This is a genomic window from Methanofollis formosanus (genome assembly GCF_019633745.1).
Lineage (GTDB): Archaea > Halobacteriota > Methanomicrobia > Methanomicrobiales > Methanofollaceae > Methanofollis > Methanofollis formosanus.
Genome location: NZ_CP037968.1, coordinates 114558 through 172228, shown reverse-complemented (window position 1 = coordinate 172228; position 57671 = coordinate 114558). Strand labels below are relative to the sequence as shown.

Sequence of the window (57671 nt, the reverse complement as noted above, 5' to 3'; positions counted from 1 at the left end):
TCCCCTCCAGTCGAACTATTGTCCTGAGAATATCGTTTTTGATCTCTTCAATGCCTCGCCCCTGATTCTCTCTGTCGTAACGGCAGAGATCGATAAACGACCTGTCTTCAAGTCCAGGTTCGATGGGTTCAAGCAAAGATTGATAATATTCACAGAGAGACTCAAGGATCTGGTTGGCATCAGTTTGGCTGATTTGAAATGTTTCTATTACCTCTCTGATGATGTGGTCTCTAATTATGTGGTCTTTATCATCCTTAATCGCCTGGAGCGTCTCATTCACATCGAGATTATAGTAATGAGACCGGAATAACTTATCTTTATAGAGATTACTGATATAGTCATAGATGAACGAAACCACATGCATGGTTTTGATATACATGTTCCCGGGATCGATGGGAATTTCCAGTTTATCAGATCCAGGATTTGTCAGAAGCGAGGTGTGGTGGAAGTAAAACGTATCGAGGGGGTGTGATCCAAGCACAACGACGGAGACAGGCATATCCGAAGGGGAACGCCCACCCCGTCCGATCCTCTGCACAAATCCTGGGATATTCATCGGGGCCTTGTACTGGAATGTTCCAATGATAGCCGGATGATCAAACCCCACTTCCAGCGAGGAGGTGGTGATCATTATGTCCCAATCGTCGGTTTCAACCTCCGTATTCTCGCAATTGCAGGTGTTCCCTGATTTGTGGATCTGAATATCCATCGGAGAGGCGTCATGGTTGTTCATTGTCCACCAGCACTCTCCGTCGAGATAGGCCCGGCACCGATTGGTGTATGGATTTGGTGGAAGAGTCTCACAGGCCACATGAGGACAGTTACGATTCAGAGCCGTCCCCAACTTTTGATCTGGAGTCCGTAACTGATAGAGTCTCCTCCGCCGTTCGGCATCGCAGAGTTTGTCTCCAAGGCGCTTGATGATATCAATGGAGTCGACGAATCCGATGATCCTATCCTTCCCTTCCATCTTAAGCATCGTGTGGTAAAAACAGAAGGCGATCTGTATCATCGCTGAAAGGTTTGTAGCGATGGTGAGTCGCTCCTTCTCCTCCCCGGGTTTTTGGATCAGGATCTTGCGGGGATTGGTGGCTTTAACAAAAACCACATATTCCCGCCCGGTTTCCTCCAGGTCTACATCTCTAGGACGGATGATCATGGCACTGTCGGTCGAGAAGAGTTGGCAGGCAAATGTTTCAGGTGCCCCAACGGTTGCACTTGATGCAATGAATATCGGTTCTGATGACGTCTTCGATCTGATCTTATGCCTGAGTCTCTGTACGATATTTGCGACATGCATCCCTGACTGGTTTGAATAAATGTGGGCCTCGTCAAAGACGATAAATTTCGGAAAAGTCCCTTTAACGTCCCAGATATTCTTTTTTCCATATTGATCCATCAATCTCCGGTGTATAGAGTCCGGCGTTGAGATGATAATGTCAGCCTGTTTGGTTTTATCGACAATATAACTAATGAGATGGTCAGTGTTATGGTCACATCGGAAAAACCGGTCATCACCCTGTTTGATCAGTTTGCCGGTGCATCCATCATATGGACATGCGAGCGAAAGTTCCTCTGTCCTACTGTGATGAATGCCAATTTTAATCCCTTTTTTCCCAAGCAGTCCAGAATCATTGATGATTGTAACATACCGGAGGAGGCGCTGAACCTGATCATTACAGAGATCGATCCGCGGGTAGAGGAGCAGTGCTTTTGTGCCTGATTTCTTGCTCATCAGTAACGTATAGAGCAAAATCGGAAAGAGAAAAGTCTCGGTTTTTCCAGAACCGGTACTGGACTGGATGATATATGAGAGATCGTCGGATGAATAATCCTTCGATATAGCTGCTTTCAAGATCTCTCTGAATCCTTCGACCTGGAACCGGGAAAGGTAAATATCGGAAGGATTATTTTTAAAGTTACTCCTGATCATCAAACGGAGCCACTTGAACGCCTCTTTATATGTTCCGTCCTGAATAGCGCCCTGGATGGATTCATTCAACCGTACTTCATCTTTGACGCTGAAGACCGTCTGGAGTGCGTCTTTGAGTGGTATATCACGTTTTGGTCTTTTACGACTCTTGGTCTGCAGTTTTACCATCTGCGTCAGACCGGGTGACGATTCATAATCGTCATCAAAACGCTGTTTCAAATAGGAAAAATATCGGACGAGTTCTGCAATCTGACTCCGTACTCGTTGTTTATCGTATACATAAAGGAGTATCCCATCATTGACCATTTCCCTGAGGCACTGGAGAATGATCACATGATAGATCTCTGTCAGATCCTTCTCATTGCAAGAACCACTATCAAATCCGCAACGGTTGGCGAGAAAGGTGAGCCTGACAGACCCGTCTGTTCCCTTGATATTATGAAGAATGTCACAGATCGGGACGTAACAATCATAGTTCCCTCTATTGATGTCCCGCTCATTTCTATCTTCAACGTACTTTAAAAGAATATATTTAAGGGATTGGATATCCTTTTTTTCCTGAGATTCGTCATTCTTCCTGAAGAATGAAGCCCAGGAAGCATGAAAGTCCTCAAGGATGTCGCCGTCCATTGGATCACCACGTTATTTGAAACTGATCTCGATATCCGAGATTTTCCCCTTTTGATAGAGGTTTCTAATATACTCAAAAGTTTCATCGATAGAATGAACTCCTTTTATATCCTGGAATGGGACTTTTATCTGCCCTCCGTAATCATCTAACAGTTTTTCTTCAGGAGTCTTGATGACCTCTTTGCGCGAAGTCCGAAGATCATTATATTTCCTTAGTTCTATCTCGACATTGGCAAAATTCCATTCATCAAGGAAATTTTGTGCTTTTTTAAGGATATCGATGAGACCTGTATCTTCTCCAGAAATGGTTCGATATTCTTCAATTTGCTTAGAGTAACTAGTATACTGGGTATGAATATTCTTTAGATCCTGATTGAGATTCTGAAGCTCAGTATAGATTTTCTTGATGCATTCTTTGGCTTCATTGAATTTACCATCGTTGAAGAGTGGATTATATCTGTCTTTGTACTGTTTAGTAAGATCGTTAAAAATGGTCCTTTTTTCTGTAGCTGTATATCCCCCTTCTTCCATAGAGGCTAAGGTCTTCTCACAGGTACTGCTTAGGTTACTGTATCTTTGCGCATAGGCGATGCAAGGTTCTTTACTGTTCTTTCTGTCGTCGATCTGCTTTATGTATGTCTTAATATGTTCATCAATGTCGTTTGATGCTATAACAAGATGGGTATAATCTTCTGATGTGAGATCCTCTTCGATGTCAGAAATGGTATCATTCAGCGTTTTGATCCATTCATCTTTCTCAATTTCAGAAATATACCCTTCATTGCATCCCCTGTTGATCAATTTGAGGAGTTGTTCTACCTGGGTATTCTTGTTGTCAACACCTGAGGTGAATTCTTCTTTTTTGTTTTTTATTTCTCGATCCAGTTTTTTTCGCTTTTCGATAATAGTTTCAATGAGATTCTTACACTCTTCGACGTTTTGTGCATTGTATTCAAATTCATCCTGGAGAGAGTCCAGGTCTGATGAATATTGTGCGATAGCACTTTTGTCATTAGATACAGAGATCTGGAACTTCTCGGCAAGAGGTACTAGTTCACGATAGGTTTCGAGCTCGGTTTCAATCGTTGCAAGGTGCTGGTTCACCTGGCCTGAGAAGTCCATTGGTTTATGGAATATTTCGCCATGGTCTGATTCTGAAGCGATCATGTTCTGTTTTTGCAGTATCTCGAGGTACCAGGAAACCATCCGCATCTCGTCTCCGGGTGGGGTCTGGACAATATAGTTGTCCTCGATATACTCCCAGATCTCTCTAGCTGTGGCCCTTGATTTTTTGCCAATAAATGTAAATATCGACTTCCAGGGGGGGTTCTGGTCCAGTGTGGCGATTTTCCACCTGCTTCCCTCAGTTTCAACAAAGTGTTGATGCTGCAAACCCTGCATGAAGGCTCTATCGATATAATTCAAGTTCAGATTTTTATTTAATTCTTTTATTGAGAATGATTTCAGGGATTCCGATGCAAGGAAGTCGATAGTTTTTCGACGATTTTCTTCAGGGAATGCGATCGCCTTTTCTTCGATCAGTTCAGTTATCTTCTTATCCGCTCCGATGGTTTCAAAGAGTCCAGTTGTATCAATTTCTTCGATGGCATCGATCTCTCTGTTTCCAAGGAGTTTGATCATCCCCATCATTGTGTCCCGGGTATCAGAGAGTTCCTGAACTCCTACTGAACAGATATTTTCGAAAAATCTTTGATTTTCAGTATTCCTGATGGTATTTTTGAATTTTATATAGTTTGGATCTGAGCCAAAGTGAAAACCTTCATAGAGTACAAACCCAACTGTAGCATCTTTTTTATCAAGGAGATCAAGAATTCCGTTATATAATTCAGGCGGGAACTCTCTGCCCTTATAGGCTGCAAACGCCACACTCACCGGTGTCGGCGAGTTCTCCACACGTACATTCCCAACAATTACTTCATAGGAGCTACATGAAGTATCTGTTTTATATTCGGCCATCCATTCATTTTGCATCAGAGTCCAGAGTCCTTTGGTCAATTGACTTTGGTAGTGTTCAGGATTCTGCATCAGTTCGATCAATTCACGATCAAGGTTTTGTTCAATATCAGAGTCGTATCTTTTTCCCTTGAAGATCTCATTTTTAATCTCCTGATGGATGACGTATGTTGTCTCACCATATTCACTGAATTTCCGCTCAAGAACGCGAATCCCCTGAATCGGTTGGGTCAATATATCAGGATTCGAATCCCGGTTGAATTCATCTACAGAGATCTCGGCCTCTTCTCCGATCAACTTCCCTTGTAATCTCTCAAAATCTGTAGAGAGATTTTCATCTCTCTCCCGAATTGCAGTCGTGATCCGGGTGAGAGCACCAATATCAAGGACCACATTCTCCTTATCAAAGAATGAGGTGTGGGTCGCAAGAACCCAAAGGATACATCCACCATCTACCTCTTTTATTCCACTTTTTTGTGCATATAGGAGGCCTTTGTTCAGGATAGAGAGGATCTCTCTGGGATGGCCCCCGGTCAATCGTGCAACAACATTTACAACGCCCTCGTGAAGCGGATAGAGACTATCATTGGGAGTGACTCTGGAGCTATTGAGTCTGTCGCGGACCATGGCCAGCACGTCTTTTTCAGAGAGATAGCCAAGGACGATTTCGTCATTATTCTGAAAACGCTGTATTAATGCATCTCCAAGTCTGTTTTCAGTAGTTTCAGTCCCATTAACTACAGTAATTTTTGCAAGAGCCTCTCGTGAGAAACCCATAATGAAATGGAGAGGGGTTCCTGAGAAATAGTTGACAAGATGAAGTAACGTCTGGACGAAGTACTGGATCTCATCATTGTCACTGGATTGAACAATATCTTCTGCTTCATCGATAAGGAGAAATATCCCCGTGTAACCCTTTAACTGGGAGGCGGCGACAATCTCTTCTATGTTGGCGATGACGTTGTCACGGAGTCTCTCTTTTTTGTACGATTGATCGATGCTGTCATCTGGTTCTACGGGAGGGAGATCTGCGAGGGTATCCTGAAAATCAGAAGCATATGGGCCAAATGACTCTATGAACTTCTCATAAAACCTTCTGATACTGATGCCGAGATTCCCTAGATAGACCGCGATTGCACCGTCCCCATAGACCCCCGAGCGAATCTCATCCTGAAGGCGCAGAAGGTGATGAGTCTTTCCTGTGCCGTACTCTCCTCGCACCAGCATACGCTGCTGCCTTTGTTCTTTTATGGCTCTTTTTACGAAGAATTCCGCCTTTTGCAGTTGGTTTTCCCGTCCGAACAATCTGTATTTTTTTGAGGATTCCTGGTCTCCGATGATTGTATCAAAGGGGTTGGAATTCAGTCCAAGGTCTGAGAGGTCAAGGTCACTCATAGAGGTTCAACTCCTGTGCAATATCCATGTTGATTGAGAATTTTTCATAACTTCCACCGACAATGAGGTCTGGGAGAAGTGAATTTTTCAGAATCGAAAATCTTTCATCAAATTCAGGGTAGTTCATGTTATATTTAAGGGAAAAGCGCTCTTTCATCGAGCGTAATGGGACGGTGCCATCTTTATCTTTTAATTCACAGTATTCCTCAACGAGAAGTTGAGCAAAAATCAGATTGTGAAGATTTACAATGATATATGAGGGAGCAGTCTCTCCAATCTTGTGTTTTTCGAGGAGGGAAAGTCTTTCCAACTCCACAAGCGAGGTATCAATTGTGAAAGGATTGAATGAGTGTCCGAAAACATTCTTCCTGTCATATTCCATGCCGATGTCTGATTTGGATAGTTTTTTTCTGCGGAATATGAATGCAGCTAGATCTCTGATCTCCGGTGAATAATAGAGTGCGTTTGTCTGCAGCATGAGCAACGCACCCTCTTTATCATTACTGAGATAGGCGGCATACACTTGTTTTCCAGAATATAGATTGATATGATCATTGGTGAGAGAAGATGTTAGAACCAGATTCTTATCATCTCCTGTAACAAACTGGAGAACCCTTATGTTGTAGAGGACATCGGTTGTCGCACCAGCTAAAGATTTTTTCCCCTTCTTTTCGAACTCTTCTTTGTCAGAAAACTGAGTGAGATAATCAAAGAGTTTTTCTTTGGAAATAGGACCATTTTTTCCAATATAGTGAATCGCAAGAATCATTCGATTCGGATCAGCATTTGATCGACGCATGAACTATCATCTCACCGATGAGATATTCATCGGAGAGATTAGATAAATAGGTTTGGAATTAGCCTTTTCAGACCAATGTCTAAAGTATTAACCAGACTAGCAACACATAATAAGAAGAGCATGCGGTACTTTATTCCTGACTGGGACGACCGGGTCGATCCCGAATATGACTTTCTCACTGATACTCATTCAAATCTTCACCGCGAAGACCCAAACAATGATGCGTACATGTGGGATCTTCTCGGAGTGGAGAATGTTCCCTTTGACGGGGTATTGGTATCGGTAGCCACAGCTCAAGAGAATAAGAAGAAATATGCAGCAATAAAAGAAAAAGGAATCCACCAATTTTTCGGACTGCCGGATTCATTTCCAATTATGGCTGACTGTGGGGCATTTTCATATATCAATGAAGAGGTTCCGCCATATCAGACTTCTAATATCCTGGAGATATATTCAGAATTAGGCTTTAACTATGGTGTCAGTATCGATCATCTCGTCGTAGAAGCATTTAAAGAAAAAAAAGACGAGCGAATGAAGATCACATTCCAGAATGGTTTAGCAGCCTTCGATGAATGGAAGAAAAAATATCGTGATGATTTTCAACTTCTTGTATCTGTCCAGGGATATGAGATTAATGATTACCTCAGGATGTACCATAAGTTCCTTGAATACGGTATTACTCACATGGCAATCGGCGGCCTCGTGCGGTCGCAGACATCTGAAATAGTCACATTGATTGACCGTATCATCGCCGACATAAAAGAAACTAATAAAACACCGGAATATCTTCACTTCTTTGGAGTGGCTCGACCGAACTTGTTTTTCAGACTGAAAGAACTGGAAGATCTAGGTGTAAACGTAGCCTTTGACTCCGCATCATATCTGAGACGCGCATGGCTTAGTTCTGCTTCGAGTCAGATGAACTATATCACCCAAGAACAGAGAGGATATGCTGCGATACGTGTTCCCCAAGATAAATCTTCGAAAAATCAAGAATCTGAGGGACAAAGAAAGACCCTAGGACTGGAACAAGCATGTCTCCGTGCCCTTCGTGCGTATGATCGTGGCGAAATGATCCTTGAAGATGTAATGGACGTTTTGGAGACGTTTATTATTGTTAATGATGGAAAGCTAGAGCTACTCGAGTATTATCGACGTACCCTTCGAGATCAACCCTGGAAGAAGTGTCCTTGTCCGATATGCCAGAAAAATGGGATTGAAACGATCGTCTTCAGAGGGAACAACCGCAACCGTAGAAGAGGTTTCCATAATACAATATCATTCTATTCGTTGCTCAATAATGAGAGTCAGTGGGATCGAACGTACCTGGGGAAGGATATTGAGACACTTGATGGTTTCTCGAAAAACCAGTCTGTCCTTGTAATCACTGGATGTACAAAGAATAAGTGTGAAATCGAGGAATATAGAACAATTGCTGCCAAAGATTTGTATACTGGGACACTTTTCACGAAAGTGCGGGAGTATTGTGAAAGAATGGGATACGATTACAGGATTATCTCTGCAAAATATGCTTTATTAAAACCTGATGATCAGATATCCACGTACGAAAAAGTATTGAGAACCAGGGTAGACGTTGATAATATTCGTCCCTCAGTAGAAGAAGGTCTCAAGCCTATCCTGAAAAACTATGATACAATACTTGTCATTGCGGGGGCACAGTATCGTGATGTTCTCAGTCATATCATAGATGATAGATTTGTATTTTTAAAAGCAAAAGGAATCGGAGATATGATGCATAAGGTATCAATTGCTATTCCGCAGGTAAACTTAACTCTTGATGAGTTTATAGAGGAGTAACGTAGCGATCTCTTTTTTGTGTAGCATCCATTGGGCATTGCTTTGTACTTCACATGAGTATGATGAGGAATCGGATGTCCTTGAGTAGGCGATGTGCACGCTTGATCTGACATGTGGGATGGAGGTGTTTATTAAAGGGTTTTCTGGGGCATCTTCTGCCGCAGGGATACATCAACTTCCATTAAATACATCCTGCAGCCAAATTTATGGATCAACAGTTGTGTCTCCTTCCTGATCAAGAAATTACACCGTTCTGTGCCGCTCCACATATGTCAGTTTATCGCGACCCTAATGTCCACCCTGCTTTGATTCTGGAGTGAATCTAAAAATGAGATCATAGGGGCCGCGATCATGCTGGAGTCATCTGTCTCTAGGTATTATGGCAGGCATAATAAAATAGGATGGTGGCATTGGATGCCTATATATACTCGGATAACATGTTTGATTAATCGGTGACTCTTAATAAGGATGTCCATCTCCAAGGCCACATCAGAATCCGGGCGAGCTCGTTCTGGTACGAGAACGAACCCCCAGGGACAATATAGTTATGAGGAGCCGTGATGAAGTAGTGAAAGATTGACGACTGTTTATTTGTTCTTTTCCGTCTGATCCACTCTGAAGCTGGATGATAGGACAATTGTTGCGTCATGTTGACGCAGATATGATAGATACAATCGGGAACTTTATTTGCCTCAGAACATGGAAATAATCATATGTTTTGGCTCTGTAGAAATGCTCTTGATAATTATCTCTGCAGGGGGCTGGCCGCCCCCCGGTCCCCCCGCACGAAGATAGGTGGGGGACGGCACTATCCTCTTCATGGCCGTTCATTGTGCCTTCCCGGCCCTATCTTCATCCCGGGGGTTCGGGCGGCAATCGCCCCCGACGGGAGCATGGGGGAAGGCAGGTGAACCGCACTCATACCCAGAGTGAGGGTTTCTACAAAGCCTATGTTTTATTAACCATGCGACAAACACAATTGGGGAATACACAAAAGTAAATAAGAGTTTCATAAATCTAAGGTAGGAGGATTATGTCAAAACTATCAGTGATTAATCGGGTCTTTAAACGTGATTGGATATTGCTTGCAGATAGTGACGTGTATTATCGAGATTATCCCCCACAATGCCCTGGTGTGTACGTTTTAGGTATATCAAAAGGACGAGGGCCAAAAAAAATAATATATGCTGGTCAAAGTTGTGATTCGTTATACCATAGAATCGCTGCATATGCTACAACAGGAAGTCACATTTCACGCCAATTAAACGACTATTTCCAAGATGGATATTCCTTGTATTATAAATACCGTGTATGTATATCAAAAGATCCAAGAGATATTGAGGACTATTTGTTAAGCCAAATTAATTTCCCCTGCAATAGTAGACATAATGGGGGATACCAATAATATTGTCCTTTAGAATTCCTGTATTTCAATGGATTGTGGAGTTATGACATCAAGAGAAGAGAATGCCTTCAGGAAATTTGGCGGGATAAAATAAACCCCTTTCTTCTCCCATATTTTTAGTTTCAATTTATCACTAGGCACTATACAGGGAAAAATCAAATCATGCTTAGATGAAAAAGGGATAATAGAAACGGAAGCAAAAATATGCCCTGAAATGAGGGCCATAACGACTTTTTATCTTGATTCGACCTCTGTGAACTCCTGCATTATATCAGCAAATTCTTTCTATCTAGGTAGAATATCCGCAACCTCTGCAGGCACACTTCCTCTCTCTGCTGGGCACAATCAAGGATCCCGCGGTCTCTGATCCCGCATGCGATCGTCCCGAACACCTGCTACTTCTGCACTTATCACAAGAAAGTATGGTTACTGTCTGAGATCAAGTGTCCACGGAAGGATCTGGATGACAAGAATTTACAGTCTCCTCAAGAGAGTGTTTGAATAATGATAGTGAAGGATTTCAACCTAGTGTTAAGTCAAGAACAAAACGTCGTCAACACGATGCAATTGAACGAGATCTCTCTCCTCACGTGAAGAAAATGTAGAGAGCGCCACCATCCTCTTCATGATCCCGCCCCTGCCTCCCCGTCCCTATTTTCATCTTCATCCCGGGGGTCCGGGGGCGGGTCCCCCGCCGCAAACATGTGGGAAGGCACATCAATCATCTGTGCCGTCCCCAAGAAAAACGAAGAAATTTTTGTCACTCTCTCGCGCCGGGGGAGACCCCCCGAACCCCCCCAAAGCGAGGATGGGGGTTGGGGCGGCGACGAAGCGGTGTTCCCACTCGTTGCACCGTTGTGAAGAGCGGATCAGCAGCATCACGGTCGGACATTTGAGGGATGACACGACACCAGCACACTGATTGTGGGACAATCCGCTCAAAGAAGGATCTCGCGAGTCGGTTGAAGCAGACGTACACTTGGGCATTTAAGGAGGTTGAATCTCGTAATTAGGCCAATTCCATAGTTATTTATCATAGGAGCATAAATGAAACTCTAATGAGGCAGAGGGTGACGATTTGATTCAATTTCTTGATTTCATAACCACAATACAATCCACCCTAGGTAGAGCCATTACACCTGAAGACAACCAGGGCCAGTACGACGCCATTGAGAGTTCTCTAGATCGCTCGCTCTTTATTGTTGCTGGACCGGGGAGTGGAAAGACCACAGTTATGGCCCTGCGAGTATTGAAACTGGTCTACGTAGATGGTATTGACCCTTCAACAGTCCTTGCCACCACCTTTACTAAGAAGGCTGCCACAGAGTTGCGTTCCCGCATCCTCGGTTGGGGAGAGCGCCTGCGACTGGCATTCATCGAGAACCCCACATACGCAGACCAACGGGAGGTTCTGCAGTTGATTGACTTCAATCAGATCTTCACTGGAACCCTCGACAGCATCTCTGAGAACATCCTGCAGGAATATCGGGAAGCAGGAAGTCCGACTCCAGTGATCATCGAAGATTTCATCGCGAATGCCATGATGGTGCGATATGGGCTTCTCGATGGTGGTCGATACAAAAATAAGGATTTGAAAGCCTATCTAAAAGGTCTCAGTGGGATCTCCTATGATTTGAACACGGGGGGAATGGCAGGAATTTTGCTCGAGATCCGGGATCGGGTCTGTCACGATCAGGTTGACATTGATACCTTCAATGAGTCTGGAGAAAATCCTGGGATAAAAGTGGCCTGTGAGGCAATCAGGGTCTATATGCGGGAACTGGAAGAGCGACTGCTCTATGACTATGGTAGGTTGGAGCAGGAATTCTTTCAAAAACTGCTGAATGGAGAGCTCACTGAATTTACTGAGAAAATTCGCTTCATTCTGGTGGATGAGTATCAGGACACAAACTTGCTCCAAGAACATATCTACTTTGAACTGGCCCGACATGCCTTGCAAAATGGGGGGAGTATTACTGTGGTCGGTGACGATGATCAGTCGATCTACCGCTTCCGTGGGGCAACTGTCGATCTATTTACTCATTTCCCTTCAAGAATCCAGGAAGCACTCCAGGTGTATCCAACCGTGATCACTCTCTCCAAAAACTACCGGTCCACCCAGAACATTGTTGATCGTGTTGAACAGTTTGTGACGCTAGATCCGACTTTCCAGTGTGCAAGGGTGGAAGAAAAGCCCCCCATAGAGTATGCGAGAATCGGAAAGCCTGTAAACTATCCAATTTTGGGCATGTTCCGGGATGATCTCCCTACTCTGGCACGGGATCTCTCTTTCTTCCTTGAAGGTGTGGTGCACAATGGGGGGGTTGAGATCACTCAGAGTGGTACGACTTATACCATCTGTGTCGATGCTGATCGCGGATCCCCTGCCGATATCTGTGTCCTCTGCAGTTCACCTCAGGAAATGAAGGCCGACGGTAATCCCCGCCTACCGCGTCTGCTTCGACAGAATTTGCACAATGCCACGCATTCGATCGAGATCTTCAACCCACGTGGACAGCAACTCAGGGAGATCTCCGAAGTGCAGGTTCTCTGTGGACTGATGTTGGAATGCATCGATCCCGAGTCTACTATCCAGAACAAGATAAAATACCTCCCTAAAGATGCAAAGAAATTCTTTGGTGCCTGGAGGGACGCAGCCCAAATCTACATTCAGCAGCACTCTGAGCAGTATGGAGATATGACGCTTGGGAAGTTCGTGCAGGCCTGGCAGACGCGGACACCACATAACGCCTTTGTGCAGAAACGAGAAGTTCCCCTCCTTGACCTGGTGTATCGACTGGTGACCTGGATTCCTCCCATGCAGTATGATGTGGAAGGACTTGTCTATCTCGAAGTGATCACTCGAACAATCACCCAATCTGCCGTTTTCACAAAATTCGGTAGCGAAATTATCTTTGACGATGAAAATACGATTCTAGAGGGGAAATCTATAATAGATGCCATGAGGGGGATCTTTATCCCCCTTGCAACTGGGGCGATTGATATCAATGAAGACCTCCTCGAAACCATCCCCACTGATCGTATCCCGATCATGTCCATCCATCAGGCCAAGGGACTCGAGTATCCCCTGGTCATCGTAGATGTGGGGTCCGACTTTAAGACTGAACATCATAAGCAGGCCTTCAAACGCTACCCGAGAGAAGGAGGGAGAACGTGCAGAATGGAGGACGAGCTCCGTGCCTTCTCTCCTCTTCAAACGCCTCAACGACCTGGAGTTGATCGCGCCTTCGACGACCTCACAAGACAATATTTTGTTGCTTTTAGTCGTCCCCAGGATGTGTTGCTCCTTGTGGGTCTGAACAGCGTGAAGGATGGCTACCTCACAAAGGGGAGGAAACCGACCCTTAAATTTATCAAGAACGTGGCGACGGGATGGGATCGTGACGAAACCTGGCATTGGGGAAAAGGCCTCCCTGACATCATTCATATCTAGAAAGGAGGAATAATGACACTTTCGGTGAAATCAAAGCCTTACATAATCCCTGAGTACAGCCTTACTGGCGATCTGCTGAGTTACCAGGCATGTGGGTTACAGTATCGCTACCAGAATCGAGGGGCCCTCCCCCCTTCGACACCGGTGCAACTCTGGTTTGGAGAGTTCATCCACGGCGTCATGGAGGAGGCGTACAAGACTTGGCATGAAGGCCCTGAGGCATTACGCTTCCCTCTCGTGTGGAAAGATGAGATCAGGGTGATCGAGATGAACGTCAATCGCCGTCTCAGGGCAAAAGGCCTCCTTCCGCCACCCCGTCTCTTCTGCCCCTATGATGAGACAATGGAAACGGAAGGCTTCTGCCCCGACGTAAACCATCCCCATAAATTTCTCGCCAGTAAGCGAACCGAAGCTGCGATCAATACTTGGGGGCCTCACCTCTTTCCACTCATTGACAATGCTGAGGTGAAACTCAAGGGGTGCAGGGATCTGGTTGGCTACCAACCCGGGGTCCATCGGGCACAGACCTACAGTGTTACGGGGGTCGTCGACGTCCTCAGTGCGGTCTCCATGGAGAGGGCACAGACGGGAAATCTGATCCTCCATTATATTAACACCCATCAAGAGATCAGAGCAATTATTGATGATCTATTATCGCTAGACTACGAGATCATCATCGATTACAAAGGGATGCGCCGCCCTCCAATGTACCTCCGTCCCGGGGTCTCCAATCCAACCTGGGAGGCCCATGCATGGCAGGTGCTCACCTATGCCTGGTTAAGGTCCCGCCAGAAGGATGCTCAGAGACCAGTCGCAGGGATCATCTTCTATCTGAACGAACTGGTCCCCTCGGCAGAAGACATCAGAGATCTTAAAATAGAGACGAAGGCTGGATTGACTGATATCCTGCCGACGAGTCGGGCGGACAAACAAGCACTGGCAAGGTGGAGGAAGGGATCGAAAGGGGATGCATTATCTGCGAATTTGCGTGAACAGCGATCCATACGCCTGATTCCCATCACCGAAAAACGTCAACAAGAGAGTCTTCAGGCGTTTGACGCTGTTGTTAAAGATATCGAAAATTCCATCGCTCGAGAAATGAAGTGTGGATCAATCCAAGGATGTTGGAAACCAAATCCTCAGGATAAAACCTGTAAAGCATGTAGTTTCAAGATCTATTGTCCTGCGGTGAAGGGAAAATATCCGATGAGCATTCCATAGTTCATCTAACATTTCCATAATTTTTCTCGTGGGGTTGTTCTGCTTGGCTCATCTCTTCGCGCGAGTTATATTGCTCATTTTCCGGCTCTGTTGAAACCCTCAAATAGAAGGGCAATCCCTGCAGCTTTCGCTTCCTTCATGAGGTTATGAAGAATGAGTTTGATCTTGATCTCATTGTTTTGATATCGATATTATTTTGCCTTGAGATCACCTCCAAATCTTCTTTTAAGGACAAAAGATACCGTTTCAACTTTGTTTCTTTCATGGTATCGACCATGATCAAAGTTTGTATACATTTCGTGCCTATATCTGGTTTCCCGAAAAATATCCACATTCAAACAAGCAAGAGACAAAAAGAAAGGCGTACCAGAGCACCTCCACCCATCCCTCAACCAAACCCGGAGTAATATCCATATAATCCCCCGCGTCCAGGTAGAAGATCCACAACCTCAACGGGTACTCCCCCTCCCACTCCTCCGCCACCTTCAGGATCCCGTGGTGATCCCTGTTCCCATAGGCGATCGTCCTCCTCCTCCCACCGCCTTTGCCGGGCGATGGAGAGCACCAGCCTGGTGAAATACTCCGCGTGCCGGGAATACCTGAGCTCCACCCGTCCCCGGCGAGGGGTTCAGGCGCCCAGTTTCATCCTTTCCAGGCACCAGTGGGAGACCACCAGGCCGTCGAGGTCGTCCACAGGGTTGGCGATCGAGTCGTGCTCCAGGGAGACCAGGAGGCGGTTGCAGCGCTTCATATGGCAGGACGGCCGCCGGGGGGCGACGCGAAAGATCCAGGGCCACCCGAACATGCCGTCAAGAGGGAAGGACCAGAGGGGAGTGCGTGGTATTCTTTCAGGGATCGAGGGGTCGGCATACCCCTCCTCACACAATGACCCGGGTCGGTGACCTGGCGGAGGTGGGTCGAACTCAAGTGTACGCAGGATAACCCGGATGATACAATGGACTGCCTCCCCAAGAAGGTGACGGGAAAAGGGGCCAACCCAAATTAAACAGCACAATAAACTCCCTTATTTTGATCAGATCATAACGGGGCATGCGATCGGCCATCAAGCCCCTCTAACCTGATGCTTACACAAGGCATATATACATCTGCTGCGCTAGTAGTGAGATAATGGGGATTGCGATTTCCAACAATATGGGGATGAGGTGGAGGGGGCCATGACCTCCTCGACATCCCTCAAAGGCCTTCTCATCGGAGGGAAAATCCTCCGCGGCGCCCACACCGGGAAACCCGCCGCCGAGGACAGAAACCTGTACCCGGTGGTGGGCATCAGGGCGCTGGGAGAAGACGGCACCGTTGACCACGCTGCCGTCGAGGAACTCGCAGTCAGGAAGGAGAATGAGATCGAACGCGCCCGCATCCACACCGGCGACGTCCTCCTCTCGATGAGGGGGCAATTCCGCGCAGCCCTTGCCGATGAAAAATGTGAGGGCCATATCCTCTCCCAGAACCTTGTCATCCTCAGGTTCGGGGAGAAGACGGATCCCGCCCTGATGACCGAGTATCTCAACAGCCATCAGGGGAGGGACGCCCTTACCACTCTTTCACGCGGAACGGCGCTGCCCATGCTCTCCATCAGGGCCCTGGAAAAACTGGAGATCCCGGCCCTCGACAGAGCCGCCCGGGAAGACCTTGCCGCCTGCCTGGCCGCCTACCGGGAGTATGAATCTCTCGCACAAAAAGAGGCGGCGCTGGCAGCGCAGATCAAGGAAGCATTGGTCGGCGAACACCTGGGGGTGCGGCAGTGACCGATCTCGAGTCCCGGGCGTTCAGAGAGAGCATATTTCATATCGCCTCCCTGATCCAGAGCGAACTCGACGCACGAGACCATCCGAAGGCCCTCACCGCCCTGCTCGCCCTCAAACGCGTCGCAGACCTGAGGGCCTCAGGCGATCTCGCCGGCTTTCTTGCCTACGCACCAGTCTGGGACGAGATCTGCACCGCACAAAGCCCTGGAGATGCGTTGACCGCGGCATACTCCCGTCTGGAAGAGGCACACCCCGGTGAAAAGAATTGGTTCGACGCCTTGATATTCAGCCCGACAAGGGACACACTCTGGAAGAAAGTCGTCTCTCTCGTCTCGGAATTCTCATTCCTGGACGCCGACCCCGAGGTCTTCTCCGAGATGCTCCTTCAGTTCTACCGCGAGAGCCCGGGCTCCTTCGAGACCCCCCGAGACCTTGCCCACCTCCTTGCCGGCCTGCTGGAGCCGGAGAGAGGGGCGTCCATCTTCGCTCCCTTCTGTCAGGATGGAGCGATTTTGATCGAGGTGGCCAGAGAGCACGGGACGAGAGGCATCACCCTCTATGCCCAGACACCCAACGACTACAGCAGGCTGGTCACAGCGCTCGTCCTCCTCGTGCACAACTGCCCTGATGTGCACGTCGCAACCGGCGACCCCATCCTGACACCGCGGTTCAGGCAGGACGAACGGTGCCTCATGGTTTTTGACCGGGTCGTCGGAACCATCCCTGCCGGCGCCATGGACTGGGGATCAGAGGGCATGCAACGTGACCCCTATCTCAGGTTCGTCTACGGCGTCCCGCCGCGGACAAGCAGGGACTACGCGTACCTCAGTCACGCCATCGCCTCCCTCACCGAAGGCGGGAGGTTGGTAGCCGTCGTCCCATCGGGAGTCCTCTTCAGGAGCGCAAGAACGGAGAAAGATATCCGGGCGAACATCGTCAGCCGCGACCGCGTCGAGGCGGTCATCGCTCTGCCGCTCCGGATCTTCCCCTCAACGGCGGTGCCGTTTGCGATCCTCGTCATCGCCGCAGGCAAGGTGACGGAGAGGCGGGATAGGACGATCTTCATCGACGCCTCCCGGTCGTTCCTTGCGGGGAGGGGGCGGAGCATCCTCAGAGGCGAGGACATCACGACGGTCCTTGACGCCTACACCACCTTCACCACAGTCGAGGGCTTCAGCGCCGTGGCGACCATCGACGAGATCGCGGCACAGGACTTCAACCTCGAGGTCTCGCGGTATGTCCGACCGGTGCCATCAGAAGAGCAGGCCGAACCGTTCGACATCGACGCGGCCATTGCCGAACTCAAAACGATCAGAGAAAGAAAAGAAGATGCCCTGAATCGGTTCCTGGAGAGCGTCACGCGCCTGGAGCACGAGCAGAGATAGGGCAACACCTGGAGGCAAACCATGTAAGGCAGAGTTCTCGGTACCGGAGGTGCCGTCTGTAGAGGCACCGGCAGGAGAGACGAAGAAAAAACCCGTTTGAGGTGAATCATGAAGAAAAATGATGTTAGGAAGAGCGGAGGCGCCGTCCAGGAGGACTGTGAACGCCTTCGAGCGGCACATGAGAAGGTGACGTTGATGAGTGGCATGACCTCTCACGACATTCTCAACCTGCTCTCTGCGATCGATGGATACAGGGAGATTCTGGACGGCGAGATGCAGAAACACCCCGGGCTTCACCGGCCATATGAATGCATGATGAAAGCGGTGGACGGGATACGATGGCACGCGGAGATGGCCGAGTTCTATATGGTCCCGAGGGTGCCGCCCTCGACATGGCTCCGTCTCCGCGACCTGATCCAGGTCGCCGCAGACGAAGTTCCTCATGAGAATGTCGATCTTGTCATCGATGTTGGAGACGTCGAGATCTATGCCGACACATTGATCAAAATGGTGTTCTTCAATCTGATCGAGAATGCCCTCTCTCATGGCGGCGGCACCATTTCAGAGATAGAGATCGTCTTCTCTGAAGATGAGAGCGGGGGCCTCATCACCGTTCAGGATGACGGCCGTGGCATCCCCGAAGAGCACAAGTCCCGGATCTTCAGGTACGGCTTCGGGGACCACACAGGCACGGGCCTTTTCTTCACCTGGCGAGCCCTGAAAATCCTCAACTTCTCGATCTCGGAAGGTGGAACAGAGGGGCAGGGTGCACGGTTTGAGATCAGGATCCCTCCGGGGCGGTATCATTATGACAGGAACACCTGACCGTATTTTCCGGGTTGTGGCAAGAACGCACGCACTGAGCCAAAGAGAGCAGAACCTGATTTGAGGTAAACGATGATCGAAAAAAGGGTTATGATGAGCGGAGCGGCCGTCTGGCGCGGCGCCGCATTTCGAAACGAAGAGAGAAGAGAAGCAGTGTGGAGGGCATATGTATAGACGGAGGATCTGCAGGCATGCGCTTGACCAGATCATCCTGGGAAAGAAGGTACCGTGTTTTGAGAAGGTCACCGGCACGTTTGCAAGCGCCATGGACCGGGGCCTCCTCCCCCGAGATCTCGACCGCGACCTGGAGGAGGAGTGGAACATCTACTGCACAATCATAAAAATGCTCAGGAGATGGCCGGCATGCACCCCCACTGAGTCTGTCGAGCACCTCGCACAGGCTGAAGGGAAGACACCGCTGGAAGACCATCCTGCATGGTCTGCCCGGGTGTCGGTGATCATCGAGGCCTTCGTGGAGCATGACAACACCATCTTCCCCTCACAATCGGTCTCAAACCATATACACAGAAGACATCTCACGGCATTACCTGGTGCGGAAGAGAAGAAAACATGGAGAGATCTGGGGGAGAGTGACGAGATCGATGAGACCTTCCCCCGGCTGGAAGAGGTCTACAGTCGTGTCCTGCCGCAGGAGGAGGATCCAGGCGAACTGAACCAGAGGTGGGGTGTCGTGATCGTCCGCGGCGTCTACTGGGCGGCGCAGAAGCACTATCGGGAGACAGACACGATACCCTCGTTTTGTATGCTCGCCGCGAGACTCGGGATCAGCGTTGGCATGCGACACTTCCCGATGGCCCTCTACACCTGGGTGGCGATCAGGGATCTCCATCGCGAGATCAATCGCCAGATGAACGCGGTGGACGATCGAAAAGCCGACGCCTCCTCTGCAGCGCACCGCCGGCCAGAAAACGAGGGCTGAACGTATGGCCGTGTTCATCCTTGAGTGCATCCCGAAGGGCAGATGCTCCACGAGTTTCTCTGTCTGGGAGGGCCTTCCGTGGCGTCCCTCTTCACGTTCTCGAACAAGGCCGATCTGATCGAGTTCCTGGAGGACGATGGATCTCTGCAGGGATATGATTCCGTTCATCTCAGCGGGCACGGCAGGGGGGCCGGGACCGATGCTCCCTATTTCAAACTGCCCCGCGGGCGGATGTTGCCGGAGGATTTTCCGGAAGGGTGCTTTGAGGGGAAGAAGGTCGCCCTCTCCGCGTGCGAACTGGGAAGGAGAGGGTTCATCGCAATCACGAACTACTAACTAACTACTAATTTGTGTAAAATTAGTATTTTATAGATCCAGATCAAAATACTAATGAAATACTAATCTGTATCAAATTAGTATTTAGGAGGTCGCACCCATGAATAAACTCCCGGAAAAACCGCCATCCAATGAAGAAACAACACTGAAATTGATATTCAGCAAGACAACACAGGATCCGGAATTCAAAAAACTCGTCGCCAGGTATAACACCCGCTACCTCTCCTGGGACGACCTTAGATACCGCATCCCTGACCCCGAGAAACGGATGGCGGCCTGGGCGATGATGAAGATGCTCAGGACAATGCGCTACGAACCCGTCCCCTACCCCTCCCTCGACCTCAAGTACTCGACCACCCCTGAGATCTCGCGCAGCCTCCACATTTTCGACCAGTACCTCTCAGGCACCATCCAGATCCATAACAAGACCATCAGACTCGAACAGTCCTACATCATCAACTCCCTTATGGAGGAGGCCATCGCCTCATCGATCCTCGAAGGGGCGGCGACCACCCACAAAGTCGCCAAAGAGATGCTCAGAAAAGGGAGAGAGCCACGGAACAAGTCTGAGCAGATGGTGATCAACAACTACCGGGCCATGCGATATATCAGGGATCAGAAGGACACACCCCTCACCCCGGACTTCATCATCGACATCCATCGGTTCGTCACCGAGAACACCCTCGAAGAGGACGCCGTCGGACGGTTCAGGGACAACGACAATATCGTGGTCGCCGATTCTGCCACCGGTGTCGTCCACCACATCCCACCAACGCACACCAGAATATGGGAACTGATCGAGGAACTCTGCCAGTTTGCAAATGCCGACGACGACGATGCCAGCACCTTCATCCATCCCATCATCAGGGGGATCATCCTCCACTTCCTCATCGGCTACATCCACCCCTTCGAGGATGGCAATGGCAGGACTGCACGGAGCATCTTCTACTGGTACGTCCTCTCGCGGGGCTACTGGCTCTTCGAGTACATGCCCATCTCCCGGATCATCCTGCGATCCAAGAAAAACTACGCTCTCGCCTACCTTCACACCGAATACGACGAGATGGACCTCACCTACTTCATCCAGTATCATATCGGGTGCATCGAGGAAGCCCGCAAAGACCTGCTCGCCTACATCGAGAAGAAACAGAGCGAACAGAACGCGACAAAAGCGATAATTAAAACTATTCAAACCATCAACCAGAGGCAGGCAGATATTCTCAGGCAGATGATGGAACACAGCGACGAATTCTTCACCATCAGAGAAGTCTCGGAGACCCACGGTGTGGTCTACCAGACGGCGAGGACCGATCTCCTCGGCCTCGCCGAGAAAGGCTACATCAGAAAGGAAAAACGCGGCCGGGAGTTCATTTTCATTTTCAATGAAGAATGCGACCTCTGGAAAGAGAAGAAAAAACCCGGCAGATGACACCAATGGGACGACACACCTTCACCGAGGCCGAAGTCGAGACGGCAGCGTCGGATGGTTTGCAGAGATGGGCTATGAAGTGCTCTACGGCCCCGAGATCGCTCCCGACGGGACACACCCGGAACGAGAAAGTTACCGCGAGCCCCTCCTCACCGGGCGACTCCGGGCCGCCCTCCTCAGGCTCAACCCGGACCTCCCCCTCCCTCGTCGAGAACAACCACGCCTTCCACCAGTACCTCACCGAAGCGTCACCGTCGAATACCGCGACGACGACGGCGCCGTCCGCCACGGCATCGCCCGCATCATCGACCCCTCTCGCCCGGAGAAGAACGACTGGCTCGCCGTCAATCAGTACACCATCTTCCAGACGGTGAAGGCATCGCTCGTCAAGGCGACGGCCCGGTGGACATCTTCCAGCTCGTCGGGCTGGACAAACCCGACATCTCGGTCCTCTCTGACGAGTTCCTCGCCGAAGTGAGAGATCTCCCGCAGAAGAATGTCGCCGTCGAACTGCTGCGCAAACTCATCGACGACCAGATCCGGGCAACGTTGCGGAAAAATGTGGTGCAGTCCAGGAAACTCTCAGAGATGCTTGAAAAATCAGTACACGAATACGAGAACCGATCGGTGGAGACCGCCATCATCATCGAGGAACTGATCAGGACCGCCCAGGAGGTGAGGGAGGCGGTCGGCCGCGGTGAGAAACTGGGGCTTTCTGAGGCTGAGGTCGCCTTTTACGATGCGCTTGCCGAGAACGAGAGCGCCAGGCAGGTGATGGCCGACGAGGATCTCAGGAAGATCGCCAGCGAACTGGTGGTGAAGATCCGGGAGAACGTCACCATCGACTGGTCGCTGAAGGAAAGCGTGCGGGCGAGGATGCGGGCGCAGATCAAGAGGATCCTGAGGAAGTACCATTATCCGCCGGACCGCCGGGAGGAGGCGACCAACCTGGTCCTCATGCAGGCCGAGCAGATCTGCAGAATGGTGAGCGGAGAGGCGTAATGCCCCGTCTCAATCACTTTTTCCGATACATATTCAACCCGATCTTGATCTCCTCATGCTCAGGCACCGAAACATCCCCCTCAGTCGAGACTTTCGTGTTCGACTAGTCCGACTTCGATGCTCCAAACTCCTTCGCGAGGTCGACCGTGATCACCAGCCTATCCCCCCCCAGTCTCATATCGACATTTTTCATTTCTCAGCAACTCCCATACATCGGTCCACCCCCCCTCGACGGAACTACCGAAATCATACCACAGAACCCCTCCTGCACTATCTTCTGCACTCGCCCCTATCTCTGAATTTATGGTGGATCTCGGGAGTCGATCCATTGCAGGGATCTGCTCATCAAAACCCCCAACCGACAGAAAGACGCCCTCACCCCACCCCCAAAAAAGCCCAATTTGCCCTTCTTTTCCGCTTTTCTCCTCATTCTCAGATCCCAAAATCGATCGCCCCCTAAACCCGCATATCTCCCTCAGATCGGAAAAATCAGACAAATTCGCCGATTATATCCCAAAGATTCCGCCCCCGATCCGACGGAGGATGAATCCCACCAACCCCCTCGAAAGCGCCCATCCTGAGCCGCTGAGAGGGGCGGTTTCCTCGGACAATCCCGGGAAAAACCCCCAATAAAGCCATTTATTGGCCCCATGACGTCTCCCCTTCAGGGGCCGGTATCTTAATCTTACTACAATACCGGTATCCCCCCGCCGCCTGCCCGGTCACGACCACCGAGCCGTACCGCAGGAACGAATACTTCCACCACACGATCCCCAGACAGAAGAGAAAGACCACACTCCCTATCATCAGGACACCGATCCACCCGAGAGTGAGCAGGATCCTGAACCAGATCGCCGCACCCACGGCACAGACCAGAAGCACGCCGGCACCGGTGCAGCAGCGGGTGAGCAGATCGCCGGGCGCCCGGCCCGCAAGCACCTCGCCGGTGACGCCGTCGACGGTGGCCCGGTAGGGGCGGCCCCGGAAGGTGTAGTGGGCCACCCAGAGTGGATAATAGACGAGCGTGCGTTCAAGGAGACGGGTGCGGACCTGTCTGGAGAAATATTGGTGCTTCTCATCAAGCATTCTGCCGACTCTGACGTCGACCAGCTTCTTCTGTCCGGCCAGGACCTCCTCCGCTGAAACCGTGGCCCCGAGTTCTGGTTCCGCGCACATCGTGTCGGGCACCGTCTCGCCGCGGAGAGTCGGCAGGAACGAGACCTCGATCTCGCCGCTATCGCAGGCCACATCGGTCCTGGTAAGATGTATCTCATAGACGACCTTGACCGGCGACCGTTTGAAGGTTTCAACCAGGGAGACATCCACATAGGCGGTCGCCCCCCATTTCGTGCTCCAGAACGGCACATAGCAGGCAGTGCATCCGGTGACCTGCCCCTCCTCTTCAAGCCCGCGTGCCTTCGGCCCGTCCCGCCACCAGTCCCTCAGGAACTCGACCGCCTCCGCACGGTCGATGACGTTCTTGAACCTGACCTTTGTCGGGGGGTGCGAGGGCATCGGCGTCTCCCCCGCGTGCCGGTCCGTGAAGGAGAGCAGAGTAGAGATCACCGTCACCATTCCTCTTCCCTCTGCATAGGACGGGTATTCCTGGCCCGGCGCCTGCCCTCCGTCTCCCATGCAGGGTTGTACCAGCACGTGCACGAGAGGATATGGACGACCAGTCCCGCCACGGCCGCGACCAGTCCCGGCCACATCCGCCAGTGGTAGAAGACCAGCCCTCCGCCGACCATGAAGAGAAACCCGAGAACGATACCGGCAGTCAGGGTGATCATCTGTTCTGAAGGCAGGTTGTCTTGAGAATGTCGGTACCCGCCATGCACGTCGCCGGCGGTGATCTTGGCACCATGACAGGAGAAGGTGAAGGCGTCGATGACCATGCCCCAGCCGTACAGCGTGATCATGGGCATGGCAAGAACGAGGAGAAAGATGTCAAGATCAGAAACCGGGCCGGCATCACGAAATACGGACCTCTCCAATACGACGACCCACACCACGACCGTCAGGATGCTGGCGGCAGTGGCGGCGACGAACGCGAAGATTCTCCTGAACAGATTTCCCGGCGCCCGGCCGGCGACGAGGTCGCCGGTGACGCCGTCGACTGTGGCGAAATAGGTGCGGTCGGCATAGAGGTACCGCACCACCCAGAACGGATAGATGAGCAGCGTGCTCTGGGGATGCCAGAGAAAGATCTTGTGCCCGGTGACGTGGGGCACGCCGGAATGCCTCTGCGCACCGCGCTCCATTGCTCTTCTGCCTTCTGCGATCCCTTCTTCCTCCGGGACGGTCACCTGCCCGATGAAGGCGTCGGAGAGCACCGTCTCGCCGTCCAGATTCCTGAGGTACGAAACGCCGAGTGCGCTCGTATCGCTGGCCGCCCTGGTCCAGACGAAATCTCTGTCGAGGGCTGCCTTCGTCGGCACTTCCCAGGATGTAACGTCGTTCGATTCGATCCGGTAGCCCTCCACGCGGCCTTTGACACAGGCGGTGAGTCGCCAGAACGGATAATATTTCAGCCGGCATTCAATCACCCGAGCCCGGTCCCTCAGATCCCGGGCCATCAACCTGTCGTCCCACCAGGCACGCACTGCCTCGAGTGCCTGTCCTCTGCCGACCGTGCGCTTGAAGAGCAGTGTCGGGGTATCTGGTTCTATCATCGGGGGGCGGGTGTCGCTCACCGGGGAGGGCGGATCTGTCGCCCATGAATTTTCATGTGTCTGGCTGCACCACACAGGTCATGCCTCCTCCTCTACAGGATAGTCCTCATGCACCCACCGCCTGCTGGCCGTCCCCCACGTCGGATTGTGCAGGGAGATACACGCGATGATATATGCCACCAGTCCTGCGACGGCCGCGACCAGTGCCTGCCATTTTCCCCAATGGTACAAAACAAACCCGCCGATGACCATGGAGCAGAACCCGAGAATGATGGCGGCGATCTTGACGGTGTTCTCTGAAGGCAGATGTTTGGAGGAAGAGCGGTACCCGCCGTTCACCTCGCCGTAGGTGATCTCGGCACCATAGCGAGAGAAAGCAAAGTCGTCACGGGCAATTTGGACGCAGATGAAAATTATGAGTAACGGAATAATACCAAAACTGAAGACAAAGATTGCAAAAATTATATAAATCACACAAATTGCGAGACTCCCCTCAGGGTCAGGGATGTCCGGATTGAAAAGAAGTTCTAAACATAAGATCCCTACCAGGACGGCCAGGACGGTGGCGGCCATGGCTTTGACGAACGCGAAGGCTCTCCTGAAAATAGTTCCCGGCGCCCGGCCAGATACGAGGTCGCCGGTGACGCCGTCGACCGTGGCGAAATAATTACGTCCGGCATATGCGTACCGCACGATCCAGAATGGATAGACGACCAGACCGCCCTCGAGAGGCCGGAGGCGTACCTCGTCGGCGGTGACGTGGGGCACGCCGGAATAGCGCAGCGCTCCATAGCGCAGGGCTCTCAACCCCTCTGCAAAACCCTCTGCCGGTGGGACGGTCGTCTCTGCAACCCGGGCGGTGCAGGCATCGGAGGAGACGGTCTCACCGATGAGATTCCTGAGATAATAAATCCCGAGACCGCCCGTGTCGCCGGCGGCCCCGGTCCAGACAAAGTCGTTGTCGAGGGCGACGTCCATCGGCACTTTATCTTCTGAGTTGTCGTCACCCGTCACATGGCCGGCGACGTGGGCCGTGAGTTTCCAGAAGGGAAGATAATTCAACCGGCACTCGATCGTCTGCGCCTTCGTCGCCAGGTCGCCGGCGACCAACGGGTCTTCCCACCAGGTCTGGACAATGTCGAGCGCCTGGTCCCGCGTGATTCTGCTCGTGAAGAGGACCGGTCGAGCCTCTCTCTCTATCTTTGCGAGACAGGCGTCGCAGAGAGAAGGGGCCTGCCGCTCCTCAGGTGGCAGGGGGCCGCCGCAGTATGGGCAGGACGTCGCATCCGGCAACGCGGTCATGGTAGATCCCGAAAAAGGTTCTCGGTACATTTCTGGGATGCAAGATCGAAAATAAATGTTCTCGAAATATACTATGTGCAGGAATATAGTCTATAGGGGGCTTTCCGAGGGCGGGAAGCCTGAAGAATCCTTTCCCTGCCGACAGATGGCGTCCCTCGATGGCATGACTTTTCAGGCCGGACGATCCCCCTCCTCGTCAGGTCTTTCAGCCTCGCCCCCCCTCCTGACGGCGGCGGGGCGGCAGGCGTTCAGGGAGGCGCTGGCTGGCGTGGTGCGTGCGGTCTGCCCCCGCCCCGACGAAAGAGGAGTCTCCAGACGGCGAAGATCAAAAGGGATCTGAGACGCACACACTCGACCACAGAGGAGCGGCATGCAGAATCGCCCGATACGATATCTCCGCACATCATTCCGCTCAGAATAAATACATTCCAGTGTGTAGCTTATTCACAGATCGACCGGAGGAGAATCCAGAAATGCGACGGAGTCCGACGACGCCGGACAGAAATCCTCTCCGACGACTGAGATGAAGAAAATACCCTGACTCCTATCGAAAGACTACGAGAGATGATCCCCGTGACCGCGGACAGAACTGAAACAGACGAGTTCGAATTTCTCAGGCAGGCGGCCCTGAAGATGGGCGCGAAGGAAGCAAAGGTAATCCCCGCATCCTGCATCGTTGTCGAAAACCGCGTCCCCCTGAAGTGCAGATCAGGGTGCATCGCCTATGGAAAGAAGCTGACCTGCCCGCCGCATGTCCCGACGCCCGACGAGTTCAGGACGATCGTGGGCGAGTACCGCTCTGCCCTGCTTGTGAAGTTCGGCCTGGACACGGAGGTCGATCCGGAGATAATCCGCTCGATCTACAAATACTGGCTCGACACCGACGCTCCGCAGGAGAAAAAGGAGAAGGCGGCGGAGTTCTGGAGAAATTATTTCACGGAAAGCAATGCCCTCCTCCCGATCATGCTGGAACTGGAGAAGACGGCGTTCAACGCCGGATACACCCTGGCTCTTGCCCTTGCGAGCGGTTCGTGCCGCCTCTGCGAGACCTGCAATGTGAAGGGCGGGACATGCATCCATCCGACGAGGGCCAGGATCCCCGAACACGCGGTCGGCATCAACATGAAAAAGACGGCCGAACTCGCCGGGATGCCGATCCGTTTCCCCTGCGTCGACCATCCCGAAGCGATGGCCCTCCTCCTCATCGACTGAGAGGCGAGAGATGACATCCACCCCTCTCTCCCCTGTCGACGGCGTTGAGGTCATGGTTCTTGCGGACAACTATACGGACATGTTCATGACGCAGGACACCCCCCTGTGCCGGCGCCCGAAGTTCCTGCCCCCGCAGACGCTCCTCGCCGAACACGGTTTTTCCTGTGTCCTGAAAGTCCGCTCGGGCGAGGACGAGCGGGTCGTCCTCATGGACGCCGGGGTCAACCCTGCCTGCGTTCTCCATAATGCGTCTCTCCTGAAGATCGACCTGGGTTCTGTCGACGCCATCGCCCTGAGCCACGGGCACCCGGACCATTTCCTGGGCCTCTCCGGCATTCTTGGATCCATGAAAAAAGACGTCCCCCTCATGCTCCACCCGGACACATTCCTCAAGCGGCGGATGAATGTCCCGGCAGCGGGAAAACCGATGCCGATCCCGCGGCTGGACGCATCGGCACTTCTCGAGGGCGGCGCCGCGCCGCAGGCATCCCGCGGGCCCCGGACGATCGCGGACGGGATGGTCCTCATGACCGGCGAGGTCGAGAGAAAAGTTCCTTTTGAGAAAGGGTTCCCCTGGGCCGAGGCGAAGATCGACGGGGAATGGGTCGTCGACCCCTTCAACGACGACCAGGCGCTCGTGGTCAATGTACGGGACAGGGGGCTTGTGATCATCAGTGGATGCGCTCATGCCGGGATCATCAACACGGTCGAGTATGCGAAGAAGGTCACCGGCGTCGAGAGAGTCCACGCGGTCCTCGGGGGCTTCCACCTCACCGGCCCCCTCTTCGATCCCGTCATCCGGCCCACCGTCGAGGCGATGAAAGCGATCGGCCCGGCCGCGGTGGTCCCGATGCACTGCACCGGATGGACGGCGATCAACCGCTTTATGGAGGAGATGCCGGGCAGGTGTCTCCTGAACACGGTGGGGACGACGTATACGTTCTGACAGGGCCCGGGCGGAGGGCGTCCTCTCTTCATCTGTCGGGAAGGGTGGCCGCCGCGGAGGCCTGGCCTTCGTCGTACCTGTACCCCCCATCAGCCTGCCCGCTGATAAGTACCGAGCCGTACCTGACAAAAGGGAGTTTCCAGTTGAGGATGAAGAGGCAGATAATACCGATGATGATGATATAATAGACCGCGAAGATCAGGGGGAAGGCCAGGAGGAGCCAGAGACTCAGGGCAACCGCCACAGTGCAGATTATAAGGAGGGCGACACCGACGCGGCAGCGTTTCCCGAGATCGCCCGGCGCCTGCCCCGCAAGCACTTCCCCGGTGACGCCGTCGATGGTGGCCTGGTAGACCTGACCGCCGTACGAATAGTGCACTACCCAGAGGGGGTACGAGATGAGCGTGCTCTCAAGGAGAGCGATCTGGATATTTCTTGAGGCAGAAGAACCGAATCGCTCCTCAAGCATTCTGAAGGCGTGGTCTTTGACCGCCTTTTTTTGTGCCGGCAGAACATCAACCTCATCGATGCTCGCCGGGATCTCCTGCCCGAGGCACCTGCCGGAAGAGAGCACCTCGTCGGTCATGGAGGGCAGATACTTCACTCCGACGCCGTCGGCAGGGCAGGCGATGTCCGTCCAGGCGATGGTCAGAGGGACGAGCGCGTGCACCGGCGAGACCGTGTGCGTGGGCGGCACGGCGACGTCCACGTAACCGGTGGCCTCCCATGTTATCCTCCAGAACGGCACATACCAGAGCGTGCACGCCGTGACCGCTCCGGCCATTTCAAGCCTGCGTGCCTTCGGCCCGTCCTGCCACCACTGCCTGAGTGTTTCGACGGCATACCTACGCGTGAGCAGAACCCTGATCCTGACCTGAGTGGGCGGCGTCATTCAGGTCTCCTCCGCGATCTCGTATTTTCGGGCGATGGGATCGCCGGCATCCTCGGGCTCGAACTTCGAGGAAAATGAACGCAGGTAAACAAGGAGGCCGACGACGGCCAGCACCGCCGCCGGCCACGCCCCTGACCGGACGAGAATAAACCCCCCTATGACCATGGACATGAAGCCGATGATGACGCCGGGGAGGGAAGGGTATGCTTCAGTACATTCTGGATGCGGAGACGTGTTGTACCCGCCGTCCACCGTACCGTAGGTGATCTCAGAGCTGTATCTGCAGAAGGTAAAGGTGTCAGCGGTAGAAAAAAAGGCATACGAGAGCACTGTGATCGAAATAAATCCAAGGGTGAAAGCAAATCGCAGAATCTCAATGGGGATGTATGTTTCGAGTCTGGAGATATAATAGTTGAACACATAGATGCAGATCGCGACTTTAAGGATGCTGACACCGGTGGCGACGGCGAACATGACACATCTCCAGGAGAAATTGCCCGGTACGCGGGCGGAGACGAGGTCGCCGGTGACGCCGTCGACAAGAGCGAAATATGCCGGGCCGGAGGACGCAGGACCGATCATCCAGAAGGGGTAGAGGACGAAGGCGTCCTCGAAGTCCCGGACGTGGACCTCTTTTTCGGTGACCTCCGGCACCCTCCTGCAGTGTCTCTCGACGGCGTCGTGGAGTGCACGTCTGCCTTCCCGGAGGGCGTCGACCCGCGGGACGGTCACATCAGCACTCGCTTCGGACACTTCCTGAAGATAGTGCGTCTCCCCAAGGGGGTTTTTGAGGTACCAGACCCCGATGTCGCCGGAATGACCGGCCCTCCCGGTCCAGACGAAGTCGTTGTCAAGGTGTATCTCCATCGGTATTTTTACTTCAGATGAATCGTCAGACGACTCGTCGGATTCAACCCTGCAGCCCTTCACGTACCCGGTGAAATGGGCGTTGAGCATCCAGAACGGGAGATAACGGAGGCGGCACGACGCCGCCGTCCAGTCCCGGCACCTCCAGGTGGGGGGCGACCCGTCTGCTCGCCGACCACTGCCGCACGGTCTCGACCGCCTCGTCCCTGGTGACTGTGCACGGGAACCTGAGGGTGCCGGGTCTGGAGAGGCAGGCGTCGCAGAGGTCTTCGGCAGGAAGTTCATCCATGCCATCGCACTCTTTCATGGTAGGGCCCCACAGGATCACAGGGAGAGGTTGCTTCTCTCCATGCACAGGAGATACACTCCTATGCGTCCTTGAGGGCCGGGGATGATAAAAAATCGATTGAATGAGAGTATGGTGGAGAATATATTCTATTGAGGAAGAAACGGTCCTCTCTCCATGACCCCCTGAAGACTTAACACAAACCCATCTACCGTTACGTTTTTCCCCTTTACAGTAGTTAACAGTAACCATGGACCTCGACACCTTCCTTGCCCTCATCAGAAACGGAGAGTCTGAGCGGATCGAGTTCAAGAGATCCCCTACAAAAACGCTCCACCACGAGATCGCCGCCCTCGCCAACGCAGAGGGCGGCCACCTCATCATCGGCGTTGACGACACCGGCGCCATCGTCGGCACCGATGTGAAGCAGGCGGTCGAGAGCATCACGAGCACGCTCCAGTCGGTCATCCCGCCGCCCCATATCACCACCCACAGACTGACCGTCAATGACCGGAACCTTCTCGTCGTCGAAGTCGAGAAGGCCGCCGCCCTCTGCTCGGTGGGAGGGGTCGTCTATATCAGGACCGGCACCAGCGTCCGCCCGCTCTCGGTCCAGGAGATCCTGATGCTCTCCTCCGAACTCGGCACCGTTGCATGGGACGGAGCTCCCGCGGCCCCTGAGAGAGAGATCGACCCCGCGTCCATCGAGTGGTTCTTCAAAACGATCAGGGAATCGCGGGGCAGGACCATTCAACCGGATGACCGGGAACGGTATCTCCGCAGTGTCGGTGCTCTCAGGGACGGCATGCTCACCAACGCCGGCGTGCTCTTCTTCACTGAAACAACCAGCCACATTCCCCATGCCAGGATCCGGATGATCGGGATGGAAAACGAGGAACCGGCATGGAGCCGCGAGTATGAAGGCCCGGTCTGGCAGGCGATCGAAGCGGTCTATGCCGATCTGCTCAGGGAGATCAGGAAGGGAGAAGTGATCGTCGGAACCCGACGGGTCAGGGTCGAGGAGTATCCCGCCAGGGCACTCAGGGAGGCGGTGATCAATGCCGTCGCCCACCGGAACTATACCATCGGTGCCGATGTCAAGATCTTCCTCCACCCGGACAGGATCGAGATCAGAAATCCGGGCGGATTGATGCCGGGCGTCGACCTCGCCGACCCGGAGCATGTTCCCAGGAACCCGTCGCTCTCAAACCTTCTCTATGACACCGGTTTTATCGAACGCTATGGGTTTGGCATACGGATGATCCAGCGCGAGGTCGAGAGGCATGCACTTTGTTCGGTCTCCTTCTCAGGCGCGTCCAACCGCTTCAGTGTCACGTTCTCAAAGAAGAGCGATGTGCTGATCGACACGACCGACCGCGAGATCCTTGAGGCGATCCGTGAGCCCATGAAGAGCAGCGAGATCGCCGGCGTCGTCGGGCTTTCCAAACCGATGGTTGTCAGGCGGTTAAAAAATCTTATGGGACTTCGGCTGGCCGTAAAAGAAGGGAGCGGGGCGCACATCAAATACCGGGCGGCCCACTGATCTTCCGCATCACGAAGAAGATATACCCGTACTCCGCGGCGTGGTCCCGGTACACCGCGATCTCCCTCTTCACCCCCTCGACGAGTTCCATCGCCTCGGGGTTGCCGGCGTACTCCGCCGCGAACTCCTCGAGCCTCGTTTCGAGGGGGCGGTAGAAGTCGTCCCACCAGGCCGCTTCGGGGAGCCTGAACGAACCGACGAGGCCGAGACCGCACGCGGCGATGACCGCCCTGTACTCTTCTTCGGTCCTGATCGCTGGGTAGACCTCTGCCCAGAAGGCCTTCGCCTCGGGCGAGGGGGCGGGGGTGAACCAGGCCGCCTCGGTGAGGGCTATATATCCGCCGTCTTTGAGGAACTCCTGCCAGTACGAAAGGCCCTTCTCAAAGCCGATGATAAAGATCGAGCCCTCGGCCCAGATGAGGTCGAAGGAATGGTTCTCGAAGGGGAAGTCGTCCATCGAGGCGCATATTGTTCTGATCCGGTCGGCGACCCCGGCCCGCCGCGCCCGCTCCTCCAGGGCGTCGAGGACCGGGCGGTGGATGTCGACGGCCGTGATCCTCGCGTCCGGGCAGAGTTGTGCGAGGGCGAGGGTTTGCATCCCTGACCCGCACCCGATGTCGAGGATCTCGGGACGATCCGGGAGGTCGGGGATTAGATGAAAGGCGCGGGCAGTGCTCTCGTCGTTGCCTGGCCCCTGCCTTGGCAGGGTCTCAAAGAGGCGACAGATAAGTGAAATGTCCATAGAGGGGGTGAAACCCCCTCGTCCAAACGCTTTGTGGTCAGACCCGACGGTCAAAGACGAACAGTTTTGAACCGTCGGCCCCGTGGGCGGCGACGGCGACGTTCACCGGCGTGCCGTTGTTGTGGACCGCCGCCCCCTGCCAGGCGGCCTGCGAACCCTTGAAGGCCTGCAGTCCGTCGGCTGGCTCGACACTGACGGCAATCGCCGCAGCGGCATCGGCATCCGAGACCTCGACGCCGTCCAGGTAGACCGAGAAGTGCGGGTCGGCGAGGGCGGAGGCGGCGGGCACCTCGCGGGCGGTGAGGACGAGGGTGTCGGGAGCGGTGCGTTCGGCCGAGATGACGGTCCGGCCGATCGCCGCGACGGTATTCTGCGTGCCGGGCATCGCATGGGCGACGAGCGGGGGGAGGAACGTGAGGGCGAGGATGAAGAGCGCCATCGTGCCGAGGACCATCCGCGATGCCCGGGCCTTCTCGTCGGGGCCGCCCGCCTTCTCCCTGATGGAGAAGAGGAAGAGTGCGCCGAGGACGGCAAGGGCCGCCATGAAGAGGGCCAGGTACAGGAGGGGGACGGGATGGGTGAGGAGGAGGTACGAGATCTGGCGGACGAGGTCGCCGACCAGGTCGGTGCTCCCGTGACCGAGGCAATCTGCGATCAGAATATGGACTTCGTTGACAAGGAAGACGGTGCATCCCGAGACCACACCGGCAACGACGGCCTGCGCCGGGGTCTTTCCGGGGTGCAGCGCGACCGCGAGCATCCCGGCAAAGAAGAGGAGGAGGATCCCGAGCATGATGGCCTGGAGGATGGTGATGCTGTCGAGGAAACCGTAGTGGGAGTCGACGAGACCGCTCCAGCACCACCGGTGCAGAGAGGTGGTCAGGAATACCAGCAGTCCGCCGCCGAGAAGCCCGGCAAGGAGCGAGGCGGCGAGGAGACGTGTGAGGTTTTGAAGGGTCTGTTCGGTTGTCATGATACCACCAGGTGAAGATTCAGGTCCTGATCCGCTCCACCGCCGCCCATCCCACGAAGAGCACCGCTGCCCCCGCCGCGGCGATGCCGACACCCCGGAGGGTCGAGACGAGGAGGGCAAGCGAGGGGGGGAGAGGGAGGTGGAGCGGATCTGTCCAGAGAACGAGCACCACGAGGTACGGGAAGAGGAGGGTGCCCGAGACGACGACGGCGGGAATGGGCCGTCTCAGCGGGAGGTGACGCGTGAGGAGGAGGAACGGCGTGACCGCCGCGAGGCAGAGGAGCGTGAGGCCGGACAGAAATGTCGGGAGGCTCAGCAGGGATCCGGGAAGAAAATTGGGCAGGTCCATACGCGTCGACACCCCCATCAGGGAGGCGAGGACGAGATAGAGGAGGGCGAGGCCGGCGAAGAGGATCAACAAACGCCGCGACCCGGCCTGCACCTCTATTCTCACGCCCTGGAAGAGGAGGGCGGCGGCGCACCCGAAGAGGAGAGGGGTGAGGATGAGGACGCCGGCGTACCGGATCATACCGAGGGCACTGGCGTCCGGCATCCGGACCGCCGGTTCCGGATCCTCCCCCGGCGGCCTGACCGCGGAGGGGGAGAAGCGTTCTGCGATCAGCGCCTGCAGCGAACCCTTCGGGTCAGGGCCGAGGACGTTCCCGCAGGTGCCGTAGTAGACGATGAAGAAGTCATCTCCATTGTCGAACGGCCTCTCGTAGGTGAGGATGTACCCCGTCACCGTCCCGTTCGTGAAGCGCAATGCCGGGCACGCCTGCTCGGCCGCGGCCGTCGAGAGATGGTCGCCGAGGTCGAGCATCACCGGAGAAACTTCCCCGCGTTCGGCCAGCGATCTGAGGAACACCTTCTTCTCGTCCCTGAAGGCCTCTTCGTCGGTGTACCACCACTGGCCGACGACATACTCTTCGCCGGTCTCTTCGCGCGTGTACACCGCATGGGCGGCGGTCGCGGCGTGAACGGAGAAAGAGGGGATGGGCCGGATCACAATATCCCCGTCGATGTGATAGTCGCCCTCAGTGGTGTGGACCGTTGAGAGCGGGTACCCTGCGGTACCTGAGCCGTCGGGAATGAACCAGACCTGCTTCAGATAGGGGCCGGGATGGTCTGAGCCTGAGAGAAACAGTCCGGGTTCGAGAAAACCCGGGACAAACCAGATGAGGATCATACAGAGAAGAGAGAGTCCCATGAGCGCCGCCGGCTGCGGCGTTTTCGGTTCTGAGAGGAACTTTTTCCATCGGTTGATTTTGTTCACTGGTATGCTCCGGCCGGGCGTCCGCGATCGGTTCACGGCATGCGGCCGTGCGGATGGGGGAGGACACCCCTGACAGGTATCAATTGTAGGAAATGGACACTATAAATGTGCCCATATTGATTTTTGATTTATTCGGCCCTTAGAAAGATATGATATGATTTTACCTGTGCGATCTCCGGCACCGCCCCCGTGGCCCCCGGGCAAAAAGATGAGCGCCCCTCACAACCCCAGCACCTCGAGCAGGTACAGCACCGCAAGCATCAGGACGACGAAGACCGCGACCACCACCCACTCGTTGACCCTGAGCACCTCGGGGATGGTCCTGATATCGAACTCGCCACGGGCGAGAATCCCGCCGACGAGCCGCGGGTACAGCCTGGCAAAGGCCCCGGCGCCGACGACCATCCCGAGGACCCCGCCGACCAGGGCGTCGAGCCAGCCCTGCCCGACCGCCCCGGCGACGGTGCCCGGACAGTAGCCGAGGACGGCAAACCCGGCGCCGAAGATGAGGCCGCCGATCACCACCGAGCCCAGGGTCACGTTCTTGCAGTGGATCAGGGCCATCTCCTTTCCCTTGAGGAAGTAGAACCCGATCATCCCGACGATCACCGCCGAGAGCATCAGTTTCACCACCGTGAAGTCCTGGAGAAGAAGTTGCCCGACGATGACGTCGTAGGAGGTCACCCCTCCCTTCTGGAGGAAGAAGCCGAACCCGATCCCGATCAGGAGCCCGATGAGCAGTTGGGCCCGTGCATTCTTGTGGAGTGCCGTCAGCATGCTCTTCGTCTCCTCAGAACGGGACCCCGTAGATCGCCATCGCTGTTGCGATCCCGCCGATGAAGAAGAAGGCCGCTGCGATGATGCTGTTGACCGAGAGCTGAAGTGTCCCGCTGATCCCGTGCCCGCTCGTACACCCCCCGGCCCACCGGGCACCGAACCCCAGGAGAAACCCGCCGGCCAGGGCGACCAGGACGCGGACGACCGGATCGTACCCGAAGGTCTCACCCCAGAGCGGCGGCACCCAGGCGAGGGCGAAGACGCCCGAGAGCATGGCCGAGAGAAACGCCCCGATGACGATCCCGACGACGATCATCCACGAGCCGTCGACCTGCGGGACATATTTTCGGTAATACGGATGTTCCTTCACTCCTTCTCCCCGCACCGCGACCTCGACCATTCCGCTCGTCTTGACAAACGCCGTCGAGCACCCGAGCGGCCGGTCGGCAAGAAGAAACGAGAGCACCGCCATCACGCCGACCCCGACCCCGGCGAGGTACGGGGACCAGAGCGGCGCCGTAAGATATTCTAAGACCATATCAGACTCCCCCCGTGTGCATGGCACACGCACCCCCGTCGGCACCGCGCTATAAGAATGTGCGCCGGGGCCGCCGACTATTTGTGCCCTCCCTCACAACAGATCTAACCGATGCCCCCAAGCAACCTCAGCCCTTCCCTTGTCGCCCGCTATTTTCATCATCAGTGCCCGCGGTTCCTCAGGTACGCCGCCGCCCCGCCGCAGGCCCGCCCCGCCCTCGGCATCCCTGAACCCGTGGAAGAGCAGAGCATGGTCACCGACCTGCTCAGGGAGAAGGGGTTTGCGTGGGAGGAGGAGGTCGTCGGCCGACGGATCCCGGGCGAGGTGCTGGTCGCGCCCGGGGCCGGCCCCTTCCATGAACGGCGGTTCGGGGTGCAGGAAAGTCTCCGTCTCCTCGCCGAGGCGCCGGCGGGCACCGGGATCTACCAGTCCACCCTCGTCGCCCCGCCGGGATTTTACCAGCGCTTCGGCCTCGACCCGACGGTCTGCGCCTTTCACGAGAGCCACCCGGACCTCATCTGGTCTCTCGGCGACGAGCGCCTCCGGGTGATCGACCTCAAGGCGACCGACCAGGTGAAGATCGGCCACCGCGTCCAGGTCGCCCTGTACGCCCTCATCATCGAGGCGGTGCTGGAGGAGCAGGGCATCGGGCGGAGCGTCGACCACGCCTGCGCCGGGGTCTGGCTCCAGGACGCCGAAGCCCCGGAGACGGTGGAGATCGCCCCCGACCTCCGGGTGCTGGAGGCGTTCCTCGCCCGCGACCTCGGGGCGATCATGCGCACCCCGCCCCACGACCTCCCCTGGCACCTCAGGCCCGGCTGCGAGGCGTGCCCCTTCTTTGCTTCGTGCCGGCGGGAGGCGGAGGAGAGAAAGTCGGTCTCCCTCCTGCCCGGTCTCACCACCGGGGCCAGGCGCTACCTCCACGACCTCGGGGTCGACGGCCTCGGCGATCTCGAGGAGTTCCTCGCCGACCCGGCGGCAGACGACGTCCTGGAACGGTGCGGCTCGCTGCGGGGGAAGGGCGAGCGGCTCAGACGGCAGGTCAGGGCTCTCACGAGCGGCGAGGTCGTCTCGCTCGACGGGGCCTCGCCCTCCCTCCCGATCAACGAGAGCATCGGGGTCGTCCTCACCCTCCAGAAAGAACCAATCGGGGGCCGGCTCTATGCCGCCGGGTTCAGGCGGTTCAAGGGCAAGGACGTCTACCCCGCCCCGTCAGCGGTCCGGGTAGAGGTCGCCGCGAGCCCGGAGGAGTGCGGGGAGGTCGGGAAAGCATTCGTCAGGGCGCTCCACCGGGAACTCGAGACCCTCGACCAATACAACCAGGGCCACCCGTTCACCGAACAGCGTTCGCTCCAGACCTATGTCCTCGACGAAGGCGAACGCCTCCTCCTCCTCGAACTTCTCAGGGAATGCGCCGACGACCCGGAGATCGCACCCCAAGCCCTCCCGCTTCTTCAGTATTATGCCGGCGTGAACGGCAACCGGACCAGGTACCCGGTGGTGGTGCTCTCCCGCGTCCTTGCCGGGTCGGCCGCCCTGCCGGTGCCGGTTGCCGCCCGCCTCCCCGACGCCCTCGCCGCTCTTCTCGGCCCCGACCACCCGGCCGCGTTCAAACCTTCGGACCTCTTCTGGCCGGCGCTCGGCAACCGGATGAAGAGCGACGCCGTCGCGATGGCGTGGTACGGCGGGCGCACCGAGGCGCTGGAGTGGACGAGGGACGAGGTCGCCCGGCGGCTCCGCACCGCCGGCGACCTGCTCAGCGCCGTCAGGGACCGTTCCCGCCCGCACCGGTGGGCCGAGAAGTTCGCCTTCCCACCGGTCCACCGGTACGACCATCCTGAACTCGACGCCCTTGCGGCGACCGTCAGGACAGAGGCGGCGACGGCGGCGGCCGAGGTGCGGCGGGCCCGGTGCCTCCCGCAGGCCGAGGCCGAATGGACCGGGGTCAGGGTCAGGCTGCGGTGTATCGACGGCGAACGCTGGCAGGTGCTCTCCCGTCTCGACGAGGCGGCGCTCCCCACCACCGGCGGCCTCCCCGGCTACCTCCTCGTCCCCGACACCGCCGAGGGACTGCGGGCCGCCCGGGCCTTCGACGACTCCCTGTACGCCGCCACCACCGCACCCCCACAGGGCGAGGTGAGGTTTGCCGGGGTGACGGAGGTCGAGACAAACCGCGACGGGCGGGTGGCGCGGCTCGTCCTCGCGGTCAGGTGCGCCGCCGAGCAGGAGCAGTTCGAGGCCGGCGACCACGCCCTCCTCTTCCCGCGGGCGACCGACTTCACCTCCGCGAGGGTCCTCGAGCAGATCGAGGAGTCCGACGCCATGAGAGAGAGCGACCTCCTTACGCTTCTCAGGGAGCCGCGGGCCTTTGCCGTGCCGATGCCCGCCCTCTGCCATCCCGACCCGGAGGCGCTCGCCGGGTTCACCGCGAGCCAGCGGCGGGCCTTCTCCCGGATCCTCGAGAACCGGCTCACCCTGGTCTGGGGCCCGCCCGGCACCGGCAAGACGCACTTCCTCGCCCACACGGTCCTCGAGATCGCCCGGGCAAAGAAGGGCCGGGTCAGGATCGCGGTGAGCGCCCTCACCCACGCCGCCATCGAGAACCTCCTCTTCGAACTCCAGGACCTGACGGCCGGGGACTTCGGGCTCGACCTCTCGGTCTGCAAACTCGAGAAGGCGACCAGCCCGAAGGGCCACGCCCTCCTGGTCCTCGGCCGCGACGTCGTCAAGAAGATGACGAAGGTGCCGGAACGCTTTGTCCTCGGCGGGACGGCGCAGGCCTTCCACAAGTACCGCACCCACCTCCCGGCCTTCGACCTCCTCATCATCGACGAGGCCTCGCAGATGCAGTTCGGCGAACTCGCGCTCCTCCTCCCCCTCCTCGACGGGACAGGCAGACTGGTCCTGGCCGGCGACGACCTCCAGCTCCCGCCGGTCGTGGCGAGCACCGCCGAAGAGGAGGAGGAGGAGAACGAGTTGCAGGACTCGATCTTTGCCTGGATGAGACGCCGGGACGGGGAGGGCGACGACTCCTTCACCGTCCAGCTCCTCGAGAACTGGCGGATGAACGAGACGCTCTCCCGCTTCTCGGCAGAGAGCCTGTACGGCAGCGGCTACCGCCCGGCAACCGAAGCCGTCGCCGGCCAGCGGATCCGGCTCCTGGAGGGAGAAGCCCGCGACCCCTTCCTCGAGTATGTCCTGGACCCCGCCTATCCACTCGTCGTCGTCGTGCTGGAGGAGGTGCGGGCCGCCGTCGAGAACCGGGAAGAGGCCGGACTGGTCGCCGACCTCGCCTGCGCCCTGCGGGAAAGGCTCTGCCGGCCTGACGAAGAGACGCCCTATCCGGCATCGAAGAGCGGCGACGGCGCCTTCTGGCGCCGTGGGCTCTTCATCGTCAGCCCGCACCACGCCCAGATCGCGGCGATCAACCAGGCCCTCGCCGGCCGCCGCACCTGGCACTCCGAGCCCTTCGTCGATACCGTCGACAAGATGCAGGGCCAGCAGTGCGAGGTGGTCATCGTCTCCTACGGCGTCAGCGATACCGAGACCGCCCTGCGAGAGGCCGCGTTCATCTACAGCCTCAACCGCCTCAACGTCTCGGTGACGCGGGCGCGGGCCAAGTGCATCGTCTTCCTGCCCCGTCCCCTCCTGGAACCCTCCTTCGACCTGCTCAGACATGAGAAGGCGGCGGCAGGGCTCGAACATATGCTTGCCCTCCTCGCCTTCTGTGATAGGGGCGAAATGCGCGAGTTCTCTCCTGACGGGGCCGGGAGGGTGAGCGTGTACAGGACGGCCTGAATCCGGGGATGGACGACCGGAGGGATTCGAGAAGATGGAGCCTTCGCCGGCCGGAGTTCTCCCCCGGAACCCCCCACGACGAAGATAGCCAAGGGGCGGCATGATGCTCGACTTCGATTCGCTCCTCGAACGCAGGGATGAGGGGCAAGAATTGATCAAATTTGATCTGAAATGTTCATCCCATATGCTTGAGGCGTGCTCTTGACTCATGCCCGATTCTGATGAAAGAGGGAGAGATGTGTACCGGGCCCGAATTCCTGGAGTTTTTGCCGGGAACAAAGGGAGAAAAACCGACTGAAATAAAAGAATATCGAATATAAAATATATACAAAATATAAATCTTTATAATGAATCATGTGAAATTCTCATAACAGGGTGAGATCATTCGGTGCATCGCATTTGCCCACCATAAAGGAGGGACCGGCAAGACGACCTCGTGCCTCAACATCGCGGGGTATCTTCAGAAGGCGGGGAAGAGCGTCCTGGTCGTGGACAGCGACCCCCAGGCAAATGCGACCTCAGGCCTCGGCGTCGTTCCGGGGTCCTCCGAGACGAGCATCTATGACCTCTTCATGAGCAGGGTCGAGGACTTTCCTGAGGTCGGGCTGCAGGAGGCGGTGGTCACGACCGAATCGGGGATCGATCTTCTCCCGTCTTCTCTCGACCTGGTCGGGGCCGAACCCTACCTCTACTCGGTCGAAGGACGGGCGACCATCCTCAGGGACGCCCTTGCCGACGGGGCCGCAGCGTATGACGTCGTCCTCGTCGACACCCCGCCGAGCATGGGCCAGCTCGTCATCAACGGGATGGTCGCCGCCGACCATGTCGTCGTCAACCTGGACCCCGGGTTCTTCGCCCTGGGCGGCGTCGCGACGATGAAGGCGATCTTCGGGGACATCGAGGCGCATGTGGGGGTGAGCATCAGGCCCGAGATGGCCCTCATCACCGCGCGGACGCCCCCGCCTGAGCGACCCCGAGGGTTCTTCTCCTGGATGAGACGCCGTTTCGCACCGGACGACGACGAAGAGAAGAAAGACCCGGTCGAGGCCGAGGCGGCCAGGACCTTTCTCAGGGTGGAGATCGTCCCATACTCCCCGGAGGTCCCGGAGGCGCAGGAGCACGGCCTCCCGATCTCCCATTATGCCCCGGACTGTCCCGCCGGCGCGGCGTATCGGGAGATCGCGGCCTTCGTGGGCGAGTGGAACTGATCAGATACAGAGGTGGAGATGATGATTTCGGAAAAACCTGGAAGACAGGCACTTTTTGCCGCGCCGTCGGCACTGAACGGGAACGAGGAGGAGAGAGAGGCCCTGATGGAGCGGGTCGGCGACCTGGCAGCGGCACTGCGGTCGGCGCTGGAAGGCGACTTCTCGGTGCCGGTGGACACTGAGGAGATCCCTGAAGAGCTCAAAGCTCTTGCAGACGCCGTCGCCGGGGTCATTTCAAAGATGCAGGAAGAAAAGGCCCCTGCAGGGGTACCCGACGAAGCGGTCACCGCGCTCACCGGCGCCCTGCAGCAGGCCCTTGCCAGTGCATCTCCTGCACCGGTCAGGGCCGATACCCTCTCCCCGGAACTGCAGGACCTCGCCGGGGTGTTCAACCGCACCCTCGAGAGGGTGCAGGAAGATCGGGCAACGGTTGCACGACTGGAAGAAGAGACCGCCAGGATACAGGAAGAGCACCAGGCGGCCGTCGCAAGACTGGAAGAGGAGGTGGCCGGGTCGAAGGCGTCGGTGCAAAAGATGGCCGACGCCCTCGGCGGCGACGCCTCTCTGCACCTGGACGCCGCCGTCTATACCGACGAACTCAGGAACCTTGCCGATGCGATCCAGGCGATCTTCTCCCGGATGCAGGAGAAAGAGAAATCCGACCTCTGGCTGCAGACCGTCTTCCTGGAAAACCCGATGCCGATGGCCCTCATCGACCGGAACTTGAAGGTGCTCGCTCTCAACGATGCTTACTGCGAGTTGATGGAGGACTCCAAAGAGCGCCTCACCTCGGGCGCGAAGAGCCGCGTCGGGATCAAGCACCTTGCCGGGGACAGGAACAACCACGTCTTCTCGCGGGGCAGAAAGACGCAGTCGACGCTCGAACTCACCGTCGGAAAGAAGAGCAAGGTCGTCGAGCAGTACGGGATCCCGCTCGTCGATCAGGCGGGCCGGACCGACCGGGCCCTCTTCATCTTCTACGACGTCACCGACGTCAGGGAGAAGGAAGCGCAACTCAAGGAGGAGATGACCGAGATCAAAGACCTCCAGATCCGCACCCAGACGATCGTCGACCAGAACCCGATGCCCATCCTCCTCCTCTCCCCTGACCTCACCATCATCTCGGCCAACGAGGCCTATGCCGCGATGTCAGGGATCCCGTTCGGGAACCTGGAGGGGATGAGCGTGCGCTCCTTCAGGATCCTCGAACAGAAAGGCGAAGGACTCAAGCAGGCGCTCCAGTACAGGAGGCGCTGCCGCGGCGAAGTAACGGTCGAACTCCCGAGCGGCACCCACATCCTCGAGCAGTACGGGATCCCCCTCCTCTCGGCCGGAGGCGACCTGACCGGCATCATCATCGTCTACAACGACGTCACCAGGCAGCGCGAGAAGGAGGAGGAGATCAAGGCCCTCATGGCCGAGGCCGATGAGCGGGCGCGGCGGATCGAGAGGAATGCCGCCGAACTCGGCACGGTGATGGCCGCCGCCGCCGACGGCGACCTTTCCACCGGCGTCGCCATCGGCGAGGACGACCTCCTGGCCGCGGTGAAGACGGACTACAACCATTCGCTGGAGAACTTCAGGGCGATCATCGAGGAGGTGAACCAGGCCGTGAACTTCCTGGACGAGACCTCCAGAGAGACCGGCAGGGGTGCGGCCGATATCGGCAAGGCCACCGAGCAGGTGGCCCTCGCGACCCAGCAGTCCTCCGAGTCCTCCCGCGACCTTCTCGAGAGTATCGAGAGCGTGAACCGGAGCATCTCCGACCTTTCGGCATCGATCGAGGAGATCGCAAGCACCACCCAGGAGATCATGCAGAAGGCCCAGGCCTCGGTCGAGGAAGGACGGGCCGGGGCTGAGATCGGAAAAATCGCGTACCAGAAGATGGAGGCCGTCGGGACGGTCTCGGAGGCGACGGTCAGGGATATCGGGCACCTCAACGACCAGATGCACGAGATCACCAAGATCGTGAAGTTGATCAACGAGATCTCCAGCCAGACCAACCTGCTCGCCCTCAACGCCGCGATCGAGGCGGCCAGGGCCGGCGAGCACGGCCGCGGCTTTGCCGTCGTCGCCGGCGAGATCAGGAACCTGGCCGGCGACTCGAGAGAGGCGAGCCAGCAGATCGAGGAACTGATCGCCTCCATCCAGAAAGAGAGCGAGCAGACCGCCGAATCGATGCGGGCCTCCCACCAGGAGATCCAGGAGGGGATCGACAGCGTCAACCGCGCCATCACCGTCCTCACCAGGATCAGTGCCGACATCAACGACGCCGCGAGTGCGATCACCGAGATCACCCGGGCGACCGAGGACCAGGCCGAGGAGACCGGCAAGATCATGGAGATGATGGAGCAGGCCGCGAGCAAGACCAAAGAGAACCTCAAGCAGACGGAAGACATGGCCGCCCTCGCCGAGGAGGTCAGCGCCTCGACGCAGGAGGTCGGGAGCGCCGCCCAGGAACTTGCAGGGCTTTCGGCCGAACTGAAAGGGAAGATGGGCACCTTCAAAACTCAATAGTATTCAGGGACCAGCCACCATGGACGACTTTGCAGCACTCAACCGGACGATCGAGCGAGTTGTGGGGATCAAGACCTCCAACTACAAGGAAGACTACATACGCCGCCGTGTCCTCTCCAGGATGCGGATCTCAGGCAACGAATCGTTTGCCGACTACCACAAATATCTCCTCTCCGAGGCGGACGAGAAGGATCTTCTCAGGAACGCGCTCACCATCAATGTGACCGAGTTCCTGCGCGACCCCGAGGTCTTCTCGCTGGTGCGCCAGCAGGTGCTCCCCGAGATCCTCAAGAAGAAGACACGGATACGGATCTGGTGTGCCGGGTGTGCGACCGGCGAGGAAGCGTACACCTACGCGATGCTTGCCAGGGACCTCTCGTTCACGCACGAGATCGACTGCACCATCTATGCGACCGATATCGATCGGAAAGTGCTCGAGAAGGCGCGGGAAGGCGTGTACGATGCCCGGGCCCTCAAGAACCTCAACGAGCGGCAGATCCAGCGGCACTTTACCCGCACCGAGGACGGGAAATACGAGGCAAAGCCCGAACTGAAAAGCCTGATCCGCTTCTCCCATCACGACCTGATGACCAATATCCCGGCGGCCCGTTTTCTGGACCTCGTCTCGTGCAGGAACGTGACCATCTATTTCAACGAGAAACAGAAGACCGACCTGGTGCGGATGATCCACGGGTCTCTCGGGATGGGGGGCTACTATGTGATGGGCAAGACCGAGTATCTGGGACGGGAGGTCGAGGACCTTTTCGCTCCCTTCGACCCGATACAGAAGATCTTCATCAAGAAATAGAATGAAGATCGGCGAGGGGGGGCAACTCCCTCTTTCGAATTCTGTCTTCCCGGCCCGTCTTCATCCTGCGGGGGGCGTTCTACAAAGCTGATTTTTCACTCTTCGCCTTCAACTCCCTCACCTGGTCGCGCAGAAGGATCGCCCGCTCGAAGTCGAGGTGCTCCGCCGCTTCGTGCATCTGCGCCTCCATCTCGATGATGAGGTTGGGGATCTCGGCCTTCGGGACATGCTTCGTGTCGGTGAGGTCCACCTCCTTTGCCGGGACCGGTTTGGTGACCGTCTGCGGCACGATCCCGTGCGCCCGGTTGTAGGCGACCTGCATCTGCCGGCGGCGTTCGGTCTCGGCGAGGGCGGTGCGGATCGAGTCGGTCTCGTGGTCGGCGTACAGCACCACGCGGGCGTTGGCGTTGCGTGCCGCCCGGCCGATGGTCTGGATCAGACTGCGGGCGTCGCGGAGGAACCCCTCCTTGTCGGCGTCCAGGATCCCGACGAACCCGACCTCAGGGATGTCGAGCCCCTCCCGCAGGAGGTTGATCCCGACCAGCACATCGAAGGTGCCAAGGCGGAGGCGGCGGATGATCTCGGTGCGTTCGAGGGCGTTGATCTCAGAGTGGAGGTATCTGGTCTTGATACCCTGCTCCGCGAGGAAGTCGGTGAGTTCCTCGGCAAGCCGCTTGGTGAGCGTGGTGACCAGCACCCGGTCGCCGCGGTCGATCGTCCGCCTGATCTCCTCCATCACGTCCTCGACCTGCCCCTCGACCGGGCGCACCTCCACCACCGGGTCCACGAGCCCGGTCGGCCTGATGATCTGCTCCACGACCCCGGCCGAGTGCTGCAGTTCGTACGCGCCGGGCGTCGCCGAGACGCAGATGACGTTCTTCATGTACCCCTCGAACTCGCCGAAGGTGAGGGGGCGGTTGTCGAAGGCCGAGGGGAGGCGGAAGCCGTACTTCACCAGGGTCTCTTTGCGGGAACGGTCGCCGTGGTACATCCCCCGCACCTGCGGGAGAGTCTGGTGGCTCTCGTCGACGACCATCAGGAAGTCGTCCGGGAAATAGTCGAGGAGACAGTACGGCTTTTCCCCCGCTCTGCGCCCGTCGAAGTGGCGGGAATAATTCTCGATCCCCTTGCAGCTCCCGGTCTCCTCGATCATCTCGATATCGAAGAGGACCCGCTGTTCGAGACGGTGGGCCTCGAAGATGTCGAGGGTCGGGAGCACCTCGTCGAGTTCCTTTTTGATGGAGACGACCGCCCGTTTGCGCTCCTCCTCGGTGGCGACGAAGTGGCGGGCCGGGTAGAGATAGAAGTACTCCATCGTCTCCTTTCTCTTCCCGGCGACCGCATCGATCTCCGAGATCCGGTCCACCTCGTCGCCGAAGAGTTCGATCCTGATGATGTCGTTGAAGTACGCCGGGATGAGGTCGATGGTGTCGCCCTTCGCCCTGAACCGTCCGGGGGCGAGGTCGAGGTCGTTTCGCTCGTACTGGATCTCGACCAGGCGCTCCAACAGATCGGCCCGCCGCACCCGGTCCCCGTGCTTCAGTTCGAAGCCCATCCCCCTGAAGTTCGCCGGGTTGCCCAGGCCGTAGATGCAGGAGACCGAGGCGACGATGATGGTGTCTGGCCGCGAGAGCACCGAGGCCGTGGCCGCGAGACGCATCTGCTCGATCTTGGGGTTGACGGAGGTGACCTTCTCGATATACTGGTCCTTTCTCGGGAGGTACGATTCGGGCTGGTAGTAGTCGTAGTACGAGACGAAGTACTCCACCCGGTTCTGGGGGAAAAATCCCGAGAACTCGTGGTAGAGTTGTGCCGCCAGGGTCTTGTTGTGGGCGAGCACCAGGGTCGGGCGCTGCACCGCCTCGATGACGTTGGCGACCGTGAAGGTCTTCCCGGACCCGGTGACGCCGAGGAGGGTCTGGAACCGCTCGCCGCCCTCGATCCCGGCGGTCAGTGCTTTGATCGCCCCTGGCTGCGAACCCTTCGGGACAAATGCCGCATCCAATTCAAATTCAGTCATCCTCTCATCGCCTTCCTCCGCAGGAAGCGGTTGTAGGTGATCGCAAAGCGGTGCGCCTCGTCCCTGATCTCCTGCACGAAGAGGGAAGAGCGGGCGTCGTTTTTGATCGGGAGGGGGTGCGGGAAACCGGGCACATAGATCTCCTCCTCGCGCTTGGCGATCGAGATGATCGGGAGACGCAGGCCGAGGGCGGCGATCGCGTCGGTCGCCGCCTTCAACTGCCCCTTGCCGCCGTCGACGATCACCAGGTCGGGCATCGACTTCCCCTCCCAGAGGAGACGGGCGTACCGGCGGCCGACCACCTCGGCGATCGCCGCGAAGTCGTCGATCCCCTCGACCGTCCTGATCTTGAAACGCCGGTAGTTCCGTTTGTCCGGCCGCCCGCCCCTGAACTGCACCATCGACCCGACCATCGCCGTGCCGGCGAGGTGGGAGATGTCGAAACACTCGATGACATTCGGGGGGTCGGGGAGACGGAGGTCTTCCCTGAGGGCCTCGACCTTCATCCGGTCGGCGAAGAAGGTGAGGTCCAGGTTTTTGCCCGCGAGGTCGAGGAGCCGTCTCTTGTCGCCCCGCTGCGGGACCGTCACCCGCACCTTCCCCCCCCGGCGGTCGGCGAGGTAGTCCGCGACCGGTTCGCCGACCCCGGTCGGGAGGACCACCTCTTTCGGCGGGGCGTGCTCCCCATAGTACTGGACCAGGAACTCCTCGACGGCGTCGTCCGAGGCCTCGAAGACGTACTCCTGTTTTCCGGTGAGGGTGCCCTTCTCGACATGGAAGAGGAGGAGGAAAAGATTGCCGTCCTGCTCCTGGTAGGCGATGATGTCCTCGTCGTGGTCGGTCCGCCGCTCCATCCGCTGCCGTTCGGCCAGGTGCCGCACCGCCGCGATCTCGTCGCGGAGTTCGAGGGCCCGTTCGAACTCAAGGCGCTCCGACCGCTCGGCCATCTCGGCCTCCATCTCTTCGATGAGATCGTTTCCCCGGCCCCGCAGCACGGCCCGTGCTCGGTTCACCCGTGCGGCGTACTCCTCCTCGGGCATCGTCCCGGTACACGGCGCCGCACAGATGCCGAGGTGACGGCGGAGACAGGGGCGCTTCGGGAGGCGCCGGCACGAGCGGAGACCGAAGGCCCTCTTCACCACTTCGAGCACCTCGTCACGTTCCTTCGCGGAGACGAAGGGCCCGAAGTACTCGCCGTCGTCACCGACCTCGCGGGCGATCGCGATCCGCGGGAACGCGTCCGCGCTGAGGTGGATGTAAGCGTACCGCCGGGCGTCCTTGAGGTCGATGTTGTACTTCGGCTGGTGCCGCTTGATGAGGGTGTTCTCCAGGATCAGTGCCTCGACCTCGGTTCCGGTCACGATGAACTCGGCCGAGGCGATCTGCCCGATGAGTTTCTGCGTCTTCGCGTCGTGGTCGTGCTTCTGGAAATAACTCGACACCCGTCGCTTCAGGTGCTTCGCCTTGCCGACATAGATCACCGTCCCGTCGGCGTCGCGGTACAGGTAGCAGCCGGGCTCTTCGGGGACGAGCGCGAGGTCGATCATGGCAGGATCTCTGCCAGGTAGTGGCCGGTATAACTCTCCTTCACCCCGGCCACCTCCTCGGGCGTGCCGGTGGCGACCACCCTCCCGCCGCCGTCCCCGCCCTCCGGCCCGAGGTCGATGAGATGGTCGGCCGACTTGATCACGTCCAGGTTGTGCTCGATGACCACCACGGTGTTCCCCTTCTCGACCAGACCGTCGAGGACGGCGACGAGTTTCCTGACGTCGTGGATGTGGAGCCCGGTCGTCGGTTCGTCCAGGAGATAGACCGTCTGTCCGGTCGCCCGCTTCGAGAGTTCGCGGGTCAGTTTGATCCGCTGGGCCTCGCCGCCCGAGAGCGTGGTCGAACTCTGGCCCAGGGTGAGGTAGCCGAGCCCGACCTCGCAGAGGGTCTCGAGTTTGTTCCTGATCGAGGGGACGTGCTCGAAGAACGTCGTGGCCTCGTCGACGGTCATGGCCAGGACGTCGGCGATGGACCTGCCCCGGTACTTCACCTCCAGGGTCTCGGCATTGAACCGTTGCCCCTTGCACTCGTCGCACTCCACGAAGACGTCGGGGAGGAAGTTCATCTCGATCTTGATGACGCCCTCGCCCTGGCAGGCCTCGCACCGCCCGCCCTTGATGTTGAAGGAGAAGCGGCCCGGTTTGTAGCCCCGCACCTTCGCCTCCTTCGTCTCGGCGAAGACCTTCCTGATCTCGTCGAAGACCTTGGTGTAGGTCGCCGGGTTGGACCTGGGCGTCCGGCCGATCGGGCTCTGGTCGATGACCACCACCTTGTCGACGGGAGCGTCGATGGTGAGGGCGTCGTGGGGGCCGGGGCTTGTCCGGGCACCCGAGATCTTTCGTGCGAGGGCCGGGTATAGGGTGTCGGCGATGAGGGTGGACTTGCCCGAGCCCGAGACGCCGGTGACGACGGTGAGGGTGCCGAGCGGGATGGCCACGTCGATCCCCCTGAGATTGTGCGCCCGGCACCCGGTGAGGGTGAGGTACTCGCCGTTGGTCCGGCGCGACGACGGGACCGGGACCGAGAGATCGCCGGAAAGGTAGCGCCCGGTGAGGGAGGCGGGGTTCTTCGCCACCTCCGCGGGCGTCCCTTCGGCGACCACCGTACCCCCGTGCACCCCGGCGCCGGGCCCGATGTCGACCACATGGTCGGCCGCCCTGATCGTCTCCTCGTCGTGCTCGACGACGACGATGGTGTTGCCCAGGTCCCGGAGTTTCTGGAGGGTCTCGATGAGTCGCCGGTTGTCCCGCTGGTGGAGCCCGATGGAGGGTTCGTCCAGGACGTACAGCACCCCTGTGAGGTTGGAGCCGATCTGGGTGGCGAGCCTGATCCGCTGGGCCTCGCCGCCTGAGAGCGTGCCGGCGCTCCTGGAAAGTGTGAGGTAGCCGAGCCCGACCTCCTGGAGGAAGGAGAGCCTGGCCCTGATCTCCTTGAGCACCTGGGCGGCGATCGCCGTCTCCTTCGGGGTGAGGGAGCGGTTGAGGCTCTCGAAGAACTCGACCGCCTGGCTCACCGGCAGGTCGGTCACCTCGATGATGTTCTTGCCGCCGACCTTCACGGCGAGCACCTTCTCCTTCAGGCGCTTGCCGCCGCAGGCCGGGCAGGGGAGGACCCGCATGAACTTCTGGAGTTCGTGGCGGCGGTACTCTGACTTCGTCTGCTGGAAGAGGCGTTCGGCCTGGGGGAGCAGGCCTTCCCAGGCGCCGGTGTGCGACCAGCTGGCGTCGCCGTTCCTGGTGCTCACCGAGAAGTGGATCCTGTCGGGCGCACCGTACATCAGGACATGATACTGCTCCGGCGTGAGGTCTTTGATGGGCGTGAGCACCGAGAACCCGAAGTGTTTTGCGACGGCCCCGAGGTGCTGGGCCCGGTAGCCGTCGAGGAAGTTCCGGTAGGTCGCCACCGCCCCGTCGACGAGGGACATCTCGGGGTCGGGGATGATGAGGTCCGGGTCGAACTCGGTCTTGAACCCGAGGCCGTTGCACTCCTCGCAGGCGCCGAAGGGGGAGTTGAAGGAGAACATCCTGGGCTGGAGTTCTTCAAAGGAGAGTCCGCAGACCGGGCAGGCCATTCTGGCGGAGTAGGTCTCTTCCTCGCCGTCCTCGCCGAGGGCGACGACCAGACCGTCCGACTTTGCGACGGCGGCCTCCACCGCCTCGACGAGCCGCGAGCGTTCGGCCGCGGGGTCGAGGCGGTCGACGACGACGTCGATGTCGTGCTTGACGTACCGCTCCAGCGGATGCTCCTCGTCGGTCCTGACGATCTCGCCGTCGAGACGGACGCGGGCGTAGCCCTCGGCGTCCAGGTCCTTGAGGAGCTGGGCGTACGTCCCTTTCTTCTGGCGGACCACGGGAGCGAGGACCGTCACCTGCCGCCCGGCAAACCTCCCGGCGACGGCGTCGGCGATCGCCTCGGGCGAGCGCGACTCGATCCTGGTCCCGTGCTCGGGGCAGTACGGCACCCCGATCCGTGCGAAGAGGAGTCTGAGGTGGTCGTAGATCTCGGTGACCGTGCCGACGGTGCTGCGCGGGTTTTTGGAAGTGGTCTTCTGTTCGATGGAGATCGCGGGGGAGAGCCCCTCGATCGCGTCGACGTCAGGTTTCTGCATCAGCCCGAGAAACTGGCGGGCATAGGCGGAGAGCGATTCGACGTACCGTCGCTGTCCCTCGGCGTAGATGGTGTCGAAGGCAAGGGTCGACTTGCCTGACCCGGAGACGCCGGTGAGGACGATGAGACGGTCCCTGGGGAGCGAGAGGGTGATGTCTTTGAGGTTGTGTTCCCTCGCGCCCCTGATCACGAGGTGTTTCATCTTCAGGATCGTCTTGTCCCTGACCCTAATAGAAGGGTGGGAGCGGGCAGTGAAAGTGAACGGATCGATCAGGTGTCTGGTGCTTTTGTTCTCGCGTCCGGGTGCACGAACATAACGATTGCCGGGAGGAGAGCGTGACGCAGAGAGTGCCGCCCCCAATCGCAGGATCTTTTTCGCCGTCTCGCGCCGGGGGGCGGCACCATCCTCTTCGTGTCCATCTCTCTCTGCCTTCCCGCCCTATCTTCGTCCCCGGGGTTCCGGGGGCAGCGCCCCCGGCGCGAGTGGAGGGAAGGCACACCACGTGAGGATTTTTTCCCCAGACAAAACTCGCGATCGCATGCTCCCGAGGTGCCTTTATGCCCGGAGGGTCCAAGAGTTGAGAGGATGGAGACAGGAACGGCCGGGGAACGGGCATGTCGGTTCGCCGCCTGGATTGCGGCGGCCCTCGGGGTGAGGGAAGAGCAGGTGGCAGGGACGGCGACGCTCCTCGCGGGCGGTGCGACGGTCCCCTTCATCGCGAGGTACCGGAAGGAGGCGACCGGGTGCCTGGACGAGGTGGCCATCGCGGCGGTCAGGGATCGGCTTGCGGCGATGGAGCGGCTCGAAGAGCGGAGGGAGACGGTGCTCGCGTCGCTCAGGGAGCAGGGCGTGCTCACCCCGGACCTGGCGGCACGGGTGATGGGGGCGGAGAGTCTGGCCGTCCTCGAAGATCTCTATCTTCCGTTCAGGCCCGGACGCCGGACCCGCGCCTCGGCGGCGCGTGAACTGGGGCTGGCCCCCCTGGCCGCGGCCCTGCTCGGGGGCGAGTGCGCCGATCCGCTCGCCGCGGCGCAGAGGTATGTCAGGCCCGACGGCCCGGCCGACGCCGCGGCGGCGCTTGCCGGCGCGAGCGACATCGTCGCCGCCACCGTCTCGGAGGACGCCGGCGTCAGGGCGTCGATGCGCCGGCTCTTCATGGAGGCGGGGGTGCTCACGGTGCGGGCGGCCCGCGGGAAGGATCTCGCCGCCACCCCGTACGCCGACTATGCAGGATATACCGGGCGGCTCAGGGCGATGCCAGGTCACCGCGTCCACGCGGTGCTGCGCGGGGCGCGGGAAGGGCTGCTCTCGGTCACCGTCGCCCCGCCTGAGAGGCGGGCGCTCGGCCTCATGGGAGTGCGGGGCCGCGGGCCGGCGAGCGAGGTGGTGGCCGCGGCGGTGCAGGACGGGTACCGCCGCCTCCTTGCCCCGGCGATGGAGCGCGAGAGCCTCGCGGCCGCGAAGGCGCGGGCCGACGAGGAGGCGGTGCAGGTCTTTGCCGCCAACCTCAGACGCCTCCTCCTCGCGCCCCCGCTCGGGAGAAAGACGGTGCTCGCCGTCGACCCCGGTTTCGCGGCCGGGTGCAAGGTCGCCTGCCTGGACCGGCAGGGGACGCTCCTCCACGCGACGGTCGTCCGTCCCCTCCCGCCGCACCGGCAGGAGGGGAAGGCCGGGGCGGTGCTCGCCGACCTCTGCCGGAGGTACGGCGTCGAGGTGGTCGCCGTCGGGAACGGCCACGGCGGCCGGGAGGCGCGGGCCTTCCTGCTGGGCCTCGGCCTGGGGGTGCCGGTGATCACGGTGAGCGAGTGCGGGGCCTCGGTCTACTCGGCCTCGGCGGAGGCCCGCCGGGAGTTCCCCGACCTCGACCTCACCCTCAGGAGTGCGGTCTCCATCGGCCGGCGCCTCCAGGACCCGCTCGCCGAACTGGTGAAGATCGACCCGCAGGCCCTGGGCGTCGGGCAGTACCAGCACGACGTCGACGGCCGACTCCTGGCCGCGGCCCTCGACGACACGGTGGTCAGCGCCGTCAATGCCGTCGGGGTGGAGGTGAACACGGCGAGCGCCCCGCTCCTCGCGAGGGTCTCCGGGATCGGGCAGGCGCAGGCCGCACGGATCGTCGGCTTCAGGGAGGAGCACGGGCCCTTCGGTTCGCGGCGGGCCCTCCTCAAAGTCCCCGGCATCGGGCCAAAGACCTTCGAACAGGCGGCCGGGTTCCTCAGGGTCGTCGGCGGCGCCGACCCGCTGGACGCCACCGCCGTCCACCCGATGCACACTCCGGTCGTCAGGGCGATGGCCGACGACCTGGGGGTCGGGGTCGGCGACCTCGTCGGCAACCCGGCCCTCCTCGGGCAGGTCGAACCGGAACGCTATGTGCACGGTGCCGTCGGTCTCCCGACGGTGCACGACATCTGCGCCGAGCTCGCTGCCCCGGGCCGCGACCCGCGGCCGCCCTTCGACCTGAGCGCCTACGAGGGCACCCCGGCCTCGATCGACGACCTCGCGCCAGGCATGGCCCTGCAGGGCACCGTGACCAACGTGACGGCCTTCGGGGCCTTCGTGGACGTCGGAGTCGGGACCGACGGCCTGGTCCATGTGAGCGAACTCGCCGACGCCTATGTCGCCCGCCCCCTCGACGTCGTCGGGGTGCACGACCGCGTCGCGGTCACCGTCCTCTCGGTGGACCTGATCCGCCGGCGGATCGCCCTCTCGATGCGGGAGCGTCGGCGGGGATGAGCGGCCTCCCCCCGGTCGTCGGTCCGTCGCCGATCATTCTCGTGCTCGGCAGTTTCCCGAGCGTCGTCTCGCTCCGCGTCCGGGAATACTACGGCAACCCGCGCAACGGGTTCTGGCGGGTGATGGAGGCGCTCTTCGGGGTGCCGGCCGACCGCTCCTATGCCGAACGGCTGGAAGGGCTGAAGGCGGCCGGGATCGCGCTCTGGGACGTCGTCGGGGCGTGCACGCGGGACGGGAGCAGCGACGCCTCGATCCGGGAGGTGGCGGCAAACGACATCCCCGGGTTCCTCGACCGCCACCCGACCGTCTGCATCATCGCCCTCAACGGCCGGGCGGCGGAACACTGGCTCCGGCGCGTCCACCCCACCGTATGGGAGCGCCCGGGCGTGCGGGTGCTCGCCCTCCCCTCGACCAGTCCGGCGAACGCCCGTCTCACCATCGAAGAGAAGACCGAGGCATGGCGGGCGGTGGTGCGGACGGGCGCAGGCACGAAGGTTTAAACCGATGCGGCTCACTCCAGATGAGCACCATGCGATGGCCCGGAGTCGCCCTTGCCGGCGGGATCACCGCCCTCTTCCTCATCGTCAGCCTCAGGGCCGTCATGCAGGGCGGGCCTCCGCTCGGGCTTGCCATCCGCCTCGTCGCCCTCAACGGCGTCCTCGCCCTCTCGATCGCGGCGGCGATGACCCCCTTCCTCGCCGGGATCAGGGCTGTCTTCGGCCGCCCCTTTCTCGCCGTCCACCACCTCTTCGCCGCCGTCGGCCTCGTCGCCGCTCTCCTCCACCCGGCGCTCGTCGCGATCGGGGCCGGCGACCTCTCGGTCCTCGTCCCCTCCTTCGCCTCGTGGACCCTCTTCTGGACCTATGGCGGGCGAGTGGCCCTCATCCTCATCCTTGTCGCCCTGGCGGCCGTCTTCCTCAGGCGGCGCTACCCCACCTCATGGCGGCCGTTTCATATGCTGATGTACGCCGCCCTCTTTCTCATCGTCGTCCACGCGAACCTCATCGGCACCGACCTTGGTGATCCGGTTGTCCGGGTGGTGGTGAACGGTGCCTTTGTCGTGGTTGTGGGGGCGTTTGTGGTGAAGCGATGGCGGCGGAGGAAGGTTAGGAAGAAGTAGGGGGGAAGTGGCGGATTCATTGCCTTCTCATGATCTCTTGCCGAGATCTTCACTCCCTCTATAATGATCAGCCTGGAGTTTTTCCAACAAAGTTCCTGTCTCGATCTTTGGCTCTGTAGAATCAGGCATGAACTTTGGGTTCAAGCATACGGGGTGAAAATTCCTGGCGGTCTCTGGTGAGTGGATCCTTGCTCCTCTTCGGAGCACAGGACACACCATAGGACTACCACTTCGTTGCCGCCCCCGCCCATCCTCTCGCGAGATGGCAGGACAGTTCTCCGATGCGGGCGGCCCGCATGATCGATCATCACGCCTTCCTCCACCCTTGTACCGGGGGCCCTGCCCCCTGCGGGAGCATGGGGGAAGGCAGTTCAATCATACTCGAACCAGGAGAAGTGAGGGTTTAGCATGAGCATATCCCAAAAGTATCCAGAGTTCGATCCATCATCTGGATCAAGACTCTTTTCGGCCGTTCATCTGCCTTCTCTGCTTCAATTGCTATCCAGAGGCAACGCCCCCGGCGAGAGTGACGAAGGAAGGCAGACCGATCAGAGGTGCCGCCCACAGAAAGCATAAAGGATGTTTCCTTGCTCTTTCCTGCCGGGGGGAGACCCCCCGGACCCCCCCACGACGAAGATAGGAGTGGGGCGGCAACAATCTCTTGAAAGATACCGTGCTTCAGAAACTTCTTTTACTCACCTATCAAGGCCAGAGAAGTTTTGGGATGATCTCCATGAAAATGATCCTGATCATCTCTTCAGGTTTGTATGAGTGTTTGAACTCGCCAGATCCCGTTGAAATCGATACGCGGAGGATCGAAAATTCTTCAGCGTGATCGGCCGCCCCCTATCGTCGAGATTCCCCTGCCATCTCGCGCCGGGGGAAACCCCCGGACCCCCACGACGAAGATAGCCGCGGGTCGGCATGATGTTCGACTTCGATTCGCTCCTCGTTCGTAAGGGTGGGGGTCAAGAACCGATCCAGATCTGATCTGATATTTTCATCCCGTATGTTGAGGCGAGCGCTCGCCTCATGAAAAATTCTACAGAGCCGATCTTTCATCATCCTCACTCCCCCGACCTGCAGAGAATTCGCACAGAATGGCTAAATATTTCAATCGATCTATTCTTGGTGATGAATGCCCAGATCAATCCCCCACAAGCGCAGGAAACCGCCGATGATGCCGGAGCAAGAAAAACATGAATATGGAATCCATTCCTGTTCTCGTGGGAATTTTTCTTATATTCGGCGTGCCTTTGCTGCTCTTCGCGGCATACACCACCGTGCTCTCTTATCTCATCCGGAAGATCCCGAATCCCGCCGTCCGTATTCTTGCACCCCTCGGCATCGCCCTTCTGTTTCTCTTTGTCGAACTGGACAATCCATTTTTATCCTTCAAGCGCTGGCCGTCCTCCTGCCGTTTCCGCTCGTCGAAGGCCATCTGCAGGCAAAGAGAAAAGGAGTCCCGGTCTTTATCTGTGCAACTCTGACGATGCTCTATGTGTTCATAACCGGGTTTGCGACCGTCATGAGTTATTCAGGGCCTGATAATAGTGTGGGGCCGTTATTTTTCGATTCAATCCAGCCATATCTCGATTCTTTCCAGAGTGACTATCTCTTCAAGGTCGTGTACAGGCTGATGCAATTTCTTGAAGCAATTCTTGTTGCGGTGGTGGTCTATGGGATACTTCTCGTTGCATACAGGGTCAAGGGTGTGGTGGGCGGGTTAAAACAGTCTGATTCGATAGATCAATAACCCGGGATCTTCAGGCTCTGTAGAATTGGGCATTGGGCGAAAGCACGCCTCAAGCATGCGGGATGAAAATTGCTCGTCGCTTGATCTCCCATATTCAGACAGGAGAATCATTGGGGGCCTCGCTCCATCGCCGCCCCTCGGCTATCTTCTCGCGAGACGGCAGGAAAGATCGTGCGATGAGGGCGGCACGCCTGATCATCGCGCCTTCAAATACCCTCGTGCCGGGGGCTCTGCCCCCGGACTCCCAGGATGACAATAGGGCCGTGAATGCTGAGCGCCTGATCGTTCTGAGGGTGGTTTTGTTCTCCGTATATCGGGTATGAGGGAAATTTGTGTCTTCGAATTCTCATCCATAACTCCAGAATTGAACGTCTGGATCATTTTTCCCTGAAAACCCCATTGAAATCTGGAATAGGATTCAATGTGTCGGTTTTCATTGGTTCAACATGAGGCTCTTGCCTCATCCCGTTTCATGGTAAATCATCCTCTTCTCGTGGTGCGAGCGTGATGATCGGATATGCCGCCCCTATCACAGGATCGTCACCGCTGCCTCGCGCCGGGGGGGCGAGTGCCCCCCGGACCCCCCACGGATGAAGATAGCCGAGGGGCAGCGATAGAGTGGTGTTCACGCTCACCACAGAAAAGAGAGGAACCCTCAGGGTTCCTGTTGCGTGGAGCAGTGGATGCCCCCGCCGCCGAAATTGATCGGGATGGTGTTGATCATGACCACTTCGCGGTCAGGGAAGAGTGACTGGAGAATGCGTTCCGCCTCCTGGTCTTTCTTTTTGAGCGACTCAGGCATCCCCATATCGGGCATCCAGTACTTCTGGCCGAGGACAACCCCGTTGGAGATGAGGAAGTTGCAGTAACTCTGTGCGGGCACGACCGTTACGGGCCGGCCGTACGGGAAGGCCGTGCCGTCGGCATAGTTCGCGTACGCCACAAGACTGGCATATGCCTCGTCCTCGGGCGTGGCGGTGAAGTAGACCATGTCGGGCACCGGCATGCGGACGATCTTGAACGGGTTCCCGTCCTGATCGACGGCGTTCTTCAGGATCTGGTAGTTCGCCTCCATCCGGCGCCGGTTCTCGGCGGCCACCGGATCGTTTGCCGCCTCCTCCGCGGGCACCTCGGCGAGCAGGACGGTGTCGGGCGAGACGAAGCGGCAATACTCGTCCACGTGGTTGTTGGCCGAGGCGGTGCGGTAGGCGACGCCGACG

41 protein-coding genes (2 of these 41 cut by a window edge) are annotated in these 57671 nt (G+C 57.9%); 22 read left to right on the top strand and 19 right to left on the bottom strand.

What is annotated here, in order from left to right; translation table 11 throughout:
- The 3 genes in view from E2N92_RS00700 to E2N92_RS00690 are tightly spaced (at most 12 nt apart) and all read right to left on the bottom strand, a layout consistent with a single transcriptional unit that may run on beyond the window.
- Positions 1 to 2563 carry the 5' portion of a DEAD/DEAH box helicase gene (locus E2N92_RS00700; RefSeq protein WP_220681791.1) on the bottom strand. The gene continues 8 nt to the left of window position 1, outside the view, so the window shows 2563 of its 2571 coding nt (coding positions 1–2563); it begins with the start codon at positions 2561 to 2563; the stop codon falls past the left edge of the window.
- Between the two features lie 12 nt (positions 2564 to 2575).
- Positions 2576 to 5932: an ATP-binding protein gene (locus E2N92_RS00695; protein WP_220681790.1), complete on the bottom strand. Its 3357-nt coding sequence runs from the start codon at positions 5930 to 5932 to the stop codon at positions 2576 to 2578.
- Entirely contained in the window at positions 5925 to 6701 is a 777-nt protein-coding gene (locus tag E2N92_RS00690) for a hypothetical protein (RefSeq protein WP_220681789.1), read from the bottom strand. Before E2N92_RS00690 ends, E2N92_RS00695 begins: the two co-directional genes overlap by 8 nt.
- A 150-nt stretch (positions 6702 to 6851) precedes the next feature.
- Between E2N92_RS00690 and dpdA the strand changes: the two genes are divergently transcribed.
- The 3 genes from dpdA to E2N92_RS00675 all read left to right on the top strand — a co-directional run bounded on the left by dpdA (position 6852) and on the right by E2N92_RS00675 (position 14629).
- Positions 6852 to 8549: a tRNA-guanine transglycosylase DpdA gene (gene dpdA, locus E2N92_RS00685; protein ID WP_220681788.1), complete on the top strand. Its 1698-nt coding sequence runs from the start codon at positions 6852 to 6854 to the stop codon at positions 8547 to 8549.
- Between the two features lie 2483 nt (positions 8550 to 11032).
- The gene (locus E2N92_RS00680; RefSeq protein WP_246589259.1) at positions 11033 to 13408 is read left to right on the top strand and encodes a DEAD/DEAH box helicase; all 2376 of its coding nucleotides are present in this window, start codon (positions 11033 to 11035) and stop codon (positions 13406 to 13408) included.
- A gap of 12 nt (positions 13409 to 13420) precedes the next feature.
- The gene (locus E2N92_RS00675) at positions 13421 to 14629 is read left to right on the top strand and encodes a PD-(D/E)XK nuclease family protein (RefSeq protein ID WP_220681787.1); all 1209 of its coding nucleotides are present in this window, start codon (positions 13421 to 13423) and stop codon (positions 14627 to 14629) included.
- Positions 14630 to 15257: 628 nt separating this feature from the next.
- On the opposite strand, the gene E2N92_RS13670 is transcribed toward E2N92_RS00675, so the two are convergent.
- A complete protein-coding gene (locus tag E2N92_RS13670; RefSeq protein ID WP_281425788.1) occupies positions 15258 to 15380 on the bottom strand; it encodes a hypothetical protein in 123 nt (40 codons plus the stop codon).
- A gap of 424 nt (positions 15381 to 15804) precedes the next feature.
- Between E2N92_RS13670 and E2N92_RS00670 the strand changes: the two genes are divergently transcribed.
- The 8 genes from E2N92_RS00670 (at position 15805) to E2N92_RS00635 (ending at position 22312) form a co-directional block, all read left to right on the top strand.
- Positions 15805 to 16395, top strand: coding sequence for a restriction endonuclease subunit S domain-containing protein (locus tag E2N92_RS00670; protein WP_220681786.1), 591 nt, complete (start codon positions 15805 to 15807; stop codon positions 16393 to 16395).
- Positions 16392 to 17780 carry an N-6 DNA methylase gene (locus tag E2N92_RS00665; RefSeq protein ID WP_220681785.1) on the top strand — a complete coding sequence of 463 codons (1389 nt, stop codon included), beginning with the start codon at positions 16392 to 16394 and terminating at the stop codon, positions 17778 to 17780. Before E2N92_RS00670 ends, E2N92_RS00665 begins: the two co-directional genes overlap by 4 nt.
- Before the next feature lie 108 nt (positions 17781 to 17888).
- Positions 17889 to 18605, top strand: a complete 717-nt coding sequence (locus tag E2N92_RS00660) for a sensor histidine kinase (protein ID WP_220681784.1) — start codon at positions 17889 to 17891, stop codon at positions 18603 to 18605.
- 166 nt (positions 18606 to 18771) lie between these two features.
- Positions 18772 to 19545, top strand: coding sequence for a hypothetical protein (locus E2N92_RS00655; RefSeq protein WP_220681783.1), 774 nt, complete (start codon positions 18772 to 18774; stop codon positions 19543 to 19545).
- Positions 19546 to 19623: 78 nt separating this feature from the next.
- Positions 19624 to 19881 (top strand): hypothetical protein, encoded by a 258-nt coding sequence (locus tag E2N92_RS00650; protein WP_220681782.1) that lies wholly within the window; start codon positions 19624 to 19626, stop codon positions 19879 to 19881.
- Between the two features lie 100 nt (positions 19882 to 19981).
- Complete coding sequence (locus E2N92_RS00645; RefSeq protein WP_220681781.1) at positions 19982 to 21310, top strand: Fic family protein; 1329 nt, start codon at positions 19982 to 19984, stop codon at positions 21308 to 21310.
- A 67-nt stretch (positions 21311 to 21377) separates the two neighbouring features.
- Positions 21378 to 21788, top strand: a complete 411-nt coding sequence (locus E2N92_RS00640; protein WP_220681780.1) for a type I restriction endonuclease — start codon at positions 21378 to 21380, stop codon at positions 21786 to 21788.
- On the top strand, positions 21713 to 22312 hold the full coding sequence (locus E2N92_RS00635) for a DUF3387 domain-containing protein (RefSeq protein WP_220681779.1): 600 nt from the start codon (positions 21713 to 21715) through the stop codon (positions 22310 to 22312). Before E2N92_RS00640 ends, E2N92_RS00635 begins: the two co-directional genes overlap by 76 nt.
- Before the next feature lie 639 nt (positions 22313 to 22951).
- On the opposite strand, the gene E2N92_RS00630 is transcribed toward E2N92_RS00635, so the two are convergent.
- The 3 genes from E2N92_RS00630 to E2N92_RS00620 all read right to left on the bottom strand — a co-directional run bounded on the left by E2N92_RS00630 (position 22952) and on the right by E2N92_RS00620 (position 26286).
- Positions 22952 to 23887 carry a hypothetical protein gene (locus E2N92_RS00630; protein WP_220681778.1) on the bottom strand — a complete coding sequence of 312 codons (936 nt, stop codon included), beginning with the start codon at positions 23885 to 23887 and terminating at the stop codon, positions 22952 to 22954.
- Positions 23881 to 24984: a hypothetical protein gene (locus tag E2N92_RS00625; RefSeq protein ID WP_220681777.1), complete on the bottom strand. Its 1104-nt coding sequence runs from the start codon at positions 24982 to 24984 to the stop codon at positions 23881 to 23883. Before E2N92_RS00625 ends, E2N92_RS00630 begins: the two co-directional genes overlap by 7 nt.
- Before the next feature lie 78 nt (positions 24985 to 25062).
- Positions 25063 to 26286 carry a hypothetical protein gene (locus E2N92_RS00620; protein WP_220681776.1) on the bottom strand — a complete coding sequence of 408 codons (1224 nt, stop codon included), beginning with the start codon at positions 26284 to 26286 and terminating at the stop codon, positions 25063 to 25065.
- 564 nt (positions 26287 to 26850) lie between these two features.
- Here E2N92_RS00620 and E2N92_RS00615 point away from each other — a divergent pair.
- Together E2N92_RS00615 and E2N92_RS00610 are read left to right on the top strand one after the other, a co-directional pair.
- Positions 26851 to 27498 (top strand): DUF2284 domain-containing protein, encoded by a 648-nt coding sequence (locus tag E2N92_RS00615; RefSeq protein ID WP_220681775.1) that lies wholly within the window; start codon positions 26851 to 26853, stop codon positions 27496 to 27498.
- A 10-nt stretch (positions 27499 to 27508) separates the two neighbouring features.
- Positions 27509 to 28444 (top strand): MBL fold metallo-hydrolase, encoded by a 936-nt coding sequence (locus tag E2N92_RS00610; RefSeq protein ID WP_220681774.1) that lies wholly within the window; start codon positions 27509 to 27511, stop codon positions 28442 to 28444.
- Between the two features lie 28 nt (positions 28445 to 28472).
- Here E2N92_RS00610 and E2N92_RS00605 read toward each other — a convergent pair whose 3' ends face one another.
- The 3 genes from E2N92_RS00605 to E2N92_RS00595 are packed head-to-tail and all read right to left on the bottom strand — an operon-like array spanning position 28473 to position 30510.
- A complete protein-coding gene (locus tag E2N92_RS00605) occupies positions 28473 to 29336 on the bottom strand; it encodes a hypothetical protein (protein WP_220681773.1) in 864 nt (287 codons plus the stop codon).
- Positions 29337 to 30203: a hypothetical protein gene (locus E2N92_RS00600; protein WP_220681772.1), complete on the bottom strand. Its 867-nt coding sequence runs from the start codon at positions 30201 to 30203 to the stop codon at positions 29337 to 29339.
- A 43-nt stretch (positions 30204 to 30246) separates the two neighbouring features.
- Complete coding sequence (locus E2N92_RS00595) at positions 30247 to 30510, bottom strand: hypothetical protein (RefSeq protein ID WP_220681771.1); 264 nt, start codon at positions 30508 to 30510, stop codon at positions 30247 to 30249.
- Positions 30511 to 30739: 229 nt separating this feature from the next.
- On the opposite strand from E2N92_RS00595, the gene E2N92_RS00590 reads away from it, so the two are divergent.
- Positions 30740 to 32032, top strand: a complete 1293-nt coding sequence (locus E2N92_RS00590) for an RNA-binding domain-containing protein (protein WP_220681770.1) — start codon at positions 30740 to 30742, stop codon at positions 32030 to 32032.
- Here the strand turns inward: E2N92_RS00590 and E2N92_RS00585 are convergent.
- The 5 genes from E2N92_RS00585 to E2N92_RS00565 form a co-directional block, all read right to left on the bottom strand.
- A complete protein-coding gene (locus E2N92_RS00585; protein ID WP_220681769.1) occupies positions 32010 to 32774 on the bottom strand; it encodes a class I SAM-dependent methyltransferase in 765 nt (254 codons plus the stop codon). The genes E2N92_RS00590 and E2N92_RS00585 overlap by 23 nt on opposite strands.
- Positions 32775 to 32811: 37 nt before the next feature.
- Entirely contained in the window at positions 32812 to 33747 is a 936-nt protein-coding gene (locus E2N92_RS00580; RefSeq protein WP_220681768.1) for a hypothetical protein, read from the bottom strand.
- A 19-nt stretch (positions 33748 to 33766) separates the two neighbouring features.
- Positions 33767 to 35020: a hypothetical protein gene (locus tag E2N92_RS00575; protein ID WP_220681767.1), complete on the bottom strand. Its 1254-nt coding sequence runs from the start codon at positions 35018 to 35020 to the stop codon at positions 33767 to 33769.
- A gap of 219 nt (positions 35021 to 35239) precedes the next feature.
- The gene (locus E2N92_RS00570; RefSeq protein WP_220681766.1) at positions 35240 to 35797 is read right to left on the bottom strand and encodes a YeeE/YedE thiosulfate transporter family protein; all 558 of its coding nucleotides are present in this window, start codon (positions 35795 to 35797) and stop codon (positions 35240 to 35242) included.
- 13 nt (positions 35798 to 35810) lie between these two features.
- Positions 35811 to 36335, bottom strand: a complete 525-nt coding sequence (locus E2N92_RS00565; protein ID WP_220681765.1) for a YeeE/YedE thiosulfate transporter family protein — start codon at positions 36333 to 36335, stop codon at positions 35811 to 35813.
- Positions 36336 to 36446: 111 nt separating this feature from the next.
- Between E2N92_RS00565 and E2N92_RS00560 the strand changes: the two genes are divergently transcribed.
- From E2N92_RS00560 to E2N92_RS00545, 4 genes are all read left to right on the top strand, one after another.
- Positions 36447 to 40133 (top strand): bifunctional RecB family nuclease/DEAD/DEAH box helicase, encoded by a 3687-nt coding sequence (locus E2N92_RS00560; RefSeq protein ID WP_220681764.1) that lies wholly within the window; start codon positions 36447 to 36449, stop codon positions 40131 to 40133.
- A 380-nt stretch (positions 40134 to 40513) separates the two neighbouring features.
- Positions 40514 to 41341, top strand: a complete 828-nt coding sequence (locus E2N92_RS00555; protein ID WP_343222872.1) for a ParA family protein — start codon at positions 40514 to 40516, stop codon at positions 41339 to 41341.
- 21 nt (positions 41342 to 41362) lie between these two features.
- A complete protein-coding gene (locus E2N92_RS00550) occupies positions 41363 to 43858 on the top strand; it encodes a methyl-accepting chemotaxis protein (RefSeq protein ID WP_220681763.1) in 2496 nt (831 codons plus the stop codon).
- 19 nt (positions 43859 to 43877) lie between these two features.
- Positions 43878 to 44666, top strand: coding sequence for a CheR family methyltransferase (locus tag E2N92_RS00545; protein WP_220681762.1), 789 nt, complete (start codon positions 43878 to 43880; stop codon positions 44664 to 44666).
- 79 nt (positions 44667 to 44745) lie between these two features.
- On the opposite strand, the gene uvrB is transcribed toward E2N92_RS00545, so the two are convergent.
- The 3 genes from uvrB to uvrA are packed head-to-tail and all read right to left on the bottom strand — an operon-like array spanning position 44746 to position 51043.
- The gene (gene uvrB, locus E2N92_RS00540; RefSeq protein ID WP_220681761.1) at positions 44746 to 46686 is read right to left on the bottom strand and encodes an excinuclease ABC subunit UvrB; all 1941 of its coding nucleotides are present in this window, start codon (positions 46684 to 46686) and stop codon (positions 44746 to 44748) included.
- The gene (gene uvrC, locus E2N92_RS00535) at positions 46683 to 48233 is read right to left on the bottom strand and encodes an excinuclease ABC subunit UvrC (protein ID WP_220681760.1); all 1551 of its coding nucleotides are present in this window, start codon (positions 48231 to 48233) and stop codon (positions 46683 to 46685) included. Before uvrC ends, uvrB begins: the two co-directional genes overlap by 4 nt.
- Entirely contained in the window at positions 48230 to 51043 is a 2814-nt protein-coding gene (gene uvrA, locus E2N92_RS00530) for an excinuclease ABC subunit UvrA (RefSeq protein WP_220681759.1), read from the bottom strand. The genes uvrC and uvrA overlap by 4 nt, the downstream gene beginning before the upstream one ends.
- A gap of 384 nt (positions 51044 to 51427) precedes the next feature.
- On the opposite strand from uvrA, the gene E2N92_RS00525 reads away from it, so the two are divergent.
- The 4 genes from E2N92_RS00525 to E2N92_RS00510 all read left to right on the top strand — a co-directional run bounded on the left by E2N92_RS00525 (position 51428) and on the right by E2N92_RS00510 (position 56451).
- The gene (locus E2N92_RS00525; protein ID WP_220681758.1) at positions 51428 to 53575 is read left to right on the top strand and encodes a helix-hairpin-helix domain-containing protein; all 2148 of its coding nucleotides are present in this window, start codon (positions 51428 to 51430) and stop codon (positions 53573 to 53575) included.
- Positions 53572 to 54075, top strand: a complete 504-nt coding sequence (locus tag E2N92_RS00520; protein WP_220681757.1) for a DNA-deoxyinosine glycosylase — start codon at positions 53572 to 53574, stop codon at positions 54073 to 54075. The genes E2N92_RS00525 and E2N92_RS00520 overlap by 4 nt, the downstream gene beginning before the upstream one ends.
- 29 nt (positions 54076 to 54104) lie before the next feature.
- A complete protein-coding gene (locus E2N92_RS00515; protein ID WP_220681756.1) occupies positions 54105 to 54695 on the top strand; it encodes a ferric reductase-like transmembrane domain-containing protein in 591 nt (196 codons plus the stop codon).
- Between the two features lie 1177 nt (positions 54696 to 55872).
- Positions 55873 to 56451: a hypothetical protein gene (locus E2N92_RS00510; RefSeq protein WP_220681755.1), complete on the top strand. Its 579-nt coding sequence runs from the start codon at positions 55873 to 55875 to the stop codon at positions 56449 to 56451.
- A 655-nt stretch (positions 56452 to 57106) separates the two neighbouring features.
- On the opposite strand, the gene E2N92_RS00505 is transcribed toward E2N92_RS00510, so the two are convergent.
- Positions 57107 to 57671, bottom strand: the 3' portion of a protein-coding gene (locus E2N92_RS00505) for an agmatine deiminase family protein (RefSeq protein ID WP_246589256.1). Its footprint extends 713 nt past the window's final position; 565 of the gene's 1278 nt are visible here — the last part of the coding sequence; its start codon lies off the right edge, out of view; it ends in the stop codon at positions 57107 to 57109.

Excerpts from the sequence above, each read along its gene's own strand:
- E2N92_RS00695 (WP_220681790.1), bottom strand. The coding sequence starts at position 5,932 with ATGAGTGACCTTGACCTCTCAGACCTTGGACTGAATTCCAACCCCTTT.
- E2N92_RS00690 (WP_220681789.1), bottom strand. The coding sequence starts at position 6,701 with ATGATTCTTGCGATTCACTATATTGGAAAAAATGGTCCTATTTCCAAA.
- dpdA (WP_220681788.1), top strand. The coding sequence starts at position 6,852 with ATGCGGTACTTTATTCCTGACTGGGACGACCGGGTCGATCCCGAATAT.
- E2N92_RS00675 (WP_220681787.1), top strand. The coding sequence starts at position 13,421 with ATGACACTTTCGGTGAAATCAAAGCCTTACATAATCCCTGAGTACAGC.
- E2N92_RS13670 (WP_281425788.1), bottom strand. The coding sequence starts at position 15,380 with ATGAAGCGCTGCAACCGCCTCCTGGTCTCCCTGGAGCACGACTCGATC.
- E2N92_RS00670 (WP_220681786.1), top strand. The coding sequence starts at position 15,805 with ATGACCTCCTCGACATCCCTCAAAGGCCTTCTCATCGGAGGGAAAATC.
- E2N92_RS00660 (WP_220681784.1), top strand. The coding sequence starts at position 17,889 with ATGAAGAAAAATGATGTTAGGAAGAGCGGAGGCGCCGTCCAGGAGGAC.
- E2N92_RS00655 (WP_220681783.1), top strand. The coding sequence starts at position 18,772 with ATGTATAGACGGAGGATCTGCAGGCATGCGCTTGACCAGATCATCCTG.
- E2N92_RS00645 (WP_220681781.1), top strand. The coding sequence starts at position 19,982 with ATGAATAAACTCCCGGAAAAACCGCCATCCAATGAAGAAACAACACTG.
- E2N92_RS00640 (WP_220681780.1), top strand. The coding sequence starts at position 21,378 with ATGGGCTATGAAGTGCTCTACGGCCCCGAGATCGCTCCCGACGGGACA.
- E2N92_RS00630 (WP_220681778.1), bottom strand. The coding sequence starts at position 23,887 with ATGGTGACGGTGATCTCTACTCTGCTCTCCTTCACGGACCGGCACGCG.
- E2N92_RS00625 (WP_220681777.1), bottom strand. The coding sequence starts at position 24,984 with ATGATAGAACCAGATACCCCGACACTGCTCTTCAAGCGCACGGTCGGC.
- E2N92_RS00620 (WP_220681776.1), bottom strand. The coding sequence starts at position 26,286 with ATGACCGCGTTGCCGGATGCGACGTCCTGCCCATACTGCGGCGGCCCC.
- E2N92_RS00615 (WP_220681775.1), top strand. The coding sequence starts at position 26,851 with ATGATCCCCGTGACCGCGGACAGAACTGAAACAGACGAGTTCGAATTT.
- E2N92_RS00610 (WP_220681774.1), top strand. The coding sequence starts at position 27,509 with ATGACATCCACCCCTCTCTCCCCTGTCGACGGCGTTGAGGTCATGGTT.
- E2N92_RS00605 (WP_220681773.1), bottom strand. The coding sequence starts at position 29,336 with ATGACGCCGCCCACTCAGGTCAGGATCAGGGTTCTGCTCACGCGTAGG.
- E2N92_RS00600 (WP_220681772.1), bottom strand. The coding sequence starts at position 30,203 with ATGGAGATACACCTTGACAACGACTTCGTCTGGACCGGGAGGGCCGGT.
- E2N92_RS00595 (WP_220681771.1), bottom strand. The coding sequence starts at position 30,510 with ATGAAAGAGTGCGATGGCATGGATGAACTTCCTGCCGAAGACCTCTGC.
- E2N92_RS00590 (WP_220681770.1), top strand. The coding sequence starts at position 30,740 with ATGGACCTCGACACCTTCCTTGCCCTCATCAGAAACGGAGAGTCTGAG.
- E2N92_RS00585 (WP_220681769.1), bottom strand. The coding sequence starts at position 32,774 with ATGGACATTTCACTTATCTGTCGCCTCTTTGAGACCCTGCCAAGGCAG.
- E2N92_RS00580 (WP_220681768.1), bottom strand. The coding sequence starts at position 33,747 with ATGACAACCGAACAGACCCTTCAAAACCTCACACGTCTCCTCGCCGCC.
- E2N92_RS00570 (WP_220681766.1), bottom strand. The coding sequence starts at position 35,797 with ATGCTGACGGCACTCCACAAGAATGCACGGGCCCAACTGCTCATCGGG.
- E2N92_RS00565 (WP_220681765.1), bottom strand. The coding sequence starts at position 36,335 with ATGGTCTTAGAATATCTTACGGCGCCGCTCTGGTCCCCGTACCTCGCC.
- E2N92_RS00560 (WP_220681764.1), top strand. The coding sequence starts at position 36,447 with ATGCCCCCAAGCAACCTCAGCCCTTCCCTTGTCGCCCGCTATTTTCAT.
- E2N92_RS00550 (WP_220681763.1), top strand. The coding sequence starts at position 41,363 with ATGATTTCGGAAAAACCTGGAAGACAGGCACTTTTTGCCGCGCCGTCG.
- E2N92_RS00545 (WP_220681762.1), top strand. The coding sequence starts at position 43,878 with ATGGACGACTTTGCAGCACTCAACCGGACGATCGAGCGAGTTGTGGGG.
- uvrB (WP_220681761.1), bottom strand. The coding sequence starts at position 46,686 with ATGACTGAATTTGAATTGGATGCGGCATTTGTCCCGAAGGGTTCGCAG.
- uvrC (WP_220681760.1), bottom strand. The coding sequence starts at position 48,233 with ATGATCGACCTCGCGCTCGTCCCCGAAGAGCCCGGCTGCTACCTGTAC.
- uvrA (WP_220681759.1), bottom strand. The coding sequence starts at position 51,043 with ATGAAACACCTCGTGATCAGGGGCGCGAGGGAACACAACCTCAAAGAC.
- E2N92_RS00525 (WP_220681758.1), top strand. The coding sequence starts at position 51,428 with ATGGAGACAGGAACGGCCGGGGAACGGGCATGTCGGTTCGCCGCCTGG.
- E2N92_RS00520 (WP_220681757.1), top strand. The coding sequence starts at position 53,572 with ATGAGCGGCCTCCCCCCGGTCGTCGGTCCGTCGCCGATCATTCTCGTG.
- E2N92_RS00515 (WP_220681756.1), top strand. The coding sequence starts at position 54,105 with ATGCGATGGCCCGGAGTCGCCCTTGCCGGCGGGATCACCGCCCTCTTC.
- E2N92_RS00510 (WP_220681755.1), top strand. The coding sequence starts at position 55,873 with ATGATGCCGGAGCAAGAAAAACATGAATATGGAATCCATTCCTGTTCT.